At 37.4% G+C, this 45,876-nt stretch carries 40 protein-coding genes, 3 tRNA genes and 1 other annotated feature (1 of these 44 running past the window's edge); of the genes, 22 read left to right on the top strand and 21 right to left on the bottom strand.

Features of this window, described 5'->3' with window-relative positions; genetic code table 11:
• Nucleotides 1-378: 378 nt before the first annotated feature.
• The 15 genes from ftsH to HMPREF1517_RS03725 all read right to left on the bottom strand — a co-directional run bounded on the left by ftsH (nucleotide 379) and on the right by HMPREF1517_RS03725 (nucleotide 17,177).
• Nucleotides 379-2,358: an ATP-dependent zinc metalloprotease FtsH gene (ftsH, locus tag HMPREF1517_RS03795; protein WP_002883966.1), complete on the bottom strand. Its 1,980-nt coding sequence runs from the start codon at nucleotides 2,356-2,358 to the stop codon at nucleotides 379-381.
• A 19-nt stretch (nucleotides 2,359-2,377) separates the two neighbouring features.
• The gene (gene hpt / locus HMPREF1517_RS03790) at nucleotides 2,378-2,920 is read right to left on the bottom strand and encodes a hypoxanthine phosphoribosyltransferase (RefSeq protein ID WP_037599390.1); all 543 of its coding nucleotides are present in this window, start codon (nucleotides 2,918-2,920) and stop codon (nucleotides 2,378-2,380) included.
• Nucleotides 2,921-3,001: 81 nt separating this feature from the next.
• The gene (tilS, locus tag HMPREF1517_RS03785; protein WP_037599389.1) at nucleotides 3,002-4,267 is read right to left on the bottom strand and encodes a tRNA lysidine(34) synthetase TilS; all 1,266 of its coding nucleotides are present in this window, start codon (nucleotides 4,265-4,267) and stop codon (nucleotides 3,002-3,004) included.
• Nucleotides 4,267-5,559 (bottom strand): serine hydrolase, encoded by a 1,293-nt coding sequence (locus HMPREF1517_RS03780; RefSeq protein ID WP_037599388.1) that lies wholly within the window; start codon nucleotides 5,557-5,559, stop codon nucleotides 4,267-4,269. Before HMPREF1517_RS03780 ends, tilS begins: the two co-directional genes overlap by 1 nt.
• A complete protein-coding gene (locus tag HMPREF1517_RS03775) occupies nucleotides 5,556-5,687 on the bottom strand; it encodes an SP_0009 family protein (protein WP_002883955.1) in 132 nt (43 codons plus the stop codon). Before HMPREF1517_RS03775 ends, HMPREF1517_RS03780 begins: the two co-directional genes overlap by 4 nt.
• On the bottom strand, nucleotides 5,687-6,058 hold the full coding sequence (locus tag HMPREF1517_RS03770) for an FtsB family cell division protein (RefSeq protein WP_037599387.1): 372 nt from the start codon (nucleotides 6,056-6,058) through the stop codon (nucleotides 5,687-5,689). The genes HMPREF1517_RS03775 and HMPREF1517_RS03770 overlap by 1 nt, the downstream gene beginning before the upstream one ends.
• On the bottom strand, nucleotides 6,042-6,317 hold the full coding sequence (locus HMPREF1517_RS03765; protein ID WP_002883975.1) for an RNA-binding S4 domain-containing protein: 276 nt from the start codon (nucleotides 6,315-6,317) through the stop codon (nucleotides 6,042-6,044). Before HMPREF1517_RS03765 ends, HMPREF1517_RS03770 begins: the two co-directional genes overlap by 17 nt.
• Before the next feature lie 184 nt (nucleotides 6,318-6,501).
• Nucleotides 6,502-10,008, bottom strand: coding sequence for a transcription-repair coupling factor (gene mfd / locus HMPREF1517_RS03760; RefSeq protein ID WP_037599386.1), 3,507 nt, complete (start codon nucleotides 10,006-10,008; stop codon nucleotides 6,502-6,504).
• Nucleotides 10,001-10,570, bottom strand: coding sequence for an aminoacyl-tRNA hydrolase (gene pth, locus HMPREF1517_RS03755; protein WP_037599385.1), 570 nt, complete (start codon nucleotides 10,568-10,570; stop codon nucleotides 10,001-10,003). The genes mfd and pth overlap by 8 nt, the downstream gene beginning before the upstream one ends.
• Before the next feature lie 73 nt (nucleotides 10,571-10,643).
• Nucleotides 10,644-11,759 carry a redox-regulated ATPase YchF gene (gene ychF, locus HMPREF1517_RS03750; RefSeq protein WP_002883967.1) on the bottom strand — a complete coding sequence of 372 codons (1,116 nt, stop codon included), beginning with the start codon at nucleotides 11,757-11,759 and terminating at the stop codon, nucleotides 10,644-10,646.
• Between the two features lie 209 nt (nucleotides 11,760-11,968).
• Nucleotides 11,969-12,160 (bottom strand): DUF951 domain-containing protein, encoded by a 192-nt coding sequence (locus HMPREF1517_RS03745; protein ID WP_037599384.1) that lies wholly within the window; start codon nucleotides 12,158-12,160, stop codon nucleotides 11,969-11,971.
• A 51-nt stretch (nucleotides 12,161-12,211) separates the two neighbouring features.
• Nucleotides 12,212-13,348 (bottom strand): DNA polymerase III subunit beta, encoded by a 1,137-nt coding sequence (gene dnaN / locus HMPREF1517_RS03740; protein WP_037599383.1) that lies wholly within the window; start codon nucleotides 13,346-13,348, stop codon nucleotides 12,212-12,214.
• 155 nt (nucleotides 13,349-13,503) lie between these two features.
• Nucleotides 13,504-14,868 (bottom strand): chromosomal replication initiator protein DnaA, encoded by a 1,365-nt coding sequence (dnaA, locus tag HMPREF1517_RS03735; RefSeq protein WP_037599382.1) that lies wholly within the window; start codon nucleotides 14,866-14,868, stop codon nucleotides 13,504-13,506.
• A gap of 240 nt (nucleotides 14,869-15,108) precedes the next feature.
• On the bottom strand, nucleotides 15,109-15,876 hold the full coding sequence (locus tag HMPREF1517_RS03730) for a ParB/RepB/Spo0J family partition protein (RefSeq protein ID WP_037599381.1): 768 nt from the start codon (nucleotides 15,874-15,876) through the stop codon (nucleotides 15,109-15,111).
• A 65-nt stretch (nucleotides 15,877-15,941) separates the two neighbouring features.
• Nucleotides 15,942-17,177, bottom strand: a complete 1,236-nt coding sequence (locus tag HMPREF1517_RS03725; protein WP_002892211.1) for a S1C family serine protease — start codon at nucleotides 17,175-17,177, stop codon at nucleotides 15,942-15,944.
• A 205-nt stretch (nucleotides 17,178-17,382) separates the two neighbouring features.
• On the opposite strand from HMPREF1517_RS03725, the gene rlmH reads away from it, so the two are divergent.
• Nucleotides 17,383-17,862: a 23S rRNA (pseudouridine(1915)-N(3))-methyltransferase RlmH gene (gene rlmH / locus HMPREF1517_RS03720; protein WP_037598563.1), complete on the top strand. Its 480-nt coding sequence runs from the start codon at nucleotides 17,383-17,385 to the stop codon at nucleotides 17,860-17,862.
• Nucleotides 17,863-17,878: 16 nt separating this feature from the next.
• A complete protein-coding gene (locus HMPREF1517_RS03715) occupies nucleotides 17,879-18,562 on the top strand; it encodes a YoaK family protein (RefSeq protein ID WP_002892206.1) in 684 nt (227 codons plus the stop codon).
• Nucleotides 18,563-18,587: 25 nt separating this feature from the next.
• On the opposite strand, the gene HMPREF1517_RS03710 is transcribed toward HMPREF1517_RS03715, so the two are convergent.
• Nucleotides 18,588-18,661, bottom strand: a tRNA-Arg gene (locus HMPREF1517_RS03710).
• Between the two features lie 186 nt (nucleotides 18,662-18,847).
• Between HMPREF1517_RS03710 and HMPREF1517_RS03705 the strand changes: the two genes are divergently transcribed.
• Together HMPREF1517_RS03705 and HMPREF1517_RS03700 are read left to right on the top strand one after the other, a co-directional pair.
• Nucleotides 18,848-18,919: transfer RNA gene (locus HMPREF1517_RS03705), tRNA-Glu, on the top strand.
• 22 nt (nucleotides 18,920-18,941) lie between these two features.
• A tRNA-Asn gene (locus HMPREF1517_RS03700) sits at nucleotides 18,942-19,015 on the top strand.
• A 96-nt stretch (nucleotides 19,016-19,111) separates the two neighbouring features.
• Here the strand turns inward: HMPREF1517_RS03700 and HMPREF1517_RS03695 are convergent.
• The 3 genes from HMPREF1517_RS03695 to HMPREF1517_RS03685 all read right to left on the bottom strand — a co-directional run bounded on the left by HMPREF1517_RS03695 (nucleotide 19,112) and on the right by HMPREF1517_RS03685 (nucleotide 24,317).
• The gene (locus HMPREF1517_RS03695; protein ID WP_037599380.1) at nucleotides 19,112-21,706 is read right to left on the bottom strand and encodes a YfhO family protein; all 2,595 of its coding nucleotides are present in this window, start codon (nucleotides 21,704-21,706) and stop codon (nucleotides 19,112-19,114) included.
• Between the two features lie 49 nt (nucleotides 21,707-21,755).
• A complete protein-coding gene (locus tag HMPREF1517_RS03690) occupies nucleotides 21,756-23,378 on the bottom strand; it encodes an ABC-F family ATP-binding cassette domain-containing protein (RefSeq protein ID WP_037599378.1) in 1,623 nt (540 codons plus the stop codon).
• A 66-nt stretch (nucleotides 23,379-23,444) separates the two neighbouring features.
• Nucleotides 23,445-24,317 carry a YitT family protein gene (locus HMPREF1517_RS03685; protein WP_037599377.1) on the bottom strand — a complete coding sequence of 291 codons (873 nt, stop codon included), beginning with the start codon at nucleotides 24,315-24,317 and terminating at the stop codon, nucleotides 23,445-23,447.
• Nucleotides 24,318-24,461: 144 nt separating this feature from the next.
• Nucleotides 24,462-24,701: a binding site (T-box leader), on the top strand.
• 45 nt (nucleotides 24,702-24,746) lie between these two features.
• On the opposite strand from HMPREF1517_RS03685, the gene trpS reads away from it, so the two are divergent.
• Nucleotides 24,747-25,769 carry a tryptophan--tRNA ligase gene (trpS, locus tag HMPREF1517_RS03680; protein WP_037599375.1) on the top strand — a complete coding sequence of 341 codons (1,023 nt, stop codon included), beginning with the start codon at nucleotides 24,747-24,749 and terminating at the stop codon, nucleotides 25,767-25,769.
• A 178-nt stretch (nucleotides 25,770-25,947) separates the two neighbouring features.
• A complete protein-coding gene (guaB, locus tag HMPREF1517_RS03675) occupies nucleotides 25,948-27,429 on the top strand; it encodes an IMP dehydrogenase (RefSeq protein WP_021144763.1) in 1,482 nt (493 codons plus the stop codon).
• Between the two features lie 193 nt (nucleotides 27,430-27,622).
• On the opposite strand, the gene recF is transcribed toward guaB, so the two are convergent.
• Nucleotides 27,623-28,723, bottom strand: a complete 1,101-nt coding sequence (recF, locus tag HMPREF1517_RS03670) for a DNA replication/repair protein RecF (protein WP_037599373.1) — start codon at nucleotides 28,721-28,723, stop codon at nucleotides 27,623-27,625.
• A 2-nt stretch (nucleotides 28,724-28,725) separates the two neighbouring features.
• Nucleotides 28,726-29,103 (bottom strand): S4 domain-containing protein YaaA, encoded by a 378-nt coding sequence (gene yaaA, locus HMPREF1517_RS03665; RefSeq protein WP_037599372.1) that lies wholly within the window; start codon nucleotides 29,101-29,103, stop codon nucleotides 28,726-28,728.
• 77 nt (nucleotides 29,104-29,180) lie between these two features.
• On the opposite strand from yaaA, the gene yfmF reads away from it, so the two are divergent.
• The 16 genes from yfmF to dnaB all read left to right on the top strand — a co-directional run.
• Entirely contained in the window at nucleotides 29,181-30,431 is a 1,251-nt protein-coding gene (gene yfmF, locus HMPREF1517_RS03660; RefSeq protein ID WP_037599371.1) for an EF-P 5-aminopentanol modification-associated protein YfmF, read from the top strand.
• 1 nt (nucleotide 30,432) lies between these two features.
• Nucleotides 30,433-31,710 (top strand): EF-P 5-aminopentanol modification-associated protein YfmH, encoded by a 1,278-nt coding sequence (yfmH, locus tag HMPREF1517_RS03655; RefSeq protein ID WP_037599369.1) that lies wholly within the window; start codon nucleotides 30,433-30,435, stop codon nucleotides 31,708-31,710.
• Between the two features lie 58 nt (nucleotides 31,711-31,768).
• Nucleotides 31,769-32,626, top strand: a complete 858-nt coding sequence (locus tag HMPREF1517_RS03650; protein ID WP_037599368.1) for a helix-turn-helix domain-containing protein — start codon at nucleotides 31,769-31,771, stop codon at nucleotides 32,624-32,626.
• 12 nt (nucleotides 32,627-32,638) lie between these two features.
• On the top strand, nucleotides 32,639-33,181 hold the full coding sequence (gene pgsA / locus HMPREF1517_RS03645; protein ID WP_002892178.1) for a CDP-diacylglycerol--glycerol-3-phosphate 3-phosphatidyltransferase: 543 nt from the start codon (nucleotides 32,639-32,641) through the stop codon (nucleotides 33,179-33,181).
• 12 nt (nucleotides 33,182-33,193) lie between these two features.
• Nucleotides 33,194-34,024, top strand: a complete 831-nt coding sequence (locus HMPREF1517_RS03640) for an energy-coupling factor ABC transporter ATP-binding protein (protein WP_002892176.1) — start codon at nucleotides 33,194-33,196, stop codon at nucleotides 34,022-34,024.
• The gene (locus tag HMPREF1517_RS03635; RefSeq protein WP_037599366.1) at nucleotides 34,000-34,842 is read left to right on the top strand and encodes an energy-coupling factor transporter ATPase; all 843 of its coding nucleotides are present in this window, start codon (nucleotides 34,000-34,002) and stop codon (nucleotides 34,840-34,842) included. The genes HMPREF1517_RS03640 and HMPREF1517_RS03635 overlap by 25 nt, the downstream gene beginning before the upstream one ends.
• The gene (locus HMPREF1517_RS03630; RefSeq protein ID WP_002892171.1) at nucleotides 34,835-35,629 is read left to right on the top strand and encodes an energy-coupling factor transporter transmembrane component T family protein; all 795 of its coding nucleotides are present in this window, start codon (nucleotides 34,835-34,837) and stop codon (nucleotides 35,627-35,629) included. The genes HMPREF1517_RS03635 and HMPREF1517_RS03630 overlap by 8 nt, the downstream gene beginning before the upstream one ends.
• 300 nt (nucleotides 35,630-35,929) lie before the next feature.
• The gene (locus tag HMPREF1517_RS03625) at nucleotides 35,930-36,502 is read left to right on the top strand and encodes a M23 family metallopeptidase (protein ID WP_037599365.1); all 573 of its coding nucleotides are present in this window, start codon (nucleotides 35,930-35,932) and stop codon (nucleotides 36,500-36,502) included.
• Between the two features lie 183 nt (nucleotides 36,503-36,685).
• Complete coding sequence (locus tag HMPREF1517_RS03620; protein ID WP_037599364.1) at nucleotides 36,686-37,384, top strand: transglycosylase SLT domain-containing protein; 699 nt, start codon at nucleotides 36,686-36,688, stop codon at nucleotides 37,382-37,384.
• 100 nt (nucleotides 37,385-37,484) lie between these two features.
• Nucleotides 37,485-39,194: a membrane protein gene (locus HMPREF1517_RS03615; RefSeq protein ID WP_037599397.1), complete on the top strand. Its 1,710-nt coding sequence runs from the start codon at nucleotides 37,485-37,487 to the stop codon at nucleotides 39,192-39,194.
• 144 nt (nucleotides 39,195-39,338) lie between these two features.
• A complete protein-coding gene (gene mnmA, locus HMPREF1517_RS03610; RefSeq protein ID WP_037599363.1) occupies nucleotides 39,339-40,460 on the top strand; it encodes a tRNA 2-thiouridine(34) synthase MnmA in 1,122 nt (373 codons plus the stop codon).
• A gap of 19 nt (nucleotides 40,461-40,479) precedes the next feature.
• Nucleotides 40,480-41,091, top strand: a complete 612-nt coding sequence (locus HMPREF1517_RS03605) for a MarC family protein (protein WP_037599362.1) — start codon at nucleotides 40,480-40,482, stop codon at nucleotides 41,089-41,091.
• A 182-nt stretch (nucleotides 41,092-41,273) separates the two neighbouring features.
• Nucleotides 41,274-43,175, top strand: a complete 1,902-nt coding sequence (gene mnmG / locus HMPREF1517_RS03600) for a tRNA uridine-5-carboxymethylaminomethyl(34) synthesis enzyme MnmG (protein WP_037599361.1) — start codon at nucleotides 41,274-41,276, stop codon at nucleotides 43,173-43,175.
• A gap of 73 nt (nucleotides 43,176-43,248) precedes the next feature.
• Nucleotides 43,249-45,213 (top strand): DHH family phosphoesterase, encoded by a 1,965-nt coding sequence (locus HMPREF1517_RS03595; protein WP_037599360.1) that lies wholly within the window; start codon nucleotides 43,249-43,251, stop codon nucleotides 45,211-45,213.
• A 1-nt stretch (nucleotide 45,214) separates the two neighbouring features.
• Nucleotides 45,215-45,673, top strand: a complete 459-nt coding sequence (gene rplI / locus HMPREF1517_RS03590; RefSeq protein WP_002885729.1) for a 50S ribosomal protein L9 — start codon at nucleotides 45,215-45,217, stop codon at nucleotides 45,671-45,673.
• A gap of 43 nt (nucleotides 45,674-45,716) precedes the next feature.
• Nucleotides 45,717-45,876: the 5' end (the start) of a replicative DNA helicase gene (dnaB, locus tag HMPREF1517_RS03585; RefSeq protein WP_037599358.1), read on the top strand. The gene runs 1,202 nt beyond the window's last position; the window shows 160 of its 1,362 coding nt (coding positions 1-160); it begins with the start codon at nucleotides 45,717-45,719; its stop codon lies off the right edge, out of view.

Here is a 45,876-nt window from a genome sequence, read left to right as displayed (position 1 = left end):
TAAACTCTCATTAAAAATTTAATAATTGTTCGAGCGTTAACTCATTACCGTCATCTGACGATTTATTCTTGTAAATTGACAGGTTATAATTTCTTCTATCATAACCCTGCACTTGGTTTCTTATTCAGTTCTCAAAGGTCTTTGTCTCTCTTAAGACAACTCCTATATTCTAGCAAATCTAGAATAGTTTGTCAACACTTTTTTTAAGTTTTTTTACTTCTCGTGTTCGCCGCCCCTTCCGAAACAGCTTATTTATAATATCATCTCTGACTTACCTTGTCAATAATTTGCAGTGATTTTAATTTTCTTTTTTTTATAATGCTTTTTAATGGTATTTTTTCTCTCGATTTTACTTAAAAAAAAGAAGAGTAGAACTCCTTACTCTTCTTCATCTTTATTTTTATTTTCAATTCTTTCTTTGACTTCGTCGTAAGATAAGGCATGATTATCTTCTTCTGAGTCTCCAAGAGAATCCTCCGGCATCTTACCAGTCTCATAAATTGACTTGATTTGTGCAGCATCGAGTGTTTCATACTTAAGTAAAGCTTCTGCAATGAGAGCATGTGTTTCTCGGTTTGCATTGATAATTTCAGCTGCTTTGTCATGTGCCTCAACTAAAAGTGATCGAATTTCTTCGTCAATAAGTTGAGCTGTATGAGCTGAGTAAGACTTATCTGTAGTAAATTGTCCTGGATTCATCGCATGATTACCTTCATATTGGACTGGTCCAAGTTTTTCGCTCATACCATATTCAGTAACCATTGCACGTGCCAACTGTGTCGCTTGCTCAAAGTCATTTGAAGCACCTGATGTTTGAACGTTGAAAATAATTTCTTCTGCAACACGTCCACCCATAAGACCTGCCAATTGTTCTTTTAGCTCATCTTTAGATGACAACATCTGATCCTCTTTTGGTAGAGAAATCATATAACCACCTGCGCGACCTCGTGGAACAATAGTAACCTTGTGAACATCACGAGCGCTAGAAAGTGTTAAACCAACAATTGTATGACCCGCTTCATGGTAAGCCACAACTTTACGTTCGTGTTCTGAAACTTGGCGGTCTTTCTTAGATGGTCCAGCAATAACACGATCCTCTGCTTCGTCGATATCACTAGCATCAATTCTAGTCTTACTACGTCGTGCAGCAACTAGAGCTGCTTCATTCAAGACATTCTCCAAGTCTGCTCCAACAAAACCTGGAGTTTGTTGAGCAACAACTTTAAGGTCAACATCTTCAGCCAATGGTTTATTCTTAGCATGGACTTTCAAGATAGCCTCTCGGCCTTTTACATCTGGGCGACCAACAAGAACTTTACGGTCAAAACGGCCTGGACGCAGGAGGGCTGGATCAAGAACATCACTACGGTTGGTTGCAGCAATGACAATGATATTCTCATTTCCATCAAAACCATCCATTTCAATCAACAGTTGGTTAAGGGTTTGTTCGCGTTCGTCGTTACCACCGCCCATTCCAGTACCACGACGACGCCCAACCGCATCGATTTCATCAATAAAGATAATAGCACGTTCAGCCTTTTTAGCGTCTTCAAAAAGACTACGAACACGACTTGCTCCGACACCGACAAACATCTCTACAAAGTCAGAACCTGAGATACTAAAGAAAGGAACATCTGCTTCACCAGCAACAGCTTTAGCAAGCAGAGTTTTACCTGTCCCTGGAGGACCTTCAAGGAGGACACCTTTAGGAATACGTGCACCCAGTGCCTTATATTTACGTGGATTTTTGAGGAAATCTACAACCTCTACAAGTTCTTCTTTTTCTTCTTCAGCACCAGCCACATCTGTGAAACGAACTTTAATATTCTCTTTTGATTGAGTCTTAGCACGGTTGCGGCCAAAATTCATTGCACCGCGGTTACCGCCCTGATTCATCATGAAAAGGAAGAAAATAGCAATCCCAATCAAAGGTAGGTAACTAAAAAGATATGAAATCCAAGCACCACTTGAACTTTCACGTATCATTTTAACATTAACATCAGCTGCTTCTGATGCTGATTGCAATTTCTGCATGGTTGTTTCATTCTGAAGCACAGTTGACGTAAAGCTACGTGTCTCTGATGATGCACTACCTAAAAATGGTAGACTAAGGTCAGTATCAACCTTTTCAGCCTTTTTGTAGCTACCTTTGACTTCAATGATACTACCGTCTGGCTGATAAGTGATAGATTTTACCTTACCATCTTCAATTTTCTTAACCAACTGTGTGTAAGACAATTGTTGACTTGGGCTTTGGCTTCCTCCTGCAAAGTATTGTACTCCGGTTACAACCGCAATAATAACTATGATGTAGAGAAAAGCGTTCCGTAAGAAGCCATTATTATTTTTATTATTCATAAATTAATTAGACCTTTACTTATTTTGTATAAATTTCTTCTTTTAGGACACCGACATAAGGGAGGTTACGGTATTTTTCATCATAGTCTAGTCCGAAACCAACGATAAATTCATTAGGGACATCATAACATATGTAATCTGCCTCAATATCAACAACACGACCCTCTGGTTTATCAAAAAGAGTTGCGATTTTGACTGAATTGGCTTTACGGTACTTGAACATATCTCGAAGATAAAGGAGCGTACGACCTGTATCAATGATATCTTCAATAAAGATGATGTCTCGTCCTTCAACATTAGTGTCAACATCTTTAAGAATCTTTACTTCACCACTGCTGACAGTTCCGCCACCATAACTTGAAACGACCATAAAGTCCATCTCAATATGGGTATCAATATGTTTGATAAGTTCTGCCATAAATGGAACAGCACCTTTCAAAACACAGACTAGAAGAGGATTTTTCCCCGCATAATCCTCTGTCAGTTGTTGTCCTAGTTCTTTAGTTTTAGCTACGATATCCTCTTGGGAAAAGAGGACTTTTTTTATGTCTTTTTCTAACATTTGGGTTCCCTTTCTCGAAGTCAATATTCTGTTATTATACCACTTTTACTTCAATCATCGTTATTTGAACATGGTATTTGATTAGAAATTCTTATAAATGACTACAGTGCCATAAAGTATAGCATTTTCAGGTTTTTTTTTCAAATAGAGACGCCCAGCAACATAAAGAAAAATAATATGACCATCTTGTTCTCCTACAATGGCTTTTTGACGATCCTTCTCTAAAATCTTATTGTCTATAAACAGTCGTCTTAATTTTTTATGGTGACTACCAAGGTCAATCTTATCGCCTTCTTTTCTATGACGAATCACTATTGGGGCATCTGACCAAATACTAATAGCATCTGTGTTAGAAACGTCATTGAATTCTGAAAAAGTCAAGGTATAATCCTCAAACTCAACAGATTTTCCAAATTCTAAGAGACAAGGAGGCGATAAAGAAATAGACGCTTCTTTCCTTATCAAGAAATATGTCTGTGTTTTTACTAGTTCATAACCATTTTTTAGGGGCATCTTTCCTGAAGCGTTTTTCCTTAGATAACTTATCAATTGATTAAATTGACCTTTAGAAAGCTGCAAATCAGGAAAGGAGTCTAAATAATTCTGAAGAAGAAAGAGCTGGACAGCATCTGACTGTTGCTGAAAAACAGATAAATCAGTGATACTAATATCCTTTGTTAACTCTCCTAGAGCTTGCTCCATAAGGCCAATCTCCTCGGCTAAAAGACAAAGGTGCTCCTTAATTTTAGGATTTTCCTGAGATAAAGTAGGAAGATAGGACAGTCTGATGCGATTCCGAAGGTAGGCTAGTGAAGTATTACTCCTATCCTCAAAATGGAAAGTTACGGGAAGCTGAGCTTTCGTAAGATGCAAAAAGGGACGAATAATCTGACCAGTGCCAAATGGTCTGATAGCTGAAATTCCTGTCAGGTGTCTTAAACGACTTCCTCTCAATAGTCTCATAAAAATTGTCTCTGCCTGATCATCTGCATGATGGGCTGTTACAAGAGCAGAGTAATCATAATCTTTCATGAGCTGCTTAAAAAACTCATAGCGAAAGGTACGGGCAGCATTTTCTGAAAACTTTCCTGAGAATGCACTATAGTGAAAAGGGACCTTGTGTTCCTCTGCCCAATGACGTAAATACGCTTCTTCATGCTCCGACTCTTGTCGTTGTTTATGATTAACGTGAGCAATCCCCAACTGAATATCCAAATCTTTTTGATGGTTATACAAAAAGTGCAGCAAACTCATAGAGTCTGCTCCACCTGATACTGCTACTAAAATTTTCTTGTGCCGGTTAAAATAACCCTTGGCTTGCATCATTTGCAACAATTTTTGTGTCATTATTTCAAAATTCCATAAACATCATCTGCAATTGAGGTGATTTTGTCATAGCCTTCTTTATCCGTAAAAATCGATAAAATAAAGGGAGAATCTGCATAAACAATAGCGACGTCATGTTTAAAGTCGTAGGCATCACCAATTTTATGAGCGACGGGAACATCAATGTTTTTGGAAATACGTTCGCCATCATAGTCCGTACTTGAAAGATAATTGATAATATCACCATTTTGTCTATAAACAGCCTCCATCAAAGTACCTGCGGCTCTAGCAGTCAACTCCTTTTTATCCATATTCCACGAGGTCGCTGCGGCTTTATCTACTGATTTTTGGAAGGCTTTATCATACTGATTGGCTACATAATAACCTAATATATTTGTCGCTACATTATCTGAGTTTTGGGCTACAGCCTTCAACAGATTTTCTAAGCTATAATTTTTATCATCAGGCATCTTACTAATCTTTCCAGAACCATCTGGATCATAAGCACCTGGAAAACCATTCACAGCAGAGGTATATTGATACTCATCTGATAATCCTAATTTCTCTTGAGACAGACGTTCCTGTGCATAGTAGAGTACACCAAGCTTCGCTACGCTAGCTGCATACATGCTTTTTTCGTCATTGATAGCAGCTACTCGGTTCGTATCAAGCTGTTTAACATAAACTGAAATGCGCTCTTGATTGTTATACTTCTCATTAAGAACTTTTTGAACAGACTCGATGCGATTATCAGTCGTTGATAAATCAGAAGCATTAATCCACCCCTCTCCGTCTACCAAATAGTAGGTCCCTGCATGCGTCTGAGCTGCTTGGCTAACCTTAATAGGTTTGAAACTAGCGAGTTTAGAGTCAGCTTTTTCGGTTCCTAACACGTAAGGTTCTTTGTATACCGTTAAACCATCTTTAGTCCAGAAGGTCATATCTACTGGTTTTTGATTATAGATACTATCATCCACAATTGATTTCTGACTAGCGGCTACATAATCACCATCTTGAAGTTGGAAAACAGGTTCACCTTTTGCGTTCCAAAAAATAGCAGAAATCGATAGTTTGGTATCCGCTTGGATACTGGTTTTAAATTCGGTTAATTCCTTGTTCTTATAAGTTAGGATATTTGTTATCGTTCTTGGATTTTTAGGAATCTGTTTAAATTGACTCAAGCTAGCTGTAGTATTTTGAGTCAATTTTTGAACCTGTTTTGGGGTCAGAGCTAACTCCTTCTCCATAGGAAGTAGGACTAGAGGGCTAGAAGATACAAGCACAACAGTTGCAGCTATTAAGAGCTTTTTCATGCTTGTTTCTTCACCTCCTCTTTCCTCGGTAATTCCGTTTTAAGTTGCTGATTTTTTTCTGATAGTTCCTCTAACTTGGCTTCTGAATAGGTTAAAAAAGTTTCTACAGTTTTAAGTAAATCTTTCATTAGGGTAATAAGCTTGGTACAGGATAGATAGACTCTCCTTCACGTGAATAATAATACTTAGCACGCGCATATTTCTCGGCGAAAGCATCATCCTTAAGTTTCTTAGCCAAATCCTTTCGTTCCTTTGTCTGATCTGACAATTTATCATAGTCTTTCTGAAGCGACAAGACTTCCTTCTCTTGCTGTTTGATGTTCATATAGGTCTCAACCAGATTGTAGGTTGGCAAGATAAAGAGTAAAACAACCACAAAGAGAATCCACCCCATAAAGCGCTTCCTTTGTTCGTGTTCGGCACGCTCTAATCGTTGCTCTTGATTGGCATTATCAATGTAATCATTCGTAAGCTGTACAATATTAGGCTTCTTGCTCATCTGCTTCAATCCTTGTTTCACTTATAATCTCGTACATTTTTGCCGCATCTTCTTTTTTCGTACTATCTTTCATTTCTAGAACACGGACAGTCAAGAGTTTATTTCCAAAACGAACTTCCACTTGGTCACCAATTTTTAAATCTGTAGATGACTTAGCGAGTACACCATTTACTTTTATACGCCCTTTATCAGCCACTTCTTTAGCCACTGGACGGCGTTTGATAATTCGTGATACTTTTAAATATTTGTCTAATCTCAATGTTACTGTTTCCTTTTCGTTAGGATATCTCTTCTATGATAGCATTTTTTTTAGAAAATAGGGGACTAAAGCCTTTTCAATACAAAAATAAGAGGATCGACACTAGTCGACCCTCTCAGGAGATTTATGAAAAAGAAAAGTTTTAGGATGTTTTATAGTATAGAGAGACTTACTTAAACTTTCCTTAAGCTTCTTTTTTTTCTTTACGTTCTTTGATTTCCATAAATGTCTGTCCAAAAATCTTTAATTCTTCAAGAATTTCATAGTCTTTCTTGTTACGAACATCAAAAGTAATCTCTACTTTCCCCTGGTTATCACTGATTTTTGCTTTTAAATGCGTTTTAGAGATGGCTTCGAAATAATCTTGAGTCAAGAAGAATTTGAGAGAGGCTTTTTCGAAACGAACAGTGATAGTATCGTTCTTACGCTCAACTAATTCTGCAAAGGCAGCATCCAAATAGGCCTTAACCAGACCAATCTCAATGAGATAGGCAACTTGGTCTGGATATTCTCCAAAGCGGTCAATAAGCTCATCTTGAAGGTCTTGATAATCTTTCTGATTCTCAATTTCTCGAATACGCTTATAAATTTCAATTTTTTGGCGCTCGTCAGAAATATAGTCAGAAGGGAGGTAAGCATCAATCTGAAGATTGAACTCTGCATTTCCTTTACGTCGAACTTGAGTTTTACCTTGACGTTTATTGATAGCCTCTTCCAAGAGTTGCGAGTACATTTCGAACCCGACTGAGTCGATGAAACCACTTTGAGAAGCACCAAGAATGTTCCCCGCACCACGAATTGATAAATCACGCATGGCTATTTTGAAACCTGATCCCAGTTCTGTAAAGCCCTTAATAGCATCCAATCGCTTCTCAGAGACTTCCGTCAACACTTTGTCAGGACGATACATGAGATAGGCGTAAGCAATTCGATTACTACGTCCCACACGACCTCTCAACTGATAAAGGGTAGATAAGCCCATATGATCTGCATTCTCAATGAAGAGAGTATTAACGTTGGAGATATCAATCCCTGTCTCGATAATGGTCGTTGCTACCAATACATCGTAATCACCATTCAAGAAATCCAAGAGGGTATTCTCCAACATAACCTCACTCATCTGACCATGAACAAATCCGATACGTGCTTCAGGGACTAGCTCATGTAATTCAGAAACTTTTTGATCAATGGTTTCAACACGATTATAAACATAAAAAATCTGACCACCTCGGTCCATCTCTCTTAATATCGCTTCTCGAATAAGACCAGGATTAGTTTCCATAACATAAGTTTGAACTGGATAACGGTTGGTAGGGGCTGTCTCAATAATCGACAAATCACGAATACCTAGCATAGACATATGAAGCGTACGAGGAATAGGTGTCGCAGTTAGAGTAAGGACATCAACCTTAGCTTTCAACTCCTTAAGTTTCTCTTTATGCTTCACGCCAAAACGTTGTTCTTCATCAATTACTAGCAAGCCTAAGTCAGAAAACTTAACATCTTTAGACAGTAGGCGGTGAGTACCAATAATAATATCAATACGCCCTTTAGCTAGATTTTCAATAGTCTCATTCTGCTCTTTTTTACTTCTAAAACGACTGAGTTCATCTACTTCAACGGCATGATTTTCAAAACGCTCTTTAAAATTCAAATAGTGCTGATGGGCAAGGACCGTTGTAGGAACTAGGATAGCAACTTGCTTTCCATCATTGACTGCCTTGAAGGCGGCACGCATAGCTACCTCTGTCTTACCAAAACCAACATCACCAACCAAGAGACGATCCATGGGTTTGTCTGACTCCATGTCTGCCTTAATTTCCTTGATAGAACGCAATTGATCCTCTGTCTCAGCATAGGCGAAATCATCTTCGAAATCTCTTTGATTATCATCATCTGGTGAAAAAGCAAAACCTTTAAGTTGACTACGCTCAGCGTAAAGTTTTAAGAGATCATCAGCAATATCCTCTACTTGTTTACTTACTTTTTGTTTAGTCTTTTGGAAACGCCCATCATTGAGTTTATTAATTTTAGGCTCTTTTCCGTCCGCTGACACATACTTAGAGAGACTCTCAATCTGCTCAACAGGTAGAGAAATTGTTGCAGCATCCTGATATTGGATGGTCAAGTAGTCACGATGTACCCCTTTAATCTCAATCGTCTCAATACCTTTAAATTGTCCGATACCATGAGTCTGGTGTACAACATAATCACCTTTTTCAAGCTCATTGTAATCTTTTAGACGCTCAGCATTGGAAACGTGACTGGCACGCGCACGACGTTTTACTTTTTTATGGAAAATCTCACGTTCAGTAACCAGAACAAGCTTTTCATCAGCAAAGTAAAAACCATTGGATAAGTTTCCTAGAACTAATTGAGGCTTATGAGGAATCAAATTTCCAAAACTACTAAGTGGTAAATCTAAATCATATTCTTCCAAGGTTTCCTTCAAAGATTTGAGTTGCTTTTCAGACCCCACTTGTAAAATAACTGTAGCCTTATTCTTGGTATAGCGATGTATTTCATCAACTAGAAGTGGAAACTGGTTAAAGAACTCCTGCATAGGATATTGCGTGAATTGATACAACTTATCAAATTTAAGATTTCCCAAGCCCTTATGAAAATTCGAAAAGAAACTAGCTGGCTGATAGTTACGTAAAGTCTTAAATGAATCCACTAAGTAGTTTAGATGACTCAGAGACTTGCCTTGGTGAAGATCCTCAGTTAAAAGATTAGCCACCTCCAATTCAAGACGTCCATGGCGGTCCACTATCTTTTGAAAATCATCAATGAATACAGGAGTTCCTTTGGGAAGGTAGTCAAATAAGGTATAAGCCTTATCATAAAAGAGAGACAAAAACTTACGTAAATCTTTATGACGGTAGCCATCAATCGTAACCGACAGAACTTCCTCAAGGTAAGCCTTATGAGGACCTTCTGCCTTCGAGACCGCACTTTCTAGGGCCTTCTCAGCACGTTGGTAATCCTCTCTTGTTAAGATAATATCATCTGCTGGTGATACGATAACATGCTCTAAATTGTCTAAAGATTTCTGACTATCGCTATCAAACTGACGAATGCCATCAATCTCGTCTCCAAAAAATTCTAAACGGTAGGGGAGCTCTGAAGTCATTTCATAAATATCTAAAATGTCGCCCCTACGACTATACTCACCAGGTGAGAGAACTTGCTCCACTCTTTGGTATCCAATATGAGTCAGATGCTTACTTAGAGCCTCTAAATCATGTTCCTCCCCTAGTGTTAAGTCAATGCGAGAGTCTTTATAAACCTTAGGGTTAGGCAAATGTAACTTAGTACCAACTAAACTCGTGACCAAAACCCCACTGGCCTCTTTATCCATTAAAAAATTAAGACTTTCAAGACGAGAATGGGTCTTTTCTGGTGAAGCGAAGATAAACTCTGCAGCTACTACATCATCTGCAAAAAAAGAATAAACCTTATCCTCTCCTAAGATAGCTGACAAATCTCCTGTCAGTTGCTCAGCTTCATTTTGTGTTGAAGTAACTATTAAAATCTTAGGAACTTGCTCAGAAAGAGCGGATGCCATGACAACTGCCTTGCTGGAACCAGAAAATCCCATGACCAACTGCCTACTCAATAGTGTTACTTTATCACGCCACTCAAGCAATTGATGATTCTTCTCAAAAAGATCTAATAGAGTATTAGCCATTATAACGCCTCATAGTATCTTCGAAATCATTGGTTTTCAGGTAATGATTGAGGGCTGTCTCTACCTTGTCTAAAGTCGGTAAAATTGTGGCATAGTCGTCTTCACTAAATTTTCCAAGGACATGATTAACGACCGACATTCCTTTCTGTGGGCGTCCAATACCAATTTTTATACGGTCAAATTCTTGAGTGCCAGTTTCAGCAATGATAGATTTAATACCATTATGACCACCCGCTGAACCTTTTTGACGAAAGCGCAATTTCCCAACTTCCATATCTAAGTCATCGTAAATGACGATAAAATCCTCCATGGGAATATTGTAATAAGCTAGTAATGCTCTAACAGCTAGACCTGATAGATTCATAAAGGTTGTTGGTTTCACAAAATAAACCTTCTCACCATTTAAAAAGGTCGAAGCCACTTCAGCCTTAAAGGTCCTTTCTTCAGAAAAGGTTAATCCCAGTTCCTTAGCCATTAGGTCAATAGCCATAAAACCAACATTGTGACGTGTCTCACGGTATTTTGAACCAGGATTTCCCAAGCCAACTACTAATTTTGTCATTATTTCTCCTCTTTGATAAACAGCAAAAGGACTGAAAAATACTTTTTCAGCCTTGTGCACTATTTTTTATTTTCTAAACGTTGAAACGGAATTCCATGATGTCGCCATCTTGGACAACGTATTCTTTTCCTTCTTCACGAAGGCGACCAGCTTCCTTAACAGCTTTCTCAGAACCATATTTAATGAGATCATCGTAAGACATGGTTACAGCACGGATAAAGCCTTTCTCGAAGTCAGAGTGGATAATTCCAGCTGCTTGTGGAGCCTTGATACCTCGTTTAAAGGTCCAAGCACGCACCTCTTTTTCACCAGCAGTGAAGTAAGTTCCAAGACCAAGCAAGTGATAGGCTGCGCGTGTCAGTTTATCAACTCCTGATTCTGTCAAACCAAGGTCTTCTAGGAACATCTCCTTATCTTCATCATCCAACTCAGAAATTTCTTCCTCAACACGTGCCGAGATAACAACTACTTCTGCATTTTCAGTCGCTGCAAACTCACGAATTTGCTTCACATAATCAATATCATCAGGATTTGCGACCTGATCTTCATCAACGTTAGCCACGTAAAGCACTGGTTTTGTTGTCAAGAGGAAGAGTCCCTTAACAATTTTTTGCTCTTCCTCAGTAAAATCAATCGTACGTGCAGACTTACCATCTTCTAGAACGGGTTTAATCTTTTGAAGAATGTTAAACTCTGCTACAGAATCTTTATCTTTTTGTGTACGCGCAATTTTTTCGACACGCGCATAACGTTTGTTAATTGATTCAAGGTCAGCCAAAATCAATTCTAGATTGATTGTATCAATATCAGCCATCGGATCTACAAAGGCATCCTCACGCCCTTGTTCACGCATAACGTTTTCATCATCGAAAGCACGAACCACATGGACAATCGCATCTACTTCACGAATGTTCGCCAAGAACTTATTTCCAAGACCTTCACCCTTTGATGCTCCTTTTACGATACCCGCAATATCTGTGAACTCAAATGTAGTTGGAACTGTCTTTTTAGGGGTAATAAGTTCAGTCAGTTTCGTCAAACGCTCATCTGGTACCTCAACCATACCGACGTTTGGATCAATTGTCGCGAAAGGATAGTTAGCAGCTTCCGCACCCGCTTTTGTAATTGCATTGAAAAGAGTTGATTTACCAACGTTTGGCAAACCGACGATACCTGCTGTTAAAGCCATTAATTTATTTCTCCATAAAAAAGTAATTCAGTTAATTATAACACAAAAATTGTTAAAAATAGGCAACTTCCCTTTGAGAATCATAAAAAGGAAAGCAAGGCAAAGAATGCTATAAAGAAGATGATTAGGGACTTTAGAAAGTCTTTATATTGCTAGTGAAGTAATTTTCTTAACATAAAACTCTCGTTATATAGTCTCTCCAACACCTGTTATAAAACCTTCTTAAGTTTCTTCTCGAAATCATGACGACTCATCATGACCACATGATCACAATTCGTACAACGAATCTTAATGTCAGCTCCAAGACGGATTACTTCCCATTCATTAGCTTTTTTTCCTGTTGCTTTGATAGTACAAGCATGTGGTTTTTTCATTTCAACTAAACTTCCAATTTGGTACATAAATTCCCTTTCTAGTAAAAAAGTTATCCACAGTGGATAACTTTTTCGATTTTAGTTTGTTCTTACAGGTGTAATCAATTGAATAAAATTCTCACTGTCATCTGCTGGCGTCAATGTAAATGGACGTACTGGTGAAATGAAACGTACACGGACAGTCTCACTCTTAAGAGCTTTCAAAGCATCTATTAGGTAGGTTGGATTGAAACTAATGACCAAATCACTACCTGAAACATCTTGCACGTCAATATCCTCATTCACCTTTCCGACTTCTGGCGAATTAACATGGGCACTGACACTACCATTAATGATTTCGAGTTTAACGGTACCACTTTGACTAGCATTAGAAATCAAATATGAACGTTCCATAGCAGAACGAAGGCTAGCAGTCTCAAAAACAACTTCTGTTTCAAATGAATCGGACAAGAGACGATTAGTGTCTGGATAATTTCCTTCAAGTAAACGTGTATAGAAAGAAATTGTTTCACTACGGAATAGAATTTGATTTATTGAGAAGAAGACCTCTAAGTTTTCAATATCATCGCTAAAGACTGCCGACAATTCTTTAAGTGAGCGACTTGGGATTACGACATCAAAGTTATCTGCAGAATGCTCCAGAACAAGTTGACGTTGACTCATTCGGTGAGAGTCAGTTGCTACAGCTTTGAGATCTTTATGATTTGAAAGAACAAAGTGAACTCCGGTTAAAATTGGACGACTTTCTTGAGTGCTTGCTGCAAATGAAGTTTCAGCAATGATAGATTTTAACACTTTTGTGTCCATGAGCAATGGTGTCAAGCTATCAACTTCCTGAATACGGGGATATTGTTCAACATCTTTCCCTTTTAAAGTAATCTCTGATTTACCACTCTTCAGTAAAACTTGGTATTGTTCGATTTCTTCAAAAGTAAGGGTAACATCAGGCAAGCTTGAGACAACATTAATGAAAAAGTTTGCTTCCAAAAGGATACTACCTGGCTGTGTAATTAATAGACCTGCATTTTCTTCCGAAACTGAGATACTATTTTCAATTGAGATTTGCCCATTTGATCCTGTCAAATAGATACCATCACTGGTAACTTCGATTTTAATCGTCGATAGAATTGGGATAGCATTTTTAGAAGAAATAGCACGGCGAGTCGTATGAAGTGCTTGTAAGAAATAAGCTTTATTAATCGCAAATTGAATCATGATGCTCCTTTATTTTTATTAGTATTATTTTAGTAGTAGTAGTAGGTCTTGTGGACACTGTGCATAAGTCTACAAAACATAGTTTTATCAAGGCTTTGAACTTGTGCACAGCCTGTGGAAAACTATGAATGATTTTTAATAGTTATCCACAAGTGTCATTTTATCTTGTTTTTGATGGTATCAATTTCAATGCGTAAACTGTCATCTTGGGCAATCATATTTTTGATTTTATTGTATGCATGTAAGACAGTTGAGTGGTCTCTTCCGCCAAATTCTTTTCCAATTTTTGGAAGGGAGTTATCAGTCATTTCACGCGCAAGATACATGGCTACCTGACGTGCCAAGACAATATTTTGTGTTCGTTTAGTTGCCTTAATCTCTTTTACAGTGACATTATAAAATTTCCCTACCTCAGTTTGGATATCCTCAATCGGAATAAGAGTTAACTTAGGACCATCCATTTTACGTGCGCGAATGGCTTCGGCAGCTACCTCAACTGTGATAGTATCTAACTGGCGAACATTGGCAACTAAGCTAATATCTTTTAAGGCCCCCTCCAAGTCACGGACATTTGAATCAAATTGGCCAGCTAAATACTCAATTGTTTCAGGAGGAAAATGATAATCATAGTCCATAATCTTATTAGTAAGAATGGCCACTCGCGTTTCAAAGTCAGGTGGTGTGATATTGACGGTTAACCCCCATTTAAAGCGCGTGACAAGACGCTCTTCCATCTCGTTCAATTGATCTGGATTACGGTCGCTGGTCAGGACAATTTGTTTATTATTATTGTGAAGGACATTGAAAGTATTGAAGAATTCCTCTTGAGTGGCTTGCGTTGATTTTTTAGCCAATGATTGAATATCGTCAATTAAGAGAACGTCCAGATGACGATATTTAAGTTTTAGTTCGTCCATTTTATCTAAACGGATATGTACAACAAATTCATTAATGAAATTCTCTGCAGTGATGTATTTAATGCGTGCTTGAGGATTATCATGTAAGACCTTGTTTCCAATGGCATTGAGCAAGTGAGTTTTCCCGAGACCAGGTCCTCCGTAAATAAATAGAGGGTTATAAGTAGCTCCTGGTGAATCAGCTACAGCTAAAGATGCAGCAACTGACCAACGATTTTCATCCCCTTGGATAAAATTATCAAAGGTATACTTACTATTTAAGTCTGAGTCCAATGTAGGAAGAGCAGGGGTCTGCTGTTCCTTTTTATTACCAAAGTCATTATTTGCTACAGTTGAATTTGCCTCGTTTATGAGTGCTTCGTCAAAGACGTACTCAACTTTTATTTCACTATTATAGGCTTCAAAACCAGCCATCAAAATGAAAGATTGCATATTCTTTTCCCAGAATAGCTTTTTGACTTCTTCAAGCAGAATTGTAGCAACGTTATTTTGAACTTTGATGAGCTTGGTATCTAGGACATAATAATCAAAAGTGGCTTGTGTTAGTTCCTCTTTGGCCAGCTCTAAGAGCTTATTCCAAAAAAAATGCTCTTTTTCGGTCATTCCATCAATTCTCCTTCTTTATTCTTGTTCTCTGATTCTATCATAAAACAAAAAAGTTTTCCACAGGTCAGAAGATAAAAGTTTTTCGAGTTATCCACAGCGAAAAAAAAAGACAATTCACATTGTGCACAAGAGTTATCCACAAGTTGTGAATAAAAAAAGAAACCCTCTAAAATAAAGGGAGGGCAACATTTTTATGATGTGGATAAGTTTGTTTCTTTTTTCTCATCAATTCACAGGTCAAATTAGCTTGTTGATAATTCTGTTAAAATCTTCCTCCGTCGAAAAGTGGATCTGAATAGTTCCAGAGTGATTTTTGTGATAACGAAGAGTAACGGGGAGACCAAGTGATTTTTCTAGTTCTTTTTCTTTATCTTTTAAGTGAATATCTTTTTTTGATTTTTGTTTTTTAGGAAGTTCTTGAAGTCTTTTTTCCAGAGTACGAACGGACCATTTTTCAGTAAGCACCTGATGATAGATAGTTAATTGCTTTTGGGTATCCTCAACAGATAAAAGCGCTCTAGCATGTCCTTGACTCAGTTTGCCATTTTCGATACTTGTCTGTATCTCTTTGGGAAGTTGGAGGAGTCTGAGAGCGTTACTGATATAGGGCCTGGATTTCCCCATAGCTTTTGCCAGTTCCTCGTGACTGTAAGCTAACTCATTAATTAAACTACGATAGGCCTTTGCTTCTTCAATAGGATTGAGATTCGAGCGTTGTAAATTTTCAATAATAGCTTGTTTACGACTCTCTTGATCTGAGACTTCCTTTACGACTGCAGGGATTTCTGTCATTCCCAGACGTTTACAGGCACGTAAACGTCTTTCCCCAGCAATTAGTTCATAACCAATAATGTCCGATTTTCGGACAATGATTGGCTGTATCAGTCCATTTTCAGCGATTGATTGGCTCAGTTCTGCTAATTCTTCATCAGAGAATTCTATACGAGGTTGAAAAGGATTTGGGTAGATTTCACTAATAGGTAAAGCTTTGAGTTGTTCTTGCATGTTATTCCTTTCCAAAAAAGACCTTTACATTATTGTAAAGGTCTTTTGACAGATTTGTCAATGACTTAGTCAGATAAGTCTTCTGTAGATTTTGTTAATTTAAGTTCTTCAGTTTTCTTCTCTTTACCACGATAGAAGGTTACCTTGATTGTATCTCCGATACTATGGCTGTAAAGATTGGTTTGAATATCAGTTTTTGAGCTGATTTCCTTACCGTCAATTTCAGTAATAACATCATTTTCTTGAAGTTTACCGTCAGCTGGCATACCTTTTTGAACGCTACCGACAACAACTCCAGATTTAACTTCATCTGGTAAATCTAATTTAGAAGTTGCACTGCTAGAAAGGCTATTAAGATCGGCCATTGAGATTCCTAGGGCTGGGCGTGTAACTTTACCGTCTTTTTCCAATTGATTAATGATTTCGACAACATCGTTTGATGGAATGGCGAATCCCATACCTTCAACGGCACTACCAGCGACTGCTGACGTTGATGAAATCTTACTTGAGTTAATACCGATAACTTGTCCTTCAATATTGACTAAGGCACCACCAGAGTTACCAGGGTTAATGGCAGCATCTGTTTGGATAGCATTTGTTGAGACAGTTTCACCATTGTCGTTTTGCATAGTTACGGTACGGCTAAGGCTAGATACGATTCCCTCTGTTACTGAGTTGGCGTATTCGGTACCAAGTGGGCTACCGATAGCAATTGCCTTTTCACCAACTGTGAGGGAGTTTGAATCTGCAAATTCTGCGACGGTTTTTATTTTATCTGAAGAAACTTTGACAACTGCTAGGTCAGAGTAAGTATCTTTACCAACGAGTTCACCAGTAATTTTTGATCCATCTGAAAGCATGATTTCAAGTTTTTTAGCACCATCAACAACGTGGTTGTTGGTTACGATGTAGGCCTCTTTCCCATCTTTTTTATAGATAACACCGGAACCTTCACCAGCGACTTGCAATCCATCAGAATCTTTTGATTTGTCTTGGCTAGAATCAGAACTATCATCTCCACCAAAAATACGACCATAAAGTTCATTTAGGGAATCTGAAGATGAGCCTTCTTGGTAATTGATGACAGAAACAACGGCATTTTGTACTTTCTTAACGGCCTTAGTTGTATCTGTTGTATTGTTGTATACGGTCTTAGCTGTTTTAACACCTGTATCTGTTGTATTGGTAAAAGATACCCCTGCTGCTGTTAATAGGATAAAGGCACCTAGTAGACCACCTAGTAAGCCAATAACAAGCATTGCAATTGGCGCTACTATTTTTTTCCAGTTAAATTTTTTCACGTTTAGTCCTCCTTTTTGATAAACATATCAAAGTAAGCTTAATTATATCATAAAGTGATTTTAAAAAACAGTTATCAACAGTCTGTGGATAAGTTTCAAAAAGTGTAGATAAAAAGCGATTTTATAAGGATAACTCTAGATGCTTGACACGAAAAAGGTGTGGATAAGGTGTTAAAAGATTGTGGATATGTGCTATAATAAGCCTATGAAAGTTAAATTGATTACCGTTGGAAAACTGAAAGAAAAATATTTGAAAGATGGCATTGCGGAGTATGTCAAACGACTAGGACGCTTCACAAAATTTGAATCTATAGAATTAACGGATGAAAAGACGCCAGATAATGCAAGTGAAGCTGAAAATAAAGCTATCCTAGACAAAGAAGGACAGCGTATCTTGGCTAAAGTAGGTGATCGTGATTATGTCATTGCCTTAGCTATTGAAGGAAAACAATTTCCCTCGGAACAATTTGCTAAAGAGTTAGAGCAAGTAACCCTTAGAGGCTATTCAGATATTACTTTTATTATAGGGGGCAGTTTGGGACTCTCTCCAACAGTAAAAAAGAGAGCTAATCGATTGATGAGTTTTGGTCTCTTAACATTCCCTCATCAGCTTATGCGCCTTGTATTAGTAGAACAAATTTATCGTGCATTCATGATTCAGCAGGGAAGTCCTTATCATAAGTAGAAAAAAGGAAACAGACATGTTCAGAATGAAAAAACGCTCCTATCGTGTTTTTGAAGGATTACGAGTAGCAACTCTAGTTAGTTATATAGGAGGCTTCATTGATGCCTATACTTACAATACTCAAGACGGTCGATTTGCAAGTATCCAGACAGGCAATCTCCTCTATTTGGTCATTCACCTTGTTGAGGGGCATATTGCAAGAGCTTTTAGCTATGTAATACCTATCTTTTTCTTTGTTTTAGGTCAGTTTTTTGTTTTTTTTGTTAAGAAGTGGCTCATTAACCATAAGTGGGGATGGCATTTGCAAGCGATTAGACTTGCCCTTCTCTTGATGACTATTCTTGCAATTATTACACCATACGTTGATTCTACTATTACGATTGCAGGCTTGGCATTCTTCGCCTCTCTTCAAGTAGGTATTTTTAAGCGAGTCAGAGGTGTAAATTATGCTTCCTTTATGATGACTGGTAATATTACTAATACTTCTTTAACCATTGCTAGGGCTATTGACGAGGGTGATGCCAAAGCGCTTAAACAAGCTTCTTATACAACTATTATCATCTTTACATTCATGGTAGGAGTCGCAGCCTCAACTTGGTTTGCTCAATATTTACATGAATACAGCCTATATACGACTTTGCTTCCCTTGTTTGTTTTAAATTATTTCTTATTTATTGAGGCAAAAGAAAAACGCAACTAGAGATTCTAGAATGCGTTTTTTTATCTGATCCCAGCAGGATTCGAACCTGCGACCGTTCGCTTAGAAGGCGAATGCTCTATCCAGCTGAGCTATGGGACCAATAACTCTATTAGTTTACAAAATATATAGCAACATGTCAATACTTTGTAAAAGCAAGATAAAAACTAACGTAAAATTCGAATAAATTTAGCAAAATTTAATATTTTTTTTGAAAAAAAGTATAGACAAAATCGAATACTCTGATATAATAATAAGAGTATTAATGAGATAAAAATCTCAGAACTTGGTCCGTTGGTCAAGGGGTTAAGACACCGCCTTTTCACGGCGGTAACACGGGTTCGAATCCCGTACGGACTATTTTTGCTACTTAGCAGTTTTATCCGCCATAGCTCAGTTGGTAGTAGCGCATGACTGTTAATCATGATGTCGTAGGTTCGAGTCCTACTGGCGGAGTGATAAGACACCTCAAGTTGTATAGCTTGAGTTTTTTTGTACCCAAAGTTAAATAGGTCTGGAACACTTGTTCCAGACCTATTTAATTTAAGATAATCAGCTTTTTTGAATAATAGTTGTTTTTCTGATGAAGTAAGCGTAGCAACAAAATATGATACTTGCCAATAGACTAATCAATGAACCTGTCTTAAGTCCATAGGGAATAAAGGTTAGAACAACTTTTCCTTTTCCACTAGGGACATCGACTTTCATGAACCCCTTTTGGGCTCGTTGAATCTTAACTTTTTTATGATTTACGGTCGCTGTCCATCCCTTATCATATGGAATGGTAAAGAATAGTGAGGCATTCGTTTTACTGCTATAATCAACGAACACTTTATTTTTTGACGTAGTAACCTTGCTATCACGTTCATTAATAGTATCCATAGCTATCTGATAGTTTTGAGTATCAAGGGCATAAAAACTAGGATTATCAAAGGATATTGCTTTATTGCCAGGGAAACTAAGTTTGATGGTAACCATTGATTCTGTTTCAAAGTAGCCAAGGTCAAAGAAATCAAAGGTATTATCAGTAACTTGATTCTTTGTCATACCGTTTACAGTAATTGACAGAGAGTGGTTATTGTCATCAGACCAAGAAATATTAGGAATACTAACATGGAGTTGACTATGTGGTGGAGCAATAACTTGATAGGTGATTGTTACAAAATCTTTATTCGAGTTGCTAACGTTTTTAGCCACGCGCTGATTCAAAGATCTAGCATCCTTATCAAACAGTTGAGATGGAGCTCGTTTAAAATAGGTTAAGTTAAGTCCAGAGAGAGTATTCAGCAAGCTAGTTTGATTGTCAAGCGTATTGACAGTGAAGTCAATATTATTGTAAATGCCATCAGTTAAGATAGCAAGCTGACTTGCATTATTATTTTGATAAAGTCCTATTGTTTTCTCAGAAGTTACGTGATTAAAACCATACTTATTAAGGTCAAAGTTCGATAAATTATATTTTATTCCGAAGAGACTATCAGCGATAATGGTGTTATTTTGGTAACGTAGGTTTAAATTAGTCCCTTCAGATTTGAAGCCTAACCTATCGAGTGTTGAGCTTGAAGCGGTATTTCGAATGGATGAAAACTGAGAAATACCATTATAATTGAATTTCATACTGTCGTTACCAGTTTGAGCCTCTAACCTTTCAGTACGGTAAAAAGTTTTATTTGCTTGCTTAGTTTTTGAAACTAGTTTTGTAATGGCAGACATATTTCGCAGATAGCCTTCACGAGTTGGGAATACCCACTCATTTCCAAGAGCTCCAACAACATAGTAAGTACTTAATGTAAGCTCAAAAATGCAGAATAAGAAGGTGAAACAGCGAAAAACACTCCCAGGAATTTGCTGTCTAAAATAGCTAGTAAATAGAATAGCATAGGCTAGGAGAAATGCTAGACTTAATAGCCAGGAGACTGATTCAATAAAGATATAGTGAGATTGGAAAATCCAAGTTAGTAAGTAAGCGGTACTCAATCCTAAGAAAGATAGGAGGAGTCTTTTAAAAGAAAACTTTCTAATTCGGTTGAGTGTTTCTCCTGCCAAAAGAACAATTAGGAGAGATAGTAGCCAAGAATAGCGATGGAGAAACATGTTGGGTGCATGCATTCCTTGCCAAAACAAATCAAGAGGCTGTAAGTAGAAACTAGCGATAAAGAAAGCTACTAGTAAGAGATAACCTAGACGTAATGATAGCTGGATTTCCCTACTAATAAAGAAAAGTAGAAAAAGAATCAAAGGTAAGATTCCCACATAAATCATAGGGATTGATCCGAATTTAGTAGTATCGTAAACTCCAACGAGATTTTTCGCAAAGAAGTCAAAATAATAGGTGGACTCTGTCAACAAACTTGACGCACCTGTAAACTTTTCACCATGTGTTGTCAAGTCAAGTAGCGTTGGCAGCAGCATGACAGCACTACTTAAACCAGCTAGTATAGAGACAATTCCAAAGTCTATGAAATGAAGAATCTTACTCTTCCACCCCTTGATAGTTATCAATTGTACTATGGTGTAAAGGGTTAGGAAAATAGCCATCATATATCCAAAATAGTAGTTTTGGATAAAAAGGCAGGTTAGACTAAAAAAGTATAAGCCCCGTCTATTGAATCTTAGTAAGAGGTGTAAACCTAATATAATTAGAGGTGCTAGAATAAAGGCATCTAGCCAGGTGTTAATTTCTAACTGACTGGTAGCAAAGCTCATCAAAGCAAATCCTGTAGAAAGACATAGGATGAAACTTCTTGACACTTTTGTAAAGAGACGCTTAAAGCTAAAAGCTCCTGAGAGCCCAATAAGACCGAACTTAAGCAGTGTTATATAATAAAAAGCATCGGCCATTTGGTTGACAGTAAAGAAATAGTAAAGTGGAGACAAGAAGGAACCTAAGTAATAGCTGGTTAGAGCATAGAAATTAAGACCTAGCCCACTTGTAAAGGTGTAAAAGAGGCTTCCATCTCCATGAAGTATATTCCTAAGTCCAGTTGCAAAAATCACATACTGATGAAAACCATCACTTGTTAAAATAGTCCGCTCACTACCAGGATAGATTTTTTGGCTATACAGCACACCTATCATGATTAGTACTGGCAAGAAAAAGGCAGCCAGATAAAATAATAAAGTCGTATGGTATTTTTTATTTGTCATAATGATACTAAGACAGGTTGGGATATCCCAACCTGCATCTTTTTATAGTTTAATCAGCCCATAGTGCTTTGACTTTAGCTTGCACTTCTTCATTTTCAAGGAATTCATCATAAGTTTCATCAATACGGTCAATAACCCCATTTTTAGAAACGACTACGATGTGGTTCGCTATTGTTTGGATAAATTCATGGTCATGACTGGCAAAGATAACAGACTCTTTGAAGTCACGGACACCATCATTCAGACTTGAGATTGATTCCAAATCCAAGTGATTAGTAGGATCATCTAGAAGAAGGACGTTAGATTTCAAAAGCATGAGCTTAGAAAGCATGACACGTACCTTTTCTCCCCCTGAGAGAACACTAACAGATTTATTAACCTCATCTCCTGAGAAGAGCATACGTCCAAGGAATCCACGCAAGAAGGTATCATCATCTTCACCTTTTTCGGCAAATTGACGGAGCCATTCGAGAATTGATTCACCGGATGCAAAGTCTTTAGAATTATCTTTTGGAAGGTAAGAGCGGCTAGTAGTAACACCCCATTTGATTGTACCTTCGTAGTCAATATCATCGGCAAGAGCACGAATTAATGCAGTTGTTTGAATATCGTTTTGACCAATGATGGCAGTCTTATCTCCTGGACGCAAGATAAAACTAATGTTGTCAAGAATAGTCTCACCATCCATCTTAACAGTAAGATTTTCAACTGTTAGAAGGTCATTACCGATTTCACGCTCTGCTTTGAAATTGATGAATGGGTATTTACGACTTGATGGGACGATTTCTTCTAATTCAATTTTATCAAGCATTTTCTTACGAGAAGTTGCTTGTTTAGATTTTGAAGCGTTGGCAGAGAAACGTGCAACGAATTCTTGAAGTTCTTTGATTTTTTCTTCTGCTTTTGCATTACGGTCAGCCTGCAAGCGTGCAGCCAATTCTGAAGATTGTTTCCAGAAGTCATAGTTACCGACATAGAGTTTGATTTTACCAAAGTCAAGGTCGGCCATATGCGTACACACCTTATTCAAGAAGTGACGGTCATGGGATACGACAATGACCGTATTTTCAAAATCAATCAAGAAATCTTCAAGCCATGAGATTGACTGGATATCAAGACCGTTGGTAGGTTCGTCAAGAAGAAGTACATCAGGTTTACCAAAAAGCGCTTTTGCAAGGAGGACTTTCACCTTGTCACCATTAGCTAATTCGCTCATATTTTGATAGTGAAGGTCTTCTGAAATATTTAGATTCTGGAGTAATTGTGAGGCTTCGCTTTCAGCTTCCCAACCACCTAATTCAGCAAATAGACCTTCTAATTCAGCAGCACGGACACCATCTTCATCTGAAAAATCTTCCTTCATGTAGATGGCATCTTTTTCTTTCATAATATCGTAGAGGCGTTCATTCCCCATGATAACAACATCAATGACGCGTTCATCTTCATAGTCAAAGTGGTTCTGACGAAGAACAGAAAGACGCTCATCAGGACCAAGAGAGATATATCCTGTTGTTGGTTCGATATCACCAGCTAAAATTTTCAAAAAAGTAGATTTACCAGCACCATTGGCACCGATAAGACCGTAAGTATTACCTGGCGTGAAGGCAATATTAACATCATCAAAAAGTTTACGATCGCTAAAACGAAGCGATACATCCGATACAGTAAGCATATAATATCCTTTATTTTTATTCTTAACTACTATTTTACGAGAAATTAGACTTTATTTCAATCGATTTTATAAGGGATTAATAAAGTCATTTGGAACTTTTTGGTAATCTTTTTGGAGGCTAAATCCACGTCCCATAACTGTAGAAGCAGGAACAATGACGATAAAGGCAGTTTCATCTATTTTTTGGATTTCTTCTTGAACTTTCGGAACCTCATGAGTTGACAAGGTAGTCATAATCATATTTTGTGCATGTCCAGTATGTCCACCAAGAACTGGAATTTTTGTTGCTCCTCGATCAGCCACTCTAGTGATGTAGTTTAGGATTTGTTCACTATTTTGCGAAATGATTAGAAGATTTCGTGATGAGTTGAGTCCGACCATCATTTTATCAATTGTAAGAGAAACAACTCCAAGTGAGAGAATGGAGTACATAACAGTATCAGGTGGAAAGGCAATAGCACTGATTGCGACAATGATTCCATCAACAATAAGTAGTACCATTCCTAGTGGGAGTGGCGTATACTTGTGGAGAATTTGTGTGATAATTCCAGTTCCCCCAGTTGAGGAATTTCCATAAAAGACTATTCCTAGTCCTAACCCTAATACAATCCCACCAAAAATAGCAGCCAACAAAGGTTGTTTGGTGAGTGTAGGTAAGCCCTCGGTTAATTTAATAAAAGTTGGGAAGATAAGAGATCCATAGAAGGTTTTTAGGAGAACTTCGCGACCAAGAAAGCACCAACATAAAATTAACAAAGGGATGGTGGTTGCTAAGACGAAGTTAGCATTGTTCCAACCAAAAAGGGCGTTTAAACTAATGGCTAGCCCTCCGACACCACCCGAGGCAATATTATTCTTAACTAAAAGTGAGTTATAGCCAACCGAAGCTATAAAAGAACCGATTGTAACTAAAAGTATATCTATTATTCGACGTTTCATATATTATCTCCTAGAAATGATATTCTTATTATCAAGTCTTTTTAAGTTTCCGTCAAGTATTGACTATTTTGGTTGTATCTAAGGTTGTGTTTCACGTGAAACTAGAAACATAATCTTGACAAGAATAGATAAAACAATGTAGAATAATAGTCATCAGAAGAGTAATTCTTTCCTTTTTTATAGAGAGCTGGTGGTTGCTGAAAACCAGTATGAAGGTGGAATGAATGGGCTGAAGAGAATTGACGGTTAACGTGAACACATAAACGTTAGGTTTGGCACCCCTTATCGTGCAACTTCTTTGTTGAGAAGGTTTGAGATGATAGCTTCAGAAAGAGTTATCAACTGAGGTGGTACCGCGTATCAAAAGTGATTAACGCCCTCACGCATGTTTTTGCGTGGGGATTTTTTTTGTATTAGAGAGGTAATTATATGACGAAACCTATTATTTTGACGGGAGACCGTCCAACAGGGAAACTTCATCTAGGACACTATGTTGGTAGTTTAAAAAATCGTGTCCTTTTACAAAACGAAGATAAATATAACATGTTTGTCTTTTTGGCTGATCAGCAAGCCCTTACGGATCACGCCAAAGAGTCAGAGATTATCAAAGAATCAATTGGGAATGTTGCTTTAGATTATCTCTCTGTAGGTTTGGATCCAACGAAGTCGACTATTTTCATTCAAAGTCAGATTCCTGAGTTGGCTGAGTTGACTATGTATTACATGAACCTAGTTTCATTGGCACGTTTAGAGCGTAACCCGACAGTTAAGACGGAAATTGCTCAAAAAGGCTTCGGAGAATCTATTCCAACAGGCTTTCTAGTTTATCCAATTTCTCAGGCAGCTGATATCACGGCCTTTAAAGCAAATTATGTTCCTGTAGGTAATGACCAAAAGCCAATGATTGAGCAGACACGTGAAATTGCACGTAGCTTCAATCATACTTATCATTGTGATATTTTGGTTGAGCCAGAGGGAATCTACCCTAAAAATGAAGCTGCAGGACGCCTTCCAGGTCTAGACGGAAATGCTAAGATGTCAAAATCCTTGGGTAATGGTATCTTCCTTTCAGATGATGAGGACACTGTTCGTAAAAAAGTCATGAGCATGTATACGGATCCAAATCATATTCGTGTGGAAGATCCAGGCCAAATTGAAGGTAATATGGTTTTCCATTATCTTGATATCTTTGGTCGCGAAGAGGATGCTACTACAATTGCTGAAATGAAAGAACATTATCAACGAGGTGGTTTAGGAGATGTGAAGACAAAACGTTATCTTCTAGAAATCTTAGAACGTGAGTTGGCTCCAATTCGTGAACGTCGTTTAGAATATGCCAAGGATATGGGAGAAGTTTTCCGTATGCTTGAAAAAGGTAGTCAAGCAGCGCGTGAAGTTGCTGGACAAACATTGGCGGAAGTAAAAGAAGCGATGGGAATTAAGTATTTCTAAGAAATAAAAAGTAGGGACTCAAGATAATCTGGAGCCCTATTTTTATTTGGAAAAAGGTTTTCTTAGAATCTTATGCGAAATCTGTTGACAAATCATTTTAGCATGATATGATATTAACAATTAAAAAATAGGCTGGGGTTTTTGTACCTCAAAACTTTGAGAAAAGAGGACGATTATAATGTCAAATTGGGACACTAAATTCTTGAAAAAAGGTTACACTTTTGATGACGTATTGCTTATTCCTGCGGAAAGTCATGTTCTACCAAACAACGTCAACTTGAAGACGAAATTGGCTAAAAATTTGACATTAAATATCCCAATTATCACTGCAGCCATGGATACGGTCACAGATAGTAAGATGGCTATCTCAATTGCTCGTGCAGGTGGTTTGGGTGTCATTCACAAAAACATGTCTATTGCGGAACAAGCTGAAGAAGTTCGAAAAGTAAAGCGCTCTGAAAATGGTGTCATCATTGATCCATTCTTCCTAACGCCTGAAAATAAAGTTGCTGAAGCTGAAGAGTTGATGCAGCGTTACCGTATCTCAGGGGTTCCAATTGTTGAGACACTTGAAAATCGTAAATTGGTTGGTATTATCACAAACCGTGATATGCGTTTTATCTCTAATTACGATACTCCAATTTCAGAACACATGACTTCTGAGAAATTGGTCACTGCTCCAGTTGAAACAGATCTTGAAACAGCTGAAAGTATTCTTCATGAGCATCGTATTGAAAAGCTACCTCTAGTTGATGAAGAAGGTCGTTTATCAGGACTTATTACTATTAAGGATATCGAAAAAGTTATTGAGTTTCCTAATGCAGCTAAGGATGAGTTCGGTCGTCTTTTGGTAGCAGGTGCTGTAGGTGTTACTTCTGATACCTTTGAACGTGCAGAAGCTCTTTTTGAAGCAGGCGCAGATGCTATTGTCATTGATACTGCACATGGTCATTCAGCAGGCGTTCTTCGTAAAATTGCTGAAATTCGTGCCCACTTCCCAGACCGTACTTTGATTGCAGGAAATATCGCAACAGCTGAAGGTGCGCGTGCACTTTATGAAGCAGGTGTCGATGTTGTTAAAGTAGGTATCGGACCAGGTTCTATTTGCACAACACGTGTGGTTGCGGGTGTAGGTGTTCCTCAAGTCACTGCTATTTACGATGCAGCTAGTGTTGCGCGTGAATACGGAAAAACAATCATTGCTGATGGCGGTATCAAATACTCAGGTGATATTGTAAAAGCTCTTGCAGCAGGTGGTAATGCTGTAATGCTTGGTTCTATGTTTGCTGGTACTGATGAAGCACCAGGTGAAACTGAGATTTTCCAAGGTCGTAAATACAAATCTTACCGTGGTATGGGATCAATTGCAGCGATGAAGAAGGGATCAAGCGATCGTTACTTCCAAGGTGCAGTTAATGAAGCGAATAAACTTGTTCCAGAAGGAATTGAAGGCCGTGTAGCTTATAAGGGTTCTGCTGCTGATATCGTATTCCAATTGATTGGCGGTATCCGTGCAGGTATGGGTTATACAGGTGCAGAAGATATCCAGGCTTTACATGACAAAGCTCAGTTTGTTGAAATGTCAGGTGCAGGACTTATTGAAAGTCACCCTCACGATGTTCAAATTACAAACGAGGCGCCTAACTACTCAGCTCATTAAAAAAACATAAAAGTACTTACTTCAGGTAAGTACTTTTTCTTTACATTGGTTTTTACATTGGTTTTTACAGTGGGTTTACAATATATTTACACAAACAAAATTGTCAATAAAGGGTTTGGGTGAGTTTTTGTTTACACTTTTTTAACATCACTTGTCATATATGTAAAGCACAGAAAACAGAAAAACAAGTCGCTTAATCGACTTGTTTTTCACAAATAATACCATTCTTGACTAAGAAGGTCTTTAAATCGGGTGGTAGGTTACTCAGATGATCAAGTGAAGTTGTCGTCATGAAGGTTTGAACCTCTTCGTCAATACTTTCTAACAGTTTGAGTTGACGGTGATTGTCAAGCTCACTCATGACATCATCGAGGAGAAGAATTGGAAATTCACCTGTTACTTTTTTTATCAGAGCAATCTCAGCCATTTTTAAAGAAAGAATGAGACTACGTTGTTGCCCCTGACTGCCGAAAGATGCGTTCATGTCATTAATGTAAAATGTTAAATCATCCCTATGTGGACCAACACCAGTGTTCTTTTTGAAGATATCCCTTTTGCGATTTTGCTTTAACGTGGTTAAAAATGATTCACGAATAACTTTGTTATTCCCGAATGGGATATTAGATTCGTAGGAGATTTTAAGGCGTTCTATCTGATTTGAGAGATTACTATGATGTCTATCTGCCTCTTCCTCTAATTGCTTGATAAATTCTAGTCTATGTTCGATAACGCGTGCTCCAAAATCGGAAAGCTGTTCATCTAACACGGAGAGAAAATTAATGTCTACATTGTCAGTAGATTTGAGATAGGCATTACGTTGCTTGAGTACATGATTATAACTTGATAGGTCTGAAAGGTAAACAGGCTTAATCTGTCCTAAATCAATATCTATAAATTTACGTCTTAGGCTTGGAGATCCCTTTACAAGTTGTAAATCCTCAGGAGCAAAGAGTACCACTGTCATGTGACCGATATAATCGGATAATTTAGCTTGTTTGAGGTGGTTGACCTTTGTTATGCGGCCTTTATTAGATAAACTGATTTCCAGAGGTAGCTTTCCACTATGACGATGCACGATGCCGTTCAGTTTGAGAGTATTTTGCTGAAATTGAATCAGTTCCTTATCTGAACGGGTCCGATGACTACGTGTCAATGCTAGAAAATAGATGGCCTCAAGAATATTTGTTTTTCCTTGAGCATTGCGACCAAGAAAAATATTGAGATGAGGTGAGAAGCTCACAGAGGCTTCAGTATAATTTCTAAAGTGTTGAATATCAATATTTTCGAGCCACATAGTTAGGTTCCTGGGAAACGAACGGGTTTTCGTTTAGTTTTATTGCCTTCTTTTGACGGATGTGCCTTTTGTTTCTTTTTATTATCCTGATTCATTTTTTTTACAATGGCAGCAACACGTGCTTTTTCAGCGACTTCTTTTTGATGCTCTTCAATTTCATTTGTTGTAGGAGCTACAATCGTTATTTCAAGTTTCTCAGACGGAATGGTAATAACATCTCCATAACGAAGTTTTTTTCCACGACGTTTTTCATCTTCACCATTGAATAAAACGGTATTGTTAGCTAAAAAACCTTTAATAGCTCCGCCACTATGAATGATACTTAATTCTTTTAAAAGTGCCTGCAGTGTGATGTATTCATCAAATAATTTATATTCCATAGTACCTCAACTTTCTCTTGAGATAAGATAGCATAAAAATGGTATAATTGGAAGCATAAACTTTTTAGAGGTTATCAATGAAAATTGCTGATGGTGTCTATGTACACTTCATTCCAACACAAAAATATAAAACTAATCGTATTGTTTTTCGAATGACAGGTTCTTTGAATAAACAAACAATTGCTAAACGAGCTCTGGTTTCACAAATGTTGGCTACAGCCAATCAGACGTATCCAACAGTACAGTCTTTTAAAGAGAGATTAGCTTCTCTTTATGGAACACAGTTGTCAACTAGAGTGTTAACTAAAGGGTTGACACATAGTGTTGACATAGAGTTGACATACCTGAAGGATGCCTTTATCCCTACGAATAATGGATTATTTTGGGAAGTTCTAGGATTTTTGAAAGAGTGTCTTTACAAGCCACTATCAAGAGTAGCTCAATACCAAAATAGAGTATTTGATATAGAGAAACAAAATTTAAAGACCTACCTTGATGTTGACACAGAGAATAATTACTATTACAGTGAAGTTAAAGGAAGAGAGCTTTATTTTGTAAATGAGGGCTTGAAAGTTCCCAAATATGGTCAAGCAGAACTTGTTGAAGCCGAGACTTCGTTTACAGCTTATCAAGAATTTCAAAGTATGTTGACAAGAGATCGTATTGATATCTTTATGGTTGGAGAATTTGATGATTATCAAGTACTCCAAGGTTTACATCGTTTTCCTTTGGAGGGACGTCAAGTTGATTTACAGTTTAGCTATAGTCAACCTTATGTCAATGTGGTGAAAGAAAAGATAGAACCTAGACAGAGTAGTCAATCTATTTTACAATTAGGGTACCAATTTTCATGTCAATATGGAGATAAAGATTACTTTGCTTTAATTGTATTCAATGCCATGTTTGGTGAATTTGCCCACTCTGCTTTATTTACAACGCTTCGAGAAAAGGAAGGATTGGCTTATTCAATTAGTAGTCAATTTGATGTCTTTACAGGTTTACTAGAAGTTTACGCTGGAATTGAAAAATCTAATAGAAATCAGGCTATGCGAGGAATTAGTAGAGAATTGAATTACATTAAATTAGGACGTTTTTCAAGTTCTCTCCTGAATCAAACCAAAAAAATCATACGAATGAATGGCCTACTCTCTGAAGATCATGCCTTAACATTGGTGGAACAACGTTTTAATAAGGTGATTTTTGGCGATAAAAGTCTTTCATTAGAGAATTGGTTAGATGAGATTGAGAAGGTTACTAAAAAAGATGTTTGCCGTGTAGCGCGTCAAGTTAAGCTACAGAGTTTGTTCTTTTTAGAAGGAGTGTCTTAGAATGGCTGCTTTGAAGAAACGTTATTATCAAAAAATTGATGAAGAAGTTTATTCAGCAATTTTAGATAATGGTATGTCTTTATCAATTATTAAGAAAAAAGGATTTTTAGAAAAAGCCGCCTTTCTGTCAACGAATTTTGGGGCGCTAGATAATCACTTTTATATTGATGGTGAGTTACAATCTTATCCTGCAGGTATTGCTCATTTTCTGGAACACAAGCTATTTGAGGATGAGCAGGGAAGGGATGTGACATTGGATTTTGTCAAGCTTGGAGCTGATGTCAATGCTTTTACAACCTTGGATAAGACAACATATTATTTCTCTACCCTTGACCACTTTGAGGAGTCTTTAGAACTTTTATTAAGGTTTACATCAAAGTTTACAAGTTCTGAAGATGCTGTCAATCATGAAAAAAGAATTATTGAACAAGAAATAAATATGTATCAGGATGATCCTGATTATAGAGTATATCTGGGTTGTTTACAAAGTTTGTATCCCAATACTATATTAGGGCAAGACATTGCTGGAAGTGTTGATAGCATTGAAAAAATTACTGTAAAGGATTTGAAAGATAATTTTGACTGCTTTTACAAACCAGCAAACTGTCATCTCGTTTTGGTAGGTGATTTTGATGTTGAAGATATTTACACTTTTGTCAATGAAAAACAAAGCGAGTTTACACTACCTGAGAGAATAGTTGAAAAAGAAAAGAACCCCATTGAGTCAGATATCCAAAAATTAGATAGTCTTCAAATGGAGATTTTCATCTCAAAGCTAGCCATTGGTTTTAAGAGTGTTCCTTTTACTGATAATCGTATGAGAGAAAACATACTGGTACAGTTATTGTTTAATTTACTGTTTGGCTGGACGTCTCCTTATTATCAAAATTGGTATGCTGAAGGAAAAATAGATGAGTCTGTGTCAATTGAATACGAGGTATCTAATCGATATTCATTTGTCATTATGACTATGGACACTGCAGAACCTATCCGTATGTCAAGCTTAATTCGTCAAGTGATGACGTCGGCAGATAAAAAAAGACTGTTGACGGATGAGGCATTGGATTTGCAAAAGAAAGCTTTGTATGGTGAATTTTTACGTAGTCTAGACAATATCCAGAATTTAGGAAGTCAGTATTTAGCTTATTTTGAGAATGATAAAACATACTTTGATTTTGGTCAGGAACTGATGAGCATTACTTCCAAGGATTTGAAGGATTTTTTGAATCATTATCTCTCAAATATAGAGATTACCGATTTTGTTGTCTTCCCTAAATAAGTGATTATTTGCTATAATAGAGACACGAAAACAAAGAAGAATATTAGAAAGGGGAAAAATGAAGTTACACTCTCTAGGTGAGCAATTACGTGCAGCACGTATAAAGAAAGAATTAAGTTTATATGATGTAGAAAAAATTTCTGGAGTAGAAGCTCAGTTTCTTCTGGCTATGGAAATGGATCAACTTAAAGCTTTGCCAGAGGACATTCAGCAAGAAGCGCTTGAAAAGTATGCCACTTCGGTTGGTTTAGATGGAAAGCGTCTGTTTGAGGAGCAGAGACAGAACGAGCAAAAACTAAAAAAAGAAAAGAAAACAGTTGAACGTAAGGAAGAAAGCTTAGCTACCAAAGCTCCTATGTCACGCTTTTTAAAGCATAAACGTGAAGAAAAAAGAAAGTCTAACTATCTACCTTTACTAATTCTTAGTGCGGTTTCGTTACTTATCATTTGTTCAGTAGGTTATATTATTATTAGACATCTTTCTAATCAACCTCAGGTGATAAAACCGAATACTATCTCTACAGTTAATCATCTATCAACGGCTAGTAAGGCTAAATCGTCACGAAGCATTTCTGAGGTTACCGTTTCAGGGGCAAATGTAACAACGACAACTCAAGGAAATCAACTAATGGTTGATTTCTCCAATGTAAATTCTTCAGTAGTTTTAGATGTGGAGTTATCAAAAAATAGTGATGACACATGGTTTTCAGTAGATAACTCAGATACTTCAGAGAGTTACCTCCTTTCAAAAACGAAAAATTCAAAATACTCTTTAGATTTTTCTGATAAAACGAAACCAACTCAAATTATTATTGCTCAATCTTCAAAAGTAACTCTAAAGGTAAATGGGGAGTCACTTGATTTATCTCAATTAGATAAAAATACACCTAGCTACCTCACATTAAGAATCCAATAGAATCGAGAAGAAATGTTTAAAAAAGAAAATTTACCTAATTTATTGACACTTGCTAGAATTGTTTTGATTCCTATCTTTTTACTGATGACATCACTTGCGTCAAGTAATGTTATGCATATTGCTGCGGCGGTTGTCTTTGCTATTGCCAGTATTACAGATTATTTAGATGGCTATTTGGCACGAAAATGGCATGTTGTTACTAATTTCGGGAAATTTGCAGATCCATTGGCAGATAAGATGCTAGTGATGTCAGCATTTATTATGTTAGTCGGTATTGATCAAGCGCCAGCCTGGGTGGTTTCAGTTATTATCTGTCGTGAGCTTGCAGTCACAGGTCTTCGTCTTTTATTAGTGGAAAACGGTGGTACAGTTCTCGCTGCAGCTATGCCTGGTAAGATTAAGACAGTGACTCAGATGTTATCTATCATTCTATTATTGTGTCATTTGCATTTTATTGGAACAATTATGCTTTATATCGCTTTGTTCTTTACAATTTACTCAGGCTATGATTATTTCAAAGGTGCAGGTTTCTTATTTAAGGATACTTTCAAGTAGTACGATAAACAAATGATTGAAATAAAAAATTTAAAGTTTAAATATCATCAAGATCAACCATCCTATATTCTTGATGATGTATCGTTTCACGTGAAACGTGGGGAGTGGCTATCCATTGTAGGGCATAATGGTTCTGGAAAATCCACGACAGCACGTCTTATTGATGGACTATTAGTGGCAGAGTCTGGGCAGATTATCGTTGATGGTCAAGAATTAACAGAAGAGAATGTCTGGGATATTCGTGATAAGATTGGCATGGTCTTTCAAAATCCAGATAATCAATTTGTTGGGGCAACTGTTGAAGACGATGTTGCTTTTGGTCTTGAAAATAAAGGCGTTCCCTATGAAGAAATGGCTTCAAGGGTTCAAGAGGCTCTGGAATTTGTAGGAATGTCAGAATTTAAGGATAGAGAGCCAGCTAGATTATCTGGAGGTCAAAAACAACGTGTGGCTATCGCAGGTATTGTAGCTATGAGACCATCAATTTTGATTTTGGATGAGGCAACTAGCATGCTGGACCCAGAAGGTCGCCAGGAATTGATTCAATCTATTAAAGCTATTCGTAAAGAATACGGAATGACTGTTTTATCAATTACTCATGATCTCGATGAGGTCGCTTTGAGTGACCGTGTTTTGGTTTTGAAAAAAGGTAAAGTGGAGTCTGTTTCAAGTCCTCGTGAACTATTTAGTAGAGGCACAGAGTTGGTTGACTTAGGTTTGGATATCCCTTTTAGTGCATTATTAACTCAAAAGCTAAGAAATAAAGGTCTGATAGAGTGTGAAGACTATCTGACAGAAAAGGAATTGGTAGAACAATTATGGGAATCTCTCTCGAAAATGTAAGTTATATCTATCAAGAGGGTACTCCTTTTGAGGGGCGTGCCCTTTTTGAATTGACAACGACGATAAAAGATGGTTCATATACAGCCTTTATTGGACATACAGGAAGTGGTAAATCTACTATTATGCAGCTCTTGAATGGCCTCTATATACCAACTAGTGGTCAGGTTCAAGTTGATGATACTATCATAACCAGTCAATCAAAGAACAAGGACATAAAACCAATTCGTAAGAAAGTAGGTTTAGTTTTTCAATTTCCAGAAAGTCAGTTATTTGCAGAGACTGTTTTAGAAGATGTTGCCTTTGGACCTCAAAATTTCGGAGTTTCTAAGGAAGAAGCAGAACAACGTGCTATTGAAAGTCTAAAATTAGTTGGACTCCCGGAAGAATTTCATGGACAGAATCCTTTTGATTTATCAGGAGGGCAAATGCGACGTGTTGCCATTGCAGGGATTCTAGCTATGCAACCAGATATTCTAGTGCTGGATGAACCGACTGCCGGTCTAGACCCACAGGGACGGAAGGAATTGATGTCTCTCTTTAAGGAGTTACATCTTTCTGGAATGACGATTGTTTTAGTCACTCACTTGATGGATGATGTTGCCGATTATGCGACAGCTGTGAATGTTATGGAAAAAGGGCAACTGGTATTTTCGGGAGCTCCTAAAGATGTTTTTCAAAAGGTTACTTTTCTTAAAGAAAAGCAATTAGGTGTTCCTAAAATTACAGAGTTTGCACTACAGCTACAAGAAAAAGGTTATCGATTTGAAACTCTCCCTATTACAATCGAGGAATTCGTAGAGGTGGTGTCGCATGGATAAGTTAATTATTGGACGTTATATTGTTGGGGACTCTTTTATACACCGATTAGATCCTAGAAGTAAATTATTAGCCATGTTGATTTATATTGTTATTATCTTTTGGGCTAATAATCCTTTAACTTATGCTGTAATAACTTTATTTACACTTTTCTTGGTTTTCTTGTCTAAAATAAAACTTGGTTTCTTTTTAGGTGGAATTAAACCGATGATTTGGATTATTTTATTTTCTACCTTATTTCAAGTTTTCTTCAATACAAAAGGGAGTGTACTTTGGTCTATCGGCTTTTTAAAGATTACAGAAGTAGGTTTAAATCAAGGTTGGATGATATTCCTTAGATTTATCCTCATTATTAGTTTTTCCACCCTACTTACTCTAACGACAACACCTTTAAGTTTATCTGATGCAGTTGAATCACTTTTGAAACCTCTTACTGTTTTCAAAGTGCCAGCACATGAAATTGGTTTAATGCTATCTTTGAGTCTACGTTTTGTACCAACTTTGATGGATGATACAACTCGTATTATGAATGCTCAAAAGGCGCGTGGTGTTGACTTTGGTGAAGGAAATATTATTCAAAAGGTACGCTCAATAATACCTATTTTAATACCTTTGTTTGCATCAAGCTTTAAACGAGCAGATGCTCTGGCGATTGCTATGGAAGCACGAGGCTATCAAGGTGGTGAAGGACGTACAAAATATCGTCGACTTTCATGGAATAGTCGAGATACCTTATCAATTATTGCTATTTTAGCTTTAGGATTAATGCTTTTTTATCTTAAGAGTTAATTCGTTGAGATAAATAAAAACTAGGTCTTAAGACCTAGAAACTTTAGATGGACGCCCACGTAGGCGTTCTTTTTTCGTCTAATCCCAACCTACTTGTAATATTTTTAATATCCCTAACAAGGGGATGTTATATTTCCAAGGTATCATAGATACATGGTTATAGTTCTTCAGCTTAATCTGGATTGAAAAATCCCTATATAGAATAAGCCCGTTGATTTACCTATTAGTCATAAACAAAAAAATAACTTAATATCTTTGACTAATATGAATTGGACTATAAATAGATAAAGGAGCATCATCGTGCAAAAAAAGAATACATCTAACACTAAAAAATTAGGTCTTTTTGGACTTGTTACAGTAGCAACACTTGGAGCAACAGCCTTAGCTAATGCAGAAACTTACACAGTTCAAAAAGGCGATACCCTTTCAGCTATTGCTAAGAAGAATGGTACGACTGTAGATGAAATCGTTTCAAAAAACGGTATTCAAGATGCCAATAAGATTTCTATTGGTCAAAACTTAACAATTAATGAAACTACTGAAGAAACTACAGAACCTTCAGTTACAACAGAAGCAACTGCTGAATCAACACAATCAACAGAGTCTACACAAAGTGAAGATACTCAAGCAACCAATACAAATCTTTCTTCTTCAGAGGCAGCTGCCAAAGAAGAAATTGCACAACGTGAGTCAAGCGGTAGCTATACAGCTCAAAATGGGCAATATTATGGACGTTACCAATTAGCATCATCATATTTGAATGGAGACTTGTCTCCTGAAAATCAAGAGAAAGTAGCAGATAATTATGTAGCAAGCCGTTATGGTTCATGGACTGCAGCTCTTGCTTTCTGGAATGCTAATGGTTGGTACTAAATCATTATTACTGACTTATGAGGAAAACTAGTAAAACCTCATACAAATAAGGAAAAAATGCCAGATTTTTGGCATTTTTTTATTAAATTGATAAATCATTGTAACATTAGACATAATACAAATAATCGGCAGTAATATTACTAGGTTATGATGAATGTAACTAGAATTAACTAGGAGGGATTTATGTTTAAAAAAAGTTATAAGGGACGCCGTATCAAATTTGCAGCGAAGAAATCATTGGCGGTACCAGTAGCAATTGTAACAAGTTTTATTGTCATTTTGGCAGTATCACTGTCTACACTAATTAATAAAGGGTTGGTTAATGCATTTTCAGATTCTGTTACTCCAGCGCCTTCAACAGCATCAACAACGTCAGAATCGACAGCAGATTTAGTAAAATCAACAGAAATTAGCTCAAGTAAAGATAATAAGGCTAATAAAGAAAAGGTTGAAGAAAGTAAGCCTCAGTCAGAAACAACAGGAGAAGCGGTAGAAGCAGCTGAAAAGTCTCAGTCAGATACTGCTACTACAAGCACTGCTACAACGAGTACTGATACTACGTCGACTCAAAATACTGGGACAGCTCCTTCGGTTGCTGCAAGTGGTAGTGGGTCAGTTGTTCTCTCAAATGGTAACACTGCAGGAGAAGTTGGTTCTTATGCAGCGGCACAGATGGCAGCTGCTACTGGTGTTCCTCAGTCAACTTGGGAGTCAATTATTGCGCGTGAGTCAAATGGTGACCATACTGCAGCAAATGGTTCAGGTGCATCAGGTCTTTTTCAGACAATGCCTGGATGGGGCTCTACTGCAACGGTTGAGGATCAAATTCAATCAGCCTTGAATGCCTATAACGCACAAGGTTTGTCAGCTTGGAATTACTAATATTAATAGAAGTTGGGAGCATACTCTCAGCTTTTTAATTTGGATGTGGGTAATATGTTTTATAGAGCTTTTTGTTATAATAGGAATGAAAGGTATAGCAATGAAACAAATTTTTAAATCAAGAGAAAAGTTGTGGGTTTCTCTTATTATTATAGCTTTTGCTGTGTTATTGGTTACACCACAACTATTTACAAGAAAAGTCATTTTAGGTTCAGATTCCATCTTTCACTATAACAGATTCTATGAAGCTGCTATGCAACTAAAAAATGGTAACCTTTCTTACTTTTTATCTTTATATGGATTCCAACAGTCAGGCCGCATTGTCAATGCTCTTTACGGTCCTTTTTTTGCCTATTTACAAGGAGGGCTTGTTTTAATAAGTGGCACTTGGTTTCGTTATCAGATTGTGTCAAGGGTATTACTACATATACTGTCTGAGTCCTCAATGTATGCTTTGCTCAAGCAGTGTAAAGTTAAGACAACAATTGCCTTGTCACTAGGTTTACTCTATGCGACAACATTCTCTATTCAATACTGGACGATGCGTCAGGGGTTCTCTAGTTGGGGAGCAGCTTTACTACCTTTTTGTTTTATTCCAGCAATTCACTATGTCTTTTATCAAAAAGTAGAACCAATTAGACTTGCCTTATCTATGGCATTGATTTTTCAGGTTCACGTACTTAGTGCTTTGATGCTAGTGATGATGTATCTTCCTTTTTATCTTTACACTTTTGTAAAGTCTCCTATCGCAAAGAAAAAGGAAACCTTCGTGCAAGTCGTTATAGCAGTCATTCTGTTCCTCTTACTGACTGTCAATGTCTGGTTAGTACTCCTATATTTGAGAGGGACTAATCACCTTTTAGATCCATTTATAAATAGAGAAATAGGTAAGAATGGGATAGATGGAACGGCAAGATACTGGCTATATACCCCAATTTCCTTAATGGTGTTACTCATTTTACAGTTTATTTACGCTGTTTTGAATTGGAAGAAATTTGCTAAATGGAAAAAAATACTGCATTTTATTTATTTTATCTTTTTCTTCTTATCGACAGGTCTTTTTCCATGGCAGTATCTAGTAGAAAATGGAAATACATTTGCTGAATTGATTCAATTTCCATTTAGATTTTTTGTTCCTGCGACTATTTTACTTTTAGCAATTACAGGGTTAACGGTCACGCGATTTGTAAACTGGCGAAAAAGTATTGCTGTTTTACTCTTTGCCTTTGCGGGCGTTGGTCTTATTCAGAATATGATGGATACTACCGATCGTGTAAAAACGGCGGCACAAGATGGTGAACTTATTTCCATTGTTAAACATACTTACGTTGAAGGAGATTACCAGACGATAAGTCTTACCATGAATGACAGTGAATTGTCACAGTTTTTAAATTTAGTTGTCAAACCCACACCAGATTACGTACCGATTTATGGGAAAATAGGTGAGCAGAATACTTACGATCTTTATTATAAAAATATCGTTACGAATCAGAAGGCAGAAAAGCTAGTAGAAGATGGTTATCTTGTATTAACTTGGCCAGCTGCTGAAGGGGAGGAACTGAATCTACCGATAGTTGTTTATAAAGATTCCATCTTGACGCTAAATGGTAAAGAACTAGACAAGGATGACTATAGTTTGTCAACGATTGGTACACCGACCGTTTCATCACAAAAAGGACAGAATAAACTTGTGTTAAGTTATCAGGAGCCAGGATGGCTATTTGTAGCGTTAGTGATTCCAATAATAGTTCTGGGAGTAATAGGTTTACAGTGGCTTTACACAAAAATAAGTATAAAAAAGGTTGCCTAGTGGTAACCTTTTTGCATTATTCCTTAATCATGATATAATTAAGCTTGCGTGCTTTTACGCTTCAAAATCGACCTTCAAATCGATATTTGAATAACTAGACCCTTCAAGTCTATGTTAATTTTTATTTGATGGGAGGAGTTATCTATGACTGATAATTCAAAAACACGTGTTGTTGTCGGTATGAGTGGTGGCGTTGATTCATCAGTGACAGCCTTACTTTTAAAAGAGCAAGGTTATGATGTAATCGGTGTTTTCATGAAAAACTGGGATGACACAGATGAGTTTGGTGTGTGTACAGCAACCGAAGATTATAAAGATGTAGCAGCAGTAGCTGATCAGATTGGTATCCCCTATTACTCTGTCAACTTTGAAAAAGAGTACTGGGATCGTGTATTTGAGTATTTCTTAGCAGAGTACCGTGCAGGCCGTACCCCTAATCCAGACGTTATGTGTAATAAGGAAATCAAGTTTAAGGCATTCTTAGATTATGCGATGACATTGGGAGCAGATTATGTGGCTACAGGACATTACGCTCAAGTTGTTCGCGATGAAGACGGCATTGTCCATATGTTGCGTGGTGCAGATAATAATAAAGATCAAACCTACTTCCTTAGTCAACTTTCGCAAGAGCAGTTGCAGAAAACGATGTTTCCCTTAGGACATCTACAAAAGCCAGAAGTTCGTGAGATTGCTGAACGTGCAGGTCTTGCAACAGCCAAGAAAAAAGATTCGACAGGAATCTGTTTTGTTGGTGAAAAGAACTTTAAAGAGTTTCTTAGTCAGTACTTGCCAGCTCAAAAAGGTCGTATGATGACTGTCGATGGTCGTGATATGGGGGAACATAACGGACTCATGTATTACACCATTGGTCAACGTGGTGGTATGGGTATTGGTGGTCAAAAAGGTGGAGATAATGCTCCTTGGTTTGTAGTAGGGAAAGATCTTTCTAAAAATATTCTTTACGTGGGTCAAGGTTTCCACCATGAGTCGTTGATGTCAACTTCACTTGATGCTTCAATGATTCACTTTACTCGAGATATGCCAGAAGAATTTGAAATAGAATGCACAGCAAAATTCCGTTATCGTCAACCTGATAGTAAAGTTACTGTAAAGGTTAAGGGTGATAAAGCAGAGGTTATTTTTGCTGAACCTCAGCGTGCTATTACACCTGGTCAAGCTGTTGTTTTCTATGATGGTCAGGAATGTTTGGGCGGCGGTATTATTGACCAAGCGTATAAAGACGGAAAAGTTTGTCAGTATATCTAACTGGAGTTAAGTAATAACGATGAGTTCACAATTGTTTTTTGCATTTATGGCATTTTTCGCTATAATGAATCCAATTTCAAATCTTCCTGCTTACATGGCTTTAGTAGCAGATGATAGCCAAAAAATTTCACGAAAAATTGCTTTTAGGAGTCTTTTGATTGCCTTTGTTATTGTAACTGTTTTTATCTTTTCAGGAGATTTCATTTTTAAAGTATTTGGAATTACAATTGTTTCTTTCAGAATTGCTGGTGGAATATTAGTGGCCGTTATCGGTTATCATATGATTAATGGTAATCATTCACCTAGCTATAAAGGAATGGAGCAGCAAGCAGTAAATTCAGATCCAATGTCTATTGCTATTTCTCCTCTTGCAATGCCGCTTTTTGCAGGACCAGGAACAATTACAACTGCCTTAAGCTTGGCTAATGGAGGTTTGCGGAATCAACTAATAACCGTAGTTGCTTTTGCTATACTATGTGTAATCACTTATCTCCTACTAAGAAGTGCAAAACAAATTGCAGGCTTCTTGGGAAAAAATTTGATGAAAATTATAACGAAAATGATGGGACTTTTACTATTCTCGATAGGAATACAGATGATTATCGTCAGTGTGCAGACCTTGATTAAATAGTGATTTGCATTGACAAAATGATTTGATTTGATAAAATAACTTTAACAATAGTCATGATGGTCAAAGCTCATGAGAATTGTACGTTTTTGCGTACAGTTTTCTGGAGTTTTGGCTATTTTTGTAGGAAAAAAATAAAGAAAGGATGGGGCAGTTGATTGTAAATCACTGCATAAATCTAAAAAATGTCTTACGAGTTTGATGAAAATTTTGATGTACTTGTTGTTGGTGCTGGTCACGCTGGTGTAGAAGCCTCCCTAGCTGCAGCCCGCATGGGATGTAAGGTTTTATTAGCGACTATTAACCTAGAGATGCTAGCATTTATGCCATGTAATCCTTCTATTGGAGGATCGGCCAAGGGTATTGTTGTCCGTGAGATTGATGCCCTCGGCGGAGAGATGGGTAAAAATATTGATAAAACTTATATTCAAATGAAAATGTTGAATACTGGTAAGGGACCTGCTGTCAGAGCTTCACGTGCACAAGCAGATAAAGCCTTGTATGCTATGACGATGAAGCATACAGTTGAGCGTCAGGAAAACTTAACTCTCCGTCAGTCAATGGTTGATGAAATTCTTGTTGAAGATGGTAAGGTAGTTGGTGTCAGAACAGCCACAAATCAAAAATACGGAGCAAAAGCGGTTATTGTAACAACAGGAACGGCTTTGCGTGGTGAAATTATCCTAGGTGAGCTCAAATATTCTTCAGGTCCTAATAATAGCCTTGCATCTGTTACATTGGCAGATAACCTGAGGGATCTTGGCCTTGAAATAGGAAGATTTAAAACGGGTACCCCTCCTCGTGTTAAGGCATCATCAATTAATTACGAAGAAACTGAAATTCAACCAGGTGATGAAAAGCCAAATCATTTTTCATTCTTGTCGAAAGATGAAGATTATCTTCAGGATCAAATACCTTGTTGGCTAACTTATACGAATCAAGAGAGCCACGATATTATCAATAATAATTTACACCGTGCACCAATGTTTTCAGGTATTGTCAAGGGTGTAGGACCTCGTTATTGTCCATCAATCGAAGATAAAATTGTCCGATTTGCCGATAAGAATCGCCATCAACTTTTCCTTGAACCTGAAGGAAGAGAGACTGAAGAAGTCTATGTGCAAGGCCTGTCAACTAGTCTGCCAGAAGATGTTCAAAAAGAGTTGATTCACTCAATTAAAGGTCTCGAGAAGGCAGAGATGATGCGAACTGGTTATGCGATTGAATATGATATCGTGCTCCCTCATCAATTACGTGCAACACTTGAAACGAAGTTAATTTCAGGTCTCTTTACAGCAGGACAGACCAACGGAACTTCTGGATACGAGGAAGCAGCAGGTCAAGGTCTAGTTGCTGGTATCAATGCAGCTCTGAAAGTCCAAGGTAAACCTGAGCTTATTCTCAAACGTAGTGATGCCTATATTGGTGTAATGATTGACGATCTTGTCACGAAAGGAACCTTGGAGCCATATCGTTTATTGACATCACGCGCAGAGTATCGTCTCATATTACGTCATGATAATGCTGACATGCGCTTGACACCTATTGGTCGAGAAGTTGGTTTGGTTGACGATGAACGTTGGAATATCTTTGAAATTAAGAAAAATCAGTTTGACAGCGAGTTGACACGTTTGTCAAAAGAAAAATTAAAACCAATTAAAGAAACGAATGAGAAAATTCAAGCTCTAGGCTTTAAGCCATTGACAGATGCCATGACAGCTAAAGAGTTTATGCGTAGACCAGAGATTGATTACGCCACAGCTACTCAGTTTGTGGGTCCAGCTGCAGAAAATTTGGACGCTAAGATTATAGAGTTGCTTGAGACTGAAATCAAGTACGAAGGTTATATCAATAAAGCTTTGGATCAAGTAGCTAAGATGAAGCGTATGGAAGAAAAGAGAATTCCTAAAAATATTGATTGGGATGCTATTGATTCTATTGCTACTGAAGCTCGTCAAAAATTTAAGAAAATCAATCCTGAGACCATTGGTCAAGCGAGTCGTATTTCAGGGGTCAATCCAGCAGATATCTCAATTCTGATGGTTTATCTTGAAGGCAATAATAAGGCCCGCAGAAAAGTAGATTAACGGTGGTAACACGTTTAAAAGCCTTTTAATTAAGGCTTTTTTATGTTATAATTGTTGGATTAAGAGGTTTTATATGAAAAGATTTCACTTTGCAACGATTCATCTTATAATGATTGGGTTAATTCTTTTTGGAATTGCTACTATTTTTGTTCGCGTACTAAAATCGGAGTCTGCCCTCATTTTTGCGCTTTTTATTATTATGGTAGTAGTTGTTGCCTTATTGCATTACCAAAAGACAACATATGAGTCCTTAGAAATAGAGCAATTAGATGAACTGAATCAGGATGTTGAAGATTCTTTGAAGACCCTTCTCGGAAAGATGCCTGTTGGGGTTATTACTTTTGATGAGAACGATCATATTGAATGGTTCAACCCCTATGCGAAGCTAGTACTTTCGGATGAAAATGGAAATTTCAATAAACAGTTGATTGCGGATTTTATTTCCCAGAAACGAAAAGGTTCGCCTTCGAATGTGATAACCGTTGGTGACAATAAATATGCCGCTTTTGTGGATTTTGACAATAAGTTGACATATTTTATTGACAATGTTTATGATCAAGATGAAAATGCTGATCCAAATATGACTCGTCCTGTTATCGGTATTATTTCAGTTGATAACTACGACGATGTGACAGGAAGTTTACCCGATGCCGATGTTTCAAAAATTAACACATTCGTGGCAGGGTTTATTTCTGAGTTTGCTAAGGCTAAGCATATTCATTATCGACGTATTGAAGGCGATCGTTTTTACTTCTTCACCAATTACAGTGTCTTGACAGAATTCATGGATCAAAAGTTTTCTGTCTTGGATGACTTTCGTCAGCAGGCTCAAGAGCGTGGTTTACCACTGACTTTGAGCATGGGAATTTCGTTCGGTACGCTTAAGCATGATCAAATCGGTCAGGTTGCCTTGCAGAATCTGAACATCGCACTAGTTCGCGGTGGAGATCAAGCTGTTGTCAAGGAAAACGATGATCACAAGGAACTTCTTTATTTTGGAGGAGGTTCTGTCTCAACAGTAAAACGTTCTCGTACAAGAACAAGGGCTATGATGACTGCAATCTCAGATAAGTTGAAAACAGTCGAAAAAGTGTTTGTTGTCGGACATAAGAATCTCGATATGGATGCTCTAGGGGCCACTGTCGGTATGGCTCATTTTGCTAGTCAAATTGTTCGAAAAAGCTATGCTGTTTACGATGATACGGCTATGAATGCAGATATTGAGCGTGCGGTCGAACGCTTAAAAGAAGATGGTCAATCACCTCTTATTACACTTTCAGAGGCTGAAGAGTTAGTCAACCAACAGTCATTACTAATTATGGTTGACCATTCTAAAATCAATTTAACTTTGTCTAAGGATTTTTATGATCGATTTAATGAAGTTATTGTGGTAGATCATCACCGTCGAGATGACGATTTTCCTGAAAATGCTGTTTTGACCTTTATTGAAAGTGGGGCAAGCTCAGCCTGTGAATTGGTTACGGAGTTGTTGCAATTCCAAGGTGCCCCAGAACGTTTGAGTAAAATCCAAGCCTCTATCCTTATGGCAGGTATCATGCTGGATACTAAAAATTTCTCAACTCGTGTGACTAGTAGAACCTTTGATGTCGCCTCTTATCTACGTAGTTTAGGAAGTGATAGTGGAGAAATCCAAACAATCTCTGCTACTGATTTTGAAGAATATCGACGAATCAATGAGTTAATTCTAGCAGGTGAACGTATTATAGATGATATCATTGTTGCCTCAGGTGATAATCCTAAATGTTATAATAATGTTGTGATTTCTAAGGCAGCAGATACGATGCTTGCCATGGCAGGTATCGAAGCAACTTTTGTTGTCGCTAGAACAAGCGATTCTACGGTGAATATATCTGCTCGAAGCCATAAAACGATTAATGTACAACGTATTATGGAGAAAATGGGTGGTGGTGGCCATTTCAACTTAGCTGCCTGCCAATTGCGAGACTGTAGTGTTGCTCAAGCAAAAAATAAATTGATTGAAACTATTATGGGAGAGTTGGCTCCCAAGGAGGACTAAAATGAAAGTTATTTTCTTACAAGACGTTAAAGGTAAAGGTAAAAAAGGCGAAATTAAAGAAGTACCATCAGGTTATGCTCAAAACTTTTTGATTAAAAAGAATCTTGCTAAGGAAGCGACAAACCAAGCTATCGGTGAGTTGAAAGGCAAGCAAAAATCTGAAGAAAAACATGCAGCAGAGTTGTTGGCTGAAGCGAAGCAAGTTAAAGAGCAACTTGAAAAAGAAGAAAATCGTCTTCAATTTACTGAGAAGGTCGGACCAGACGGACGTACTTTTGGTTCAATTACAGCCAAAAAGATTGCAGAAGGACTTCAAAAACAATTTGGTATAAAAGTTGATAAACGTCATATTGAACTTGAACATCCTATTCGTGCGATTGGTCTGATTGAGGTTCCTGTAAAGCTTCATAAAGAAGTGAGCGCACAAATTAAACTTAACATCAAAAATAGTGCTGAGTAATTCGTTGACACTATAAGTAAATCTTGTAAAGGAGGGAATAATTGTGGCAGAGGCTCAAGAATTACGAGTACAACCTCATGATTTAGTAGCGGAACAGTCTGTTCTAGGGGCTATTCTCATTAACCCGGAAAAGTTGATTATAGTTCGAGAATTTATCGAAGCAGACGACTTTTACAAGTATTCCCATCGTGTCATTTTTAAAG

The sequence above is a fragment of the Streptococcus sp. ACS2 genome (genome assembly GCF_000525585.1).
Taxonomy (GTDB): domain Bacteria; phylum Bacillota; class Bacilli; order Lactobacillales; family Streptococcaceae; genus Streptococcus.
This window is presented reverse-complemented; position numbering and strand designations above follow the sequence as displayed.

Excerpts from the sequence above, each read along its gene's own strand:
- ftsH (WP_002883966.1), bottom strand. The coding sequence starts at position 2,358 with ATGAATAATAAAAATAATAATGGCTTCTTACGGAACGCTTTTCTCTAC.
- hpt (WP_037599390.1), bottom strand. The coding sequence starts at position 2,920 with ATGTTAGAAAAAGACATAAAAAAAGTCCTCTTTTCCCAAGAGGATATC.
- tilS (WP_037599389.1), bottom strand. The coding sequence starts at position 4,267 with ATGACACAAAAATTGTTGCAAATGATGCAAGCCAAGGGTTATTTTAAC.
- HMPREF1517_RS03780 (WP_037599388.1), bottom strand. The coding sequence starts at position 5,559 with ATGAAAAAGCTCTTAATAGCTGCAACTGTTGTGCTTGTATCTTCTAGC.
- HMPREF1517_RS03775 (WP_002883955.1), bottom strand. The coding sequence starts at position 5,687 with ATGAAAGATTTACTTAAAACTGTAGAAACTTTTTTAACCTATTCAGAA.
- HMPREF1517_RS03770 (WP_037599387.1), bottom strand. The coding sequence starts at position 6,058 with ATGAGCAAGAAGCCTAATATTGTACAGCTTACGAATGATTACATTGAT.
- mfd (WP_037599386.1), bottom strand. The coding sequence starts at position 10,008 with ATGGCTAATACTCTATTAGATCTTTTTGAGAAGAATCATCAATTGCTT.
- pth (WP_037599385.1), bottom strand. The coding sequence starts at position 10,570 with ATGACAAAATTAGTAGTTGGCTTGGGAAATCCTGGTTCAAAATACCGT.
- ychF (WP_002883967.1), bottom strand. The coding sequence starts at position 11,759 with ATGGCTTTAACAGCAGGTATCGTCGGTTTGCCAAACGTTGGTAAATCA.
- HMPREF1517_RS03745 (WP_037599384.1), bottom strand. The coding sequence starts at position 12,160 with ATGTACCAAATTGGAAGTTTAGTTGAAATGAAAAAACCACATGCTTGT.
- dnaN (WP_037599383.1), bottom strand. The coding sequence starts at position 13,348 with ATGATTCAATTTGCGATTAATAAAGCTTATTTCTTACAAGCACTTCAT.
- dnaA (WP_037599382.1), bottom strand. The coding sequence starts at position 14,868 with ATGACCGAAAAAGAGCATTTTTTTTGGAATAAGCTCTTAGAGCTGGCC.
- HMPREF1517_RS03730 (WP_037599381.1), bottom strand. The coding sequence starts at position 15,876 with ATGCAAGAACAACTCAAAGCTTTACCTATTAGTGAAATCTACCCAAAT.
- rlmH (WP_037598563.1), top strand. The coding sequence starts at position 17,383 with ATGAAAGTTAAATTGATTACCGTTGGAAAACTGAAAGAAAAATATTTG.
- HMPREF1517_RS03715 (WP_002892206.1), top strand. The coding sequence starts at position 17,879 with ATGTTCAGAATGAAAAAACGCTCCTATCGTGTTTTTGAAGGATTACGA.
- HMPREF1517_RS03695 (WP_037599380.1), bottom strand. The coding sequence starts at position 21,706 with ATGACAAATAAAAAATACCATACGACTTTATTATTTTATCTGGCTGCC.
- HMPREF1517_RS03690 (WP_037599378.1), bottom strand. The coding sequence starts at position 23,378 with ATGCTTACTGTATCGGATGTATCGCTTCGTTTTAGCGATCGTAAACTT.
- HMPREF1517_RS03685 (WP_037599377.1), bottom strand. The coding sequence starts at position 24,317 with ATGAAACGTCGAATAATAGATATACTTTTAGTTACAATCGGTTCTTTT.
- trpS (WP_037599375.1), top strand. The coding sequence starts at position 24,747 with ATGACGAAACCTATTATTTTGACGGGAGACCGTCCAACAGGGAAACTT.
- guaB (WP_021144763.1), top strand. The coding sequence starts at position 25,948 with ATGTCAAATTGGGACACTAAATTCTTGAAAAAAGGTTACACTTTTGAT.
- recF (WP_037599373.1), bottom strand. The coding sequence starts at position 28,723 with ATGTGGCTCGAAAATATTGATATTCAACACTTTAGAAATTATACTGAA.
- yaaA (WP_037599372.1), bottom strand. The coding sequence starts at position 29,103 with ATGGAATATAAATTATTTGATGAATACATCACACTGCAGGCACTTTTA.
- yfmF (WP_037599371.1), top strand. The coding sequence starts at position 29,181 with ATGAAAATTGCTGATGGTGTCTATGTACACTTCATTCCAACACAAAAA.
- yfmH (WP_037599369.1), top strand. The coding sequence starts at position 30,433 with ATGGCTGCTTTGAAGAAACGTTATTATCAAAAAATTGATGAAGAAGTT.
- HMPREF1517_RS03650 (WP_037599368.1), top strand. The coding sequence starts at position 31,769 with ATGAAGTTACACTCTCTAGGTGAGCAATTACGTGCAGCACGTATAAAG.
- pgsA (WP_002892178.1), top strand. The coding sequence starts at position 32,639 with ATGTTTAAAAAAGAAAATTTACCTAATTTATTGACACTTGCTAGAATT.
- HMPREF1517_RS03640 (WP_002892176.1), top strand. The coding sequence starts at position 33,194 with ATGATTGAAATAAAAAATTTAAAGTTTAAATATCATCAAGATCAACCA.
- HMPREF1517_RS03635 (WP_037599366.1), top strand. The coding sequence starts at position 34,000 with ATGGGAATCTCTCTCGAAAATGTAAGTTATATCTATCAAGAGGGTACT.
- HMPREF1517_RS03630 (WP_002892171.1), top strand. The coding sequence starts at position 34,835 with ATGGATAAGTTAATTATTGGACGTTATATTGTTGGGGACTCTTTTATA.
- HMPREF1517_RS03620 (WP_037599364.1), top strand. The coding sequence starts at position 36,686 with ATGTTTAAAAAAAGTTATAAGGGACGCCGTATCAAATTTGCAGCGAAG.
- HMPREF1517_RS03615 (WP_037599397.1), top strand. The coding sequence starts at position 37,485 with ATGAAACAAATTTTTAAATCAAGAGAAAAGTTGTGGGTTTCTCTTATT.
- mnmA (WP_037599363.1), top strand. The coding sequence starts at position 39,339 with ATGACTGATAATTCAAAAACACGTGTTGTTGTCGGTATGAGTGGTGGC.
- HMPREF1517_RS03605 (WP_037599362.1), top strand. The coding sequence starts at position 40,480 with ATGAGTTCACAATTGTTTTTTGCATTTATGGCATTTTTCGCTATAATG.
- mnmG (WP_037599361.1), top strand. The coding sequence starts at position 41,274 with ATGTCTTACGAGTTTGATGAAAATTTTGATGTACTTGTTGTTGGTGCT.
- HMPREF1517_RS03595 (WP_037599360.1), top strand. The coding sequence starts at position 43,249 with ATGAAAAGATTTCACTTTGCAACGATTCATCTTATAATGATTGGGTTA.
- rplI (WP_002885729.1), top strand. The coding sequence starts at position 45,215 with ATGAAAGTTATTTTCTTACAAGACGTTAAAGGTAAAGGTAAAAAAGGC.